Origin of the sequence: Bradyrhizobium macuxiense, from assembly GCF_001542415.1 — a bacterium.
Taxonomy (GTDB): domain Bacteria; phylum Pseudomonadota; class Alphaproteobacteria; order Rhizobiales; family Xanthobacteraceae; genus Bradyrhizobium; species Bradyrhizobium macuxiense.
Window position 1 is genome coordinate 151,030 of the sequence record NZ_LNCU01000034.1, and the last position, 45,246, is coordinate 196,275.

44 protein-coding genes and 3 pseudogenes are annotated in these 45,246 nt (G+C 64.2%); 16 read left to right on the forward strand and 31 right to left on the reverse strand.

Annotation, left to right across the window (positions count from 1 at the left end; all coding sequences use genetic code 11):
- Together AS156_RS42770 and AS156_RS08720 are read right to left on the reverse strand one after the other, a co-directional pair.
- Nucleotides 1-258 (reverse strand): annotated as a pseudogene (locus AS156_RS42770) (hypothetical protein); the annotation flags it as partial.
- A gap of 458 nt (nt 259-716) precedes the next feature.
- On the reverse strand, nt 717-1,628 hold the full coding sequence (locus tag AS156_RS08720; RefSeq protein WP_066502691.1) for a LysR family transcriptional regulator: 912 nt from the start codon (nt 1,626-1,628) through the stop codon (nt 717-719).
- Nucleotides 1,629-1,770: 142 nt separating this feature from the next.
- Between AS156_RS08720 and AS156_RS08725 the strand changes: the two genes are divergently transcribed.
- The 3 genes from AS156_RS08725 to AS156_RS08735 all read left to right on the forward strand — a co-directional run bounded on the left by AS156_RS08725 (nt 1,771) and on the right by AS156_RS08735 (nt 5,343).
- Nucleotides 1,771-2,928 (forward strand): HlyD family secretion protein, encoded by a 1,158-nt coding sequence (locus tag AS156_RS08725; RefSeq protein ID WP_066502693.1) that lies wholly within the window; start codon nt 1,771-1,773, stop codon nt 2,926-2,928.
- Nucleotides 2,929-3,231: 303 nt separating this feature from the next.
- Nucleotides 3,232-4,851, forward strand: a complete 1,620-nt coding sequence (locus AS156_RS08730) for an MDR family MFS transporter (protein ID WP_066502696.1) — start codon at nt 3,232-3,234, stop codon at nt 4,849-4,851.
- A 33-nt stretch (nt 4,852-4,884) separates the two neighbouring features.
- Nucleotides 4,885-5,343 carry a carboxymuconolactone decarboxylase family protein gene (locus tag AS156_RS08735; RefSeq protein ID WP_066502699.1) on the forward strand — a complete coding sequence of 153 codons (459 nt, stop codon included), beginning with the start codon at nt 4,885-4,887 and terminating at the stop codon, nt 5,341-5,343.
- A 217-nt stretch (nt 5,344-5,560) separates the two neighbouring features.
- Here the strand turns inward: AS156_RS08735 and AS156_RS08740 are convergent, their stop codons facing one another.
- The 7 genes from AS156_RS08740 to AS156_RS08770 form a co-directional block, all read right to left on the reverse strand.
- Nucleotides 5,561-6,421, reverse strand: coding sequence for a D-amino-acid transaminase (locus tag AS156_RS08740; protein WP_066502702.1), 861 nt, complete (start codon nt 6,419-6,421; stop codon nt 5,561-5,563).
- 256 nt (nt 6,422-6,677) lie between these two features.
- Nucleotides 6,678-7,409, reverse strand: a complete 732-nt coding sequence (locus AS156_RS08745; protein WP_066502704.1) for an amino acid ABC transporter ATP-binding protein — start codon at nt 7,407-7,409, stop codon at nt 6,678-6,680.
- 229 nt (nt 7,410-7,638) lie between these two features.
- A complete protein-coding gene (locus AS156_RS08750) occupies nt 7,639-8,331 on the reverse strand; it encodes an amino acid ABC transporter permease (protein ID WP_066502933.1) in 693 nt (230 codons plus the stop codon).
- 2 nt (nt 8,332-8,333) lie between these two features.
- On the reverse strand, nt 8,334-9,065 hold the full coding sequence (locus AS156_RS08755) for an amino acid ABC transporter permease (RefSeq protein ID WP_066502706.1): 732 nt from the start codon (nt 9,063-9,065) through the stop codon (nt 8,334-8,336).
- A 245-nt stretch (nt 9,066-9,310) separates the two neighbouring features.
- Nucleotides 9,311-10,222, reverse strand: a complete 912-nt coding sequence (locus tag AS156_RS08760) for an amino acid ABC transporter substrate-binding protein (protein ID WP_066502709.1) — start codon at nt 10,220-10,222, stop codon at nt 9,311-9,313.
- A gap of 30 nt (nt 10,223-10,252) precedes the next feature.
- Nucleotides 10,253-11,101: an alpha/beta fold hydrolase gene (locus AS156_RS08765; protein WP_066502711.1), complete on the reverse strand. Its 849-nt coding sequence runs from the start codon at nt 11,099-11,101 to the stop codon at nt 10,253-10,255.
- Nucleotides 11,098-11,514 carry a hypothetical protein gene (locus AS156_RS08770; RefSeq protein WP_066502713.1) on the reverse strand — a complete coding sequence of 139 codons (417 nt, stop codon included), beginning with the start codon at nt 11,512-11,514 and terminating at the stop codon, nt 11,098-11,100. Before AS156_RS08770 ends, AS156_RS08765 begins: the two co-directional genes overlap by 4 nt.
- Nucleotides 11,515-11,977: 463 nt before the next feature.
- Between AS156_RS08770 and petA the strand changes: the two genes are divergently transcribed.
- Nucleotides 11,978-12,631, forward strand: a complete 654-nt coding sequence (gene petA / locus AS156_RS08775; RefSeq protein WP_066502940.1) for a ubiquinol-cytochrome c reductase iron-sulfur subunit — start codon at nt 11,978-11,980, stop codon at nt 12,629-12,631.
- A gap of 105 nt (nt 12,632-12,736) precedes the next feature.
- Here petA and AS156_RS08780 read toward each other — a convergent pair whose 3' ends face one another.
- The 3 genes from AS156_RS08780 to AS156_RS08790 form a co-directional block, all read right to left on the reverse strand.
- A complete protein-coding gene (locus AS156_RS08780; RefSeq protein ID WP_160331068.1) occupies nt 12,737-13,582 on the reverse strand; it encodes an IclR family transcriptional regulator in 846 nt (281 codons plus the stop codon).
- A 329-nt stretch (nt 13,583-13,911) separates the two neighbouring features.
- On the reverse strand, nt 13,912-15,264 hold the full coding sequence (locus AS156_RS08785) for an MFS transporter (RefSeq protein ID WP_245312627.1): 1,353 nt from the start codon (nt 15,262-15,264) through the stop codon (nt 13,912-13,914).
- A gap of 70 nt (nt 15,265-15,334) precedes the next feature.
- Nucleotides 15,335-16,720: a M20 family metallopeptidase gene (locus tag AS156_RS08790; protein WP_066502720.1), complete on the reverse strand. Its 1,386-nt coding sequence runs from the start codon at nt 16,718-16,720 to the stop codon at nt 15,335-15,337.
- 223 nt (nt 16,721-16,943) lie between these two features.
- On the opposite strand from AS156_RS08790, the gene AS156_RS08795 reads away from it, so the two are divergent.
- Nucleotides 16,944-18,329 (forward strand): LLM class flavin-dependent oxidoreductase, encoded by a 1,386-nt coding sequence (locus tag AS156_RS08795; protein WP_066502723.1) that lies wholly within the window; start codon nt 16,944-16,946, stop codon nt 18,327-18,329.
- 156 nt (nt 18,330-18,485) lie between these two features.
- Here AS156_RS08795 and AS156_RS08800 read toward each other — a convergent pair whose 3' ends face one another.
- Nucleotides 18,486-20,150 carry a thiamine pyrophosphate-binding protein gene (locus AS156_RS08800; protein WP_066502727.1) on the reverse strand — a complete coding sequence of 555 codons (1,665 nt, stop codon included), beginning with the start codon at nt 20,148-20,150 and terminating at the stop codon, nt 18,486-18,488.
- 193 nt (nt 20,151-20,343) lie between these two features.
- On the opposite strand from AS156_RS08800, the gene AS156_RS08805 reads away from it, so the two are divergent.
- Nucleotides 20,344-21,855: an argininosuccinate lyase gene (locus AS156_RS08805; protein ID WP_245312628.1), complete on the forward strand. Its 1,512-nt coding sequence runs from the start codon at nt 20,344-20,346 to the stop codon at nt 21,853-21,855.
- A gap of 13 nt (nt 21,856-21,868) precedes the next feature.
- Here the strand turns inward: AS156_RS08805 and AS156_RS08810 are convergent, their stop codons facing one another.
- Together AS156_RS08810 and AS156_RS08815 are read right to left on the reverse strand one after the other, a co-directional pair.
- Complete coding sequence (locus AS156_RS08810; RefSeq protein WP_066502945.1) at nt 21,869-22,387, reverse strand: GFA family protein; 519 nt, start codon at nt 22,385-22,387, stop codon at nt 21,869-21,871.
- 152 nt (nt 22,388-22,539) lie between these two features.
- Nucleotides 22,540-23,664, reverse strand: coding sequence for an alkene reductase (locus AS156_RS08815; RefSeq protein ID WP_066502730.1), 1,125 nt, complete (start codon nt 23,662-23,664; stop codon nt 22,540-22,542).
- Nucleotides 23,665-23,765: 101 nt separating this feature from the next.
- Here AS156_RS08815 and AS156_RS08820 point away from each other — a divergent pair, with 101 nt between their 5' ends.
- Complete coding sequence (locus AS156_RS08820; RefSeq protein WP_066502732.1) at nt 23,766-24,149, forward strand: winged helix-turn-helix domain-containing protein; 384 nt, start codon at nt 23,766-23,768, stop codon at nt 24,147-24,149.
- A 476-nt stretch (nt 24,150-24,625) separates the two neighbouring features.
- On the opposite strand, the gene AS156_RS08825 is transcribed toward AS156_RS08820, so the two are convergent.
- A complete protein-coding gene (locus tag AS156_RS08825; RefSeq protein ID WP_066502736.1) occupies nt 24,626-26,122 on the reverse strand; it encodes an aldehyde dehydrogenase family protein in 1,497 nt (498 codons plus the stop codon).
- 319 nt (nt 26,123-26,441) lie between these two features.
- On the opposite strand from AS156_RS08825, the gene AS156_RS08830 reads away from it, so the two are divergent.
- Complete coding sequence (locus AS156_RS08830; RefSeq protein ID WP_066502740.1) at nt 26,442-27,293, forward strand: SDR family NAD(P)-dependent oxidoreductase; 852 nt, start codon at nt 26,442-26,444, stop codon at nt 27,291-27,293.
- Nucleotides 27,294-27,440: 147 nt separating this feature from the next.
- On the opposite strand, the gene AS156_RS08835 is transcribed toward AS156_RS08830, so the two are convergent.
- The gene (locus AS156_RS08835; RefSeq protein ID WP_066502743.1) at nt 27,441-27,821 is read right to left on the reverse strand and encodes a hypothetical protein; all 381 of its coding nucleotides are present in this window, start codon (nt 27,819-27,821) and stop codon (nt 27,441-27,443) included.
- A 177-nt stretch (nt 27,822-27,998) separates the two neighbouring features.
- Between AS156_RS08835 and AS156_RS08840 the strand changes: the two genes are divergently transcribed.
- Both AS156_RS08840 and AS156_RS08845 read left to right on the forward strand, forming a co-directional pair.
- The gene (locus AS156_RS08840; protein ID WP_066502744.1) at nt 27,999-29,408 is read left to right on the forward strand and encodes an aldehyde dehydrogenase family protein; all 1,410 of its coding nucleotides are present in this window, start codon (nt 27,999-28,001) and stop codon (nt 29,406-29,408) included.
- 69 nt (nt 29,409-29,477) lie between these two features.
- The gene (locus AS156_RS08845) at nt 29,478-30,053 is read left to right on the forward strand and encodes a DUF2478 domain-containing protein (RefSeq protein ID WP_066502746.1); all 576 of its coding nucleotides are present in this window, start codon (nt 29,478-29,480) and stop codon (nt 30,051-30,053) included.
- Between the two features lie 146 nt (nt 30,054-30,199).
- On the opposite strand, the gene AS156_RS08850 is transcribed toward AS156_RS08845, so the two are convergent.
- From AS156_RS08850 to AS156_RS08860, 4 genes and pseudogenes are all read right to left on the reverse strand, one after another.
- Nucleotides 30,200-30,406: a hypothetical protein gene (locus AS156_RS08850; RefSeq protein WP_066502748.1), complete on the reverse strand. Its 207-nt coding sequence runs from the start codon at nt 30,404-30,406 to the stop codon at nt 30,200-30,202.
- Nucleotides 30,407-30,593: 187 nt separating this feature from the next.
- A pseudogene (locus AS156_RS40445) lies at nt 30,594-30,776 on the reverse strand (hypothetical protein); the annotation flags it as partial.
- A gap of 326 nt (nt 30,777-31,102) precedes the next feature.
- Nucleotides 31,103-31,377, reverse strand: a pseudogene (locus tag AS156_RS08855) (YiaA/YiaB family inner membrane protein).
- Between the two features lie 48 nt (nt 31,378-31,425).
- Nucleotides 31,426-32,121 carry a PspA/IM30 family protein gene (locus AS156_RS08860; protein WP_066502751.1) on the reverse strand — a complete coding sequence of 232 codons (696 nt, stop codon included), beginning with the start codon at nt 32,119-32,121 and terminating at the stop codon, nt 31,426-31,428.
- Between the two features lie 112 nt (nt 32,122-32,233).
- Between AS156_RS08860 and AS156_RS08865 the strand changes: the two genes are divergently transcribed.
- The gene (locus tag AS156_RS08865; RefSeq protein ID WP_066502754.1) at nt 32,234-32,836 is read left to right on the forward strand and encodes a TetR/AcrR family transcriptional regulator; all 603 of its coding nucleotides are present in this window, start codon (nt 32,234-32,236) and stop codon (nt 32,834-32,836) included.
- 46 nt (nt 32,837-32,882) lie between these two features.
- Here AS156_RS08865 and AS156_RS08870 read toward each other — a convergent pair whose 3' ends face one another.
- The gene (locus AS156_RS08870) at nt 32,883-33,254 is read right to left on the reverse strand and encodes a cupin domain-containing protein (RefSeq protein WP_066502758.1); all 372 of its coding nucleotides are present in this window, start codon (nt 33,252-33,254) and stop codon (nt 32,883-32,885) included.
- Between the two features lie 273 nt (nt 33,255-33,527).
- Between AS156_RS08870 and AS156_RS08875 the strand changes: the two genes are divergently transcribed.
- Nucleotides 33,528-33,926 (forward strand): hypothetical protein, encoded by a 399-nt coding sequence (locus AS156_RS08875; protein WP_245312630.1) that lies wholly within the window; start codon nt 33,528-33,530, stop codon nt 33,924-33,926.
- A 61-nt stretch (nt 33,927-33,987) separates the two neighbouring features.
- Here AS156_RS08875 and AS156_RS08880 read toward each other — a convergent pair whose 3' ends face one another.
- The 4 genes from AS156_RS08880 to AS156_RS08895 form a co-directional block, all read right to left on the reverse strand.
- On the reverse strand, nt 33,988-34,818 hold the full coding sequence (locus AS156_RS08880) for an amino acid kinase family protein (protein WP_066502761.1): 831 nt from the start codon (nt 34,816-34,818) through the stop codon (nt 33,988-33,990).
- 13 nt (nt 34,819-34,831) lie between these two features.
- Nucleotides 34,832-35,644: an amino acid kinase family protein gene (locus AS156_RS08885; RefSeq protein ID WP_066502763.1), complete on the reverse strand. Its 813-nt coding sequence runs from the start codon at nt 35,642-35,644 to the stop codon at nt 34,832-34,834.
- Nucleotides 35,645-35,831: 187 nt separating this feature from the next.
- Entirely contained in the window at nt 35,832-37,136 is a 1,305-nt protein-coding gene (locus tag AS156_RS08890; RefSeq protein ID WP_160331069.1) for a sensor histidine kinase, read from the reverse strand.
- Nucleotides 37,130-37,795, reverse strand: coding sequence for a response regulator transcription factor (locus AS156_RS08895; RefSeq protein WP_066502770.1), 666 nt, complete (start codon nt 37,793-37,795; stop codon nt 37,130-37,132). The genes AS156_RS08890 and AS156_RS08895 overlap by 7 nt, the downstream gene beginning before the upstream one ends.
- Nucleotides 37,796-38,056: 261 nt before the next feature.
- Here AS156_RS08895 and AS156_RS08900 point away from each other — a divergent pair, with 261 nt between their 5' ends.
- From AS156_RS08900 to AS156_RS08910, 3 genes are all read left to right on the forward strand, one after another.
- On the forward strand, nt 38,057-38,812 hold the full coding sequence (locus tag AS156_RS08900) for a COG4705 family protein (protein ID WP_066502775.1): 756 nt from the start codon (nt 38,057-38,059) through the stop codon (nt 38,810-38,812).
- 57 nt (nt 38,813-38,869) lie between these two features.
- Complete coding sequence (locus AS156_RS08905; protein WP_201456013.1) at nt 38,870-39,262, forward strand: hypothetical protein; 393 nt, start codon at nt 38,870-38,872, stop codon at nt 39,260-39,262.
- 87 nt (nt 39,263-39,349) lie between these two features.
- Nucleotides 39,350-39,994 (forward strand): COG4705 family protein (locus AS156_RS08910; protein WP_245312648.1); only part of this gene is annotated, 645 nt, incomplete at its 3' end.
- Between the two features lie 252 nt (nt 39,995-40,246).
- On the opposite strand, the gene AS156_RS08915 is transcribed toward AS156_RS08910, so the two are convergent.
- From AS156_RS08915 to AS156_RS08930, 4 genes are all read right to left on the reverse strand, one after another.
- The gene (locus tag AS156_RS08915) at nt 40,247-40,672 is read right to left on the reverse strand and encodes a GFA family protein (RefSeq protein WP_066502779.1); all 426 of its coding nucleotides are present in this window, start codon (nt 40,670-40,672) and stop codon (nt 40,247-40,249) included.
- A gap of 174 nt (nt 40,673-40,846) precedes the next feature.
- Entirely contained in the window at nt 40,847-41,260 is a 414-nt protein-coding gene (locus tag AS156_RS08920; RefSeq protein ID WP_066502783.1) for a Rieske (2Fe-2S) protein, read from the reverse strand.
- Between the two features lie 262 nt (nt 41,261-41,522).
- Entirely contained in the window at nt 41,523-42,635 is a 1,113-nt protein-coding gene (locus AS156_RS08925) for an amidohydrolase family protein (protein ID WP_066502786.1), read from the reverse strand.
- 208 nt (nt 42,636-42,843) lie between these two features.
- Entirely contained in the window at nt 42,844-43,908 is a 1,065-nt protein-coding gene (locus tag AS156_RS08930; protein ID WP_066502790.1) for an amidohydrolase family protein, read from the reverse strand.
- A gap of 247 nt (nt 43,909-44,155) precedes the next feature.
- Here AS156_RS08930 and AS156_RS08935 point away from each other — a divergent pair, with 247 nt between their 5' ends.
- The gene (locus AS156_RS08935) at nt 44,156-44,638 is read left to right on the forward strand and encodes a hypothetical protein (RefSeq protein WP_066502950.1); all 483 of its coding nucleotides are present in this window, start codon (nt 44,156-44,158) and stop codon (nt 44,636-44,638) included.
- A gap of 193 nt (nt 44,639-44,831) precedes the next feature.
- Here the strand turns inward: AS156_RS08935 and AS156_RS44110 are convergent.
- Nucleotides 44,832-45,246: DJ-1/PfpI family protein (locus AS156_RS44110; protein WP_245312632.1), on the reverse strand; the 415-nt coding region annotated here is incomplete at its 5' end.

Sequence of the window (45,246 nt, forward strand, 5' to 3'; positions counted from 1 at the left end):
GCTTGCCTCGGCGCCCGCCTTGGTCGCCAGCGCGGTCTGCGTCTCGACATCGCGTCGCGACGCCGCGAGATCCTGTTCCAGCCGGCTCGCGCGGTCGCGTTCCTGCTGCAGCGATTTTCGCAGGTCCGCCGAGCCGGCGTCCGCGGTCATCTTCGGATGGCTTGCCTCGGCGCCGGTCTTGGTCGCCAGCGCGGTCTGCGTCTCGGCATCGCGCCGCGCCGCCACGAGATCCTTCTCCAGCCGGTCCAGCCGGCCCACGCGGTCGCGTTCCCGCTGCAGTAATTCTCGCAAACTCGCCAAGTCTGCGTCAACCGCTCGTTTTGAATAGCAGGCTTCGTCACTTGTCGTCGCGGCTTGCGTGCGCTGCGGATCACTCGCCGCCATCTGCGCGACAGGCTTTGATGTGTCGCTCCTCCGGCCGAGGTCGTTCGCCAGCGCGCCCGGCGCACACGCCGCCAGGAAGGCCGCAGCGAACCACAGCGGCCCTCTTCCGATCGCATCCACATTACTTCGCCGCCGCATGGCGATATGATCTGTCTTGAAAAGTCACGACACCCCGTCGACATGCGAAGCCTAGTCCTCGTGAAGAGGACCTCGGCTAACTCTTTGGGGTTAGCTGCAAGCAAAAAGGAGGGTGTCATTGAGCGATTAGGTGACCGCGGAGGCATCGCCGGGTAGCAGCGCGACGCTCACGCGGCCCCTGCCGCATATTCGCATCACGAATACGGATTGATCAGCTTCTGCTGCTCGGTGGCGTGGCGCGCCAGGAGGTCGATGAAGGTCCGCACCTTCGCCGACAAATGATGGCGATGCGGATAGACCGCGTTCATCGTGAGCTCGACCGGCCGGTATTCGGGGAGAAGACGGACAAGCTGCCCCGACTCGAGTTCATCGCGAACCAGGAAACCCGCCGCAAGGAACACGCCGACACCGGCAAGTGCCGCGAGCTTCAACGTTTCGCCGCTGTTGGAAGTGAGATTGCCTGACACCTTCACCGATGCCGGCGCGCCCTTGCGATCGACGAACTGCCATTCGAAACCGTAGGGGTAGTTGACGTGGCGGACGCAGTTGCGCGTCTCGAGATCGGCGAGCTGCTCCGGCTTGCCGTGCTGCTCGATATAGCCGTGCGAGCAGCACAGCACGTGCCGCCAGGTGGCGATGCTGCGCACGATCAGGCTTGAATCGCGCGGCGGAATGATCTGCACCGCGAGGTCGAAATTCTCGTCGAGCAAGTCGGCATGGCGCTCGCCGATCGCGAGGTCGACCTTGACCTCGGGATAGGTCGCCAGGAACTCGGCGACCGCGGGCGCGAGGAACTGGACGATGTGGGTGTTGGTGAAGATGCGCAGCGTGCCGCGCGGCACCGACTGCAGCGCCCCCGCAATGTCGTCGGCCTGTTCGATGTCGGCGAGGATCTGGACGCAGCGGTCGTAATAGGTCTGGCCGATCTCGGTCAGGCCGACCTTGCGCGTGGTGCGGTTGAGCAGGCGCACGCCGAGCCGATCCTCCAGCGACTGGACGTGATTGCTCACCATGGTCGTGGACATGTTGAGCTTGCGGCCGGCTGCGGAAAAGCCGCCGGCATCCACAACCCGGACGAAGGCGGTCAGACTGGTCAGGCGATCCATTTGGCAAGGTCCGGATTATCCGCGCTGGCTTGATAATGCTTCCAGTTTTATCGGGATTATCACAGAGGGGAGAACATTGCATCTAAAGCGCGGAAGCCGGCGCCCTCCGTCTGAGGACGCGTGCATCGATCCGGAGGATGCCATGTCGACCGCCACTTATGTGACTGAAGAAACTACAAAAATTGGCCTGCGCCCATCGCGGAAGGCGATCAAGCGGGCGGCGCTTGCGCTGGCGGCGGCGCTCGGCATCGCCGTCGCCGGCGATTTCGGCTACGACTACGTCACCACCGGCCGCTACCTCGAGTCCACCGATGACGCATATGTGAAGGCGGACTCCACGATCATTGCACCGAAAGTATCGGGCTACATCGCGCAGGTCCTGGTCCGCGACAACCAGCCGGTGAAGGCGGGGCAGTTGTTGGCCCGGATCGACGACCGCGACTACCGCGCCGCGCTCAACCAGGCCAAGGCCGACGTTGCCGCCGCCGAAGCGTCTGTGCGCAACCTCGACGCGCAACTTTCTCTGCAGCAGCCGGTCATCGAGCAGGGCAAGGCCGACGTCACCGCCGCCGAGGCCAATCTGAAATTCGCGCAGGAAGAGCGGGCCCGTTATGACGATTTGATGAAGACGGGCTCCGGCACCGTGCAGCGCGCGCAGCAGACCGACGCGGCGCTGCGCTCCAGCACCGCGCAACTGCAGGGCTCGAAGTCCGGCCTGTCGGCCGCCGAGCGCAAGGTCGACGTGCTCTCGACGCAGCGCGCGCAGGCCGTGGCGCAGGTCGACCGGGCGCGCGCGGTCGAGCAGCAGGCGGAGCTGAACCTGTCCTATGCGCAGATCACCGCGCCGGTCGACGGCACGGTCGGCGCCCGCACGCTCCGCGTCGGCCAGTATGTGCAGGCCGGCACGCAGCTCATGGCCGTTGTGCCGCTCGATGCAGTCTACGTGGTCGCCAATTTCAAGGAAACCCAGCTCACCAATGTGCGCAACGGCCAGCCGGTCGAGCTCACCGTCGACAGCTTCCGCAACACGACGCTGAAGGGCCATGTCGACAGCCTGTCGCCGGCGAGCGGCCTCGAGTTCGCGCTGCTGCCGCCCGACAACGCCACCGGCAACTTCACCAAGATCGTGCAGCGCGTGCCGGTGAAGATCGTGCTCGACGACCACAAGCTCGCCGGCCTGCTGCGCCCGGGCATGTCCGCGATCCCGACCGTCAACACCAAGGCGACGGTGCTGGCGGAGCGTGGGGCCGGCAAGCATGTTGCTGCGGACGCGACAACAGCACGTGGGAACGGCAGCTAAGAGTCGTCGACGAACAGAAGCGCAATCGACGTTACAAAACGCGATCGATCGCCGGAGCAGCTCTTCTTCGTGCCGCGATCACGGACGGCAGGGCTCCCTCCCTCCTTGTGGCCCGCAAGGGGGAGGGAGCCTGGCCAGCGTGCACACCTTACGAACTGAACGCTCGTAAACGATGTGCCGACGCCACGCGTCATAGCTGCTCGGCTCATTATCAATCGCAGGCGGACAATCCTTCCGGTTTTTCAGCGATTATCGAAAGCAGCTTCGTAATGCATGTTCATTGCAAGCAACTCGGAGACCCCAATGACCGCGCTCCAGCCCACATTCAACGCAGCCAACGCTGCCGATCTCAAAACCCCGCAGGCCACGCCGACCGCGCCCGCGACTTCGACGAAGACGTGGATCGCGGTGATCGGGGCCAACCTCGGCGCGTTCATGGCGGTGCTCAACATCCAAATAGTCAACGCCTCGCTCGCCGACGTGCAAGGCGCGATCGGCGCCGGCATCGATGACGGCGGCTGGATCTCGACCTCCTATCTGATCGCCGAGATCATCGTGATCCCGCTGAGCGGCTGGCTCGCGCAGGTGTTCTCTGTGCGCAAATATCTCCTCGTCAATGCGTTCCTGTTCCTGGTGTTCTCGGCGGCGTGCGCGCTGGCGCAGGACCTGCCGCAGATGATCGTGCTCCGCGCCGTGCAGGGCTTTTCCGGCGGCGTGCTGATCCCGATGGCGTTCACGCTGATCATCACGCTGCTGCCGAAGGCGAAGCAGCCGATCGGGCTCGCGCTGTTCGCGCTGTCGGCGACGTTTGCGCCCGCGATCGGCCCGACCATCGGCGGCTACCTGACCGAGAACTGGGGCTGGCAGTACATCTTTTATGTCAACCTGGTGCCCGGCGCGATCATGATCGGCATGCTGTACGGTTCGCTCGACTCAAGCCCGATGAAGTTGTCGCTGCTCGCGAAGGGCGACTGGCCCGGCATCATCACCATGGCCATCGGCCTCGCCGCATTGCAGACGGTGCTCGAGGAAGGCAACAAGGACGACTGGTTCGGCTCGCCCTTCATCGTCCGCCTGTCGGTGATCGCAGCCGTCGCGCTGACCGCGTTCCTGGTGATCGAACTCACCGTCGAAAAGCCGCTGCTCAATCTGCGCCTGCTCGTGCGTCGCAATTTCGGCTTCGGCATGCTCGCGAACTTCCTGCTCGGCATCGCACTGTACGGCTCGGTGTTCATCCTGCCGCAGTATCTGTCGCGCATCCAGGGCTACAACGCCGAGCAGATCGGCATGGTGCTGGCCTGGACCGGGCTGCCGCAGCTCGTGCTGATCCCGCTGGTGCCGCAGCTGATGCAGCGCTTCGACTCGCGCATCCTGATCACCGTCGGCTTCGCGTTGTTCGCAGGCTCCAACTTCATGAACATCTACATGACCAACGACTACGCCACCGACCAGCTGTTCTGGCCCAACATCGTCCGCGCGGTCGGCCAGGCGCTGGTGATGGCTCCGCTGTCCGCGGTTGCGACCGCGGGCATCGAGCTGGAGAACGCCGGCTCCGCCTCCGCCCTGTTCAACATGATGCGCAACCTCGGCGGCGCCGTCGGCATCGCCGTGCTGCAGACGCTCTTGACCAAGCGCGAGCAGTTTCACTCCAACGTGCTGAGTCAATCGGTCTCGCTGTTCGAGGAAGCGACCCGCGCGCGGATCGCGCAGCTGACCCAGTACTTCATGAGCCATGGCGTCGCCAACCAGGCGGATGCCACCAGCCGCGCGTTCGTCGCGATCGGCAAGATCGTGCAGAAGCAGTCCTTCATCCTCGCCTTCAGCGACACCTTCTACCTGCTCGGCGCTGCGCTGATCGCGGCGCTGATCGCGGGCCTGTTCCTGAAGAAGCCGGGCCATCTTGCCGACGGCGGCGCGCACTGAACATCGATACTCAACCGAAGACGGAGAACGACCATGAAGCCCCGCATGAACTTCTACCAGGCCGCACCCGAGACCATGAAAGCGCTGGTCGCGGTGGAAAGCCAGATCAGCGCAAGCGGTCTCGAACAATCGCTGATCGAACTGGTCAAGACCCGCGCCTCGCAGATCAACGGCTGCGCTTACTGCATCAACATGCATACCGAGGACGCCCGCAAGCACGGCGAGACCGAGCAGCGGCTCTATTTGCTGAATGCCTGGCGCGAGTCACCCCTCTACAGCGAGCGCGAGCGCGCGGCACTGACCTGGACCGAGGCGCTGACCTTGGTCTCGGAAACGCACGCACCCGACGCCGACTACGAGGCCGTACGCGCCGAGTTCACGGACAGCGAACTCATGAACCTGACCACGCTGATCGGCACGATCAACGCCTGGAACCGGATCGCCATCGGCTTCCGCGCGGTGCATCCTGTCAAGGCGAAGACGGCGGCGTGAGCCTCATCCTGTCCGCCCTATATTCCGCTGTCATGCCCCGCTTCATGCGGGGCATCCAGTACGCCGCGGCCTCTCGGCTCACGCACCGACGTCTCTGGAATACTGGGTCGCCCGGTCCCCGTCTACGCCAAGACTTCGACGAGGCCATCAATCCTTGGCGCGCCGAAGCTTAAGCGAAGGCGGCGAGCCGGGCGATGACACCACGAATGTGGAAAGATCACACCGCCGTCGCCTGGGCGAAGTCGACATAGATCTCGCGCAGGCGGGCGGTCATCGGACCGACCTTGCCGTCGCCGACCTTCCTGCCGTCGATCGCGACCACGCCCTGCACGAACACCGATGCGCTGGTGATAAAGGCTTCCTTGGCGGCGAGCGCTTCCTCGACCGTGAAGGCGCGCTCCTCGATGCGGAGCTGACGCTCCTCGGCGAGCTTGACCACGGCCTTGCGGGTGCAGCCGGGCAGGATCTCGTTGCCGTTCTGCCGGGTCACGATGACGTCGTCCTTGGTGACGATGAAGGCCGACGACGAGCCGCCTTCGGTGACCTTGCCCTCCTCGATCATCCAGGCTTCGCCGGCGCCGGCTTCGGCCGCGGCCTGCTTGGCCAGCACCTGCGCCAGCAGCGCCACGCTCTTGATGTCGCGCCGGGTCCAGCGGATGTCGGGCACGGTGATGACGTTGATGCCGGTCTTGGCCGAAGCCGCGTTGATGATGTCCTTTTCCGAGGTGAACATGATCAGCGTCGGCTTGACGTCCGCCTTCGGGAAGGCGAAATCGCGTCCCTTGTCGGCGCCGCGGGTCACCTCGAGATAGACCATGCCGTTGACGAGGTCGTTGCGCTTGACGAGCTCCTTCTGGAGCTCCTCGATCCGCCCCAGGGTCTCCGGCAGCGCCAGCTTGATCTCGCCGACCGAACGCTCCAGCCGCGCCAGATGCGAGGCGTTGTCGATCAGCTTGCCGTCGAGCACCGCGGCCACCTCGTAAATGCCGTCGGCAAACAGGAATCCGCGGTCGAAGACCGAGACCTTGGCCTCCGAGTGCGGCACGAACGAGCCGTTGACGTAAGCGATCTTTTCCAAGCGAGTTCTCCTGCGGACGGAAGGGCGGTTTCAGGCCTTCGTATACGCAAATTGTTAACGCGGATAAACCCTGCAGCCCGTCATTCCGGGGCGCCTCGAAGAGGCCAACCCGGCCCAGCCCGTCATTGCGAGGAGCTCGCGACAAAATTGCGAAGCAATTTTGCGCTGAAGCGACGAAGCAATCCATCCCTCCGCGCCCGTGGACCGATTGCTTCGCTACGCTCGCAATGACGACGGATGGGCCGCCGCTTCAGAGCTAATGCTGCAGGATCTTCGACAAGAACTTCTGCGCCCGGTCGCTGCGCGGCTTGCCGAAGAAATCGGTCTTCTTGGCGTCCTCGACGATCTCCCCGCGGTCCATGAAGATGACCCGGTCGGCGACCTTGTTGGCGAAGCCCATTTCGTGGGTGACGACCATCATGGTCATGCCGTCGCGGGCGAGGTCGACCATCACGTCGAGCACCTCGCTGATCATTTCGGGATCGAGCGCCGAGGTCGGCTCGTCGAACAGCATCGCGATCGGATCCATCGCGAGTGCACGCGCGATCGCGACGCGCTGCTGCTGGCCGCCCGACAACTGGGCGGGAAACTTGGTCGCATGCTCCGTCAGCCCGACGCGGTCGAGCAGCTTCTTGCCCTTGGCGAGGGCCTCCTCATGCTTGCGGCCGAGCACCTTCTCCTGCGCGAGGCAGAGATTGTCGATGATCCGCAAATGCGGGAACAGCTCGAAATGCTGAAACACCATGCCGACGCGCGAGCGCAGCTTGGGCAGGTCGGTCTTGGGGTCGTTGACCTTGATGCCGTCGAGGATGATCTCGCCGCCCTGGATCGGCTCCAGCGCATTGACGCATTTGATCAGGGTCGACTTGCCCGAGCCGGACGGGCCGCAAACCACGACCACCTCGCCCTTGGTGACGCTGGTGGTACAGTCCTTCAGCGCCTGGAAGCTCGGCCCGTACCATTTATCGACGTGATTGATTTCGATCATGCCTGACTCAAGGTTGCAACGAATACAGCTCTGACACCTCTCCCATGGGGAGAGGTCGGATCGCGCGAGCGATCCGGGTGAGGGGTTTAGCTCGATCGATAAGCCGAATCCCCTCACCCGGCGCGTAGCCTGTGCTCGGACGGCGCGAAGCGCCGATCCGAGTGCGCCGACCTCTCCCTATGGGAGAGGTGAAGGTATCCGTGCCTCGAGCTGAAGGTCGCATGGCAAGCTACCGCACGATTGAAATACGCGCCTGCAGGCGGCGGACGCCGATGGATGCGATACTGGAAATGACGAAGTAAACCAGCGCCGCGAACAGGTACATCTCGACCAGGCGGCCGTCGCGCTGCGCGACCTTGCTGGCGGCGCCGAGGAAATCCGTGATCGACAGCACGTAGACCAGCGAGGTGTCCTGGAACAGGACGATGGTTTGCGTCAGCAGCACCGGCAGCATGTTGCGGAACGCCTGCGGCAGCACGACGTAGCGCATGGTCTGGCCGTAGGTCAAGCCGAGCGCGTTGGCCGCGGCCGGCTGCCCCCTCGAGATCGACTGGATGCCGGCGCGCATGATCTCGGAGAAATAGGCTGACTCGAATGCGATAAAGGTGATCAGCGAGGACGCGAACGCGCCGACCGAGATCGGCCGCGACGCGCCTGTCAGCCACTGCCCGATATAGGGCACCAGGAAGTAGAACCAGAAGATCACCAGCACCAGCGGCAGCGAGCGTATGAAGTCGACATAGAGACCGGCGACGCGCGCGAGCAGCCGGTAGCCGGACAGCCGCATCATGGCGATCAGCGTGCCAAACACGAGGCCGCCGAACGCGGACAGTGCGGTGAGCGTCAGCGTGAAGCGCATGCCCTCGAAAAACAGATAGGGCAGCGCGCGGCGGATGACGTCGAAATCGAAATTGCCGATCATCGTCATTTCCCCGAAATATAGCCAGGGATCGCCACGCGGCGCTCGAGGAAGCGCATCGCGGTCACCACGACGAAGTTGAGCAGGAGGTAGAGCACGGTCGCCGCCGTGAACGCCTCGAACACCTGGAAGGAGAACTCCTGCATCGAGCGCGCCTCGCCGGTCAGCTCCAGGAGCCCGATGGTGATGGCCACCGCGCTGTTCTTGATGGTGTTGAGGAACTCGGAGGTCAGCGGCGGCAGGATGATCCGGAACGCCATCGGCAACAGTACGTAGCGATAGGTTTGCACCGTGGTCAATCCGAGCGCCGTCGCAGCCAGCTTCTGCCCGCGCGGCAGCGAGCCGATGCCCGCCTGCAACTGCACGGCGACGCGGGCCGACATGAACAGGCCGATGCCGATCGCAGCCGTCCAGAACGGCGCGTTGGGCATTTGCTTGAGCCACAGCCCGGCCGACTTCGGCAGCAGCTCCGGCAGCACGAAGAACCACAGGAAGAGCTGCACGAGCAGCGGCATGTTGCGGAAGAATTCGACGTAGGCGAAGCCGATCGCCGACGCCGTCCGCGACGGCAGCGTGCGCATCACGCCGACCACGGAGCCGGTGACGAGCGCGATGATCCAGGCGAGCAGCGACACCTCGACGGTGACCACCAATCCCGCCAGCAACAGGTCGAGATAGGTGCCGGTCCCCATCGGGTTCGGCTCAAGGAAAATATGCCAGTTCCAGTTATAGTTCACGGGTCCCCCGCGGTGCCGCGACGATCATGCACGACGTCAAATCCGAACGCGACGTCTATGCAAATGTCCGGCCATTCTCCTCCAAAAATGGCCGGACACGCTTACTTTCAAAAACCCTGCCCCGAAAGAGGCAGGGATCTATCCGCGTCATTGCGAGCGGAGCGAAGCAATCCATGCTTCCTTACGCTCGGTGACAATGGATTGCTTCGCTCCGCTCGCAATGACGCGGAGGAAGTCGAGCTCCCTTACTTGTAAGAGGCCGGATCCGGCGAGTCGGACGGCTTGGCGAACTCATGCGCGAGTTCCGGCCCCATCGGAACGTTGAGGTTCAGGCCCTTCGGCGGAATCTTCTGGGTGAACCACTTGTCGTAGATCTTCTTGCCTTCGCCGCTGGTGTAGAGCGCGGCGGTCGCGGCGTCGACGACCTTCTTGAACGGCTTGTCGTCCTTGCGCAGCATGATGCCGTAGGGCTCGGGCGTCGAGAACGCATCCTTGGAGATGACGTAGTCATCAGGCGACTTCGAGCCGGCCACGAGGCTCGCCAGCAGGATGTCGTCCATCACGAAGGCCACCGCGCGGTCAGTCTCGACCATCAGGAAGGCTTCAGCGTGATCCTTGGCCGGGATGATGTTGGCGCCGAGCTTGCGCTCGACATTGGCCTCGGTGAGCTGCTTGATGTTGGTAGTGCCGGCGGTCGAGACCACCGTCTTGCCCTTCAGATCGTCGATCGACTTGAGCCCGCTCGACTTCTTGAAGACGTAGCGGCTCGCGGTCAGAAAGTGGGTGTTGGTGAACCAGACCTGCTTCTCGCGCTCGGCATTGTTGGTGGTCGAGCCGCATTCGAGATCGACGGTGCCGTTGGCCATCAGCGGAATGCGCGTGGCCGAGGTGACCGGGGTGAGCTTGACCTCAAGCTTGTCGAGCTTCAGCTCCTTCTTCACGGCATCGACGATCTTGTAGCAGATGTCCATGGCGTAGCCGATAGGCTTCTGGTTGTCGTCGAGATACGAGAACGGAATCGAGGAATCGCGGTAGCCGAGCGTGATGGCGCCGGTGTCCTTGATGTTCTTCAGCGTACCGGTCAGCTCGTCGGCCTGCGCCTGGCCCGCGCCGAGCGCGGCGGCGAGCGCGAAGCCGATCAGATAATTGCGTGTCATACCTCTACTCCTTGAATGGAAACGATCGATCTATTGCGCGAGGATCTCGGCGAGGACGGGTGCGATATAGCGGCGAAACTGTTCGGGATTCTCGCTCATCGGAAAATGACCGAGCTTCTCCATGATCGTGACGCTGGCGCCCCCTATTGCCGCTGCCGTCCGCCTCGTGTCCTCAGGCGTGCAAGAGAAATCATACTCGCCCGTGAGCAGATAGAGCCTGCATACTTTAGTATCGATTGACCCGACCCGGCCGCGTAGGTCGCCGTCCACCCGATAGAAGTAGAGGTCGCCCTTGAACACGCCGGGGCCACCCTGCTTGTAGGCCCACAACGTTTCCATCCGCGCCTCCGGCGGACTCTGCGGGGCGACAAGGCCCGACACCAGCGCTGCGCAGACCTCGCCGCCGTGAACGTCGGGACGGTTCAGCCAGTTGGTGTCGTACCACGGCGCCTGGAAGTCGGCGGCCTCGAGCCCGATCAGCGCCCGGAACTCGGCCGCATGTTCGATCGCGAGGTTGAGCACGATGCGGCCGCCGATCGAGCAGCCCATCACCACCGGCTTCTCCAGCTTGAGCGCGCGGCAGAACGCACGGATGGTCTCGGTATAGCGCGCGGTGGTGAGTTGGTATTCATCGCCGATCCCGCTTGTCGGCGGATTCGACTTGCCATGCCAGGGCATATCGAAGGCAATGATGCGGAAATTTTCGGCAAACTCGGCGTCAGTGAGCAGATGCCGCCACTGCCGCGCGTCGGACCCCGCGGTGTGCAGGCAGACCAGCGGAATGCCTGCCCCGTTTTCCTCGAAATAGATGCGGTGCAGTTCGCCGCCGATCTCGACGTGAACGTAGCGGCCGACCATCGGTTCGATGTGGCCGTTCATGATGCGGCCGCCTGCGCTTGTGCCCGCGGCAGCGCCAGCAGGTCCTTGAAGTACTGCAGATGTGTCATGAAGGGATGCAGGTCGCCTTCCAAGACGGCCTCACCGCGCTTGGTCAGCGCCAGCAGATCATGCCAGCCGGGCTTCGGCTCGGCCTGCCAATAGGCCGTCCAGGCCTGCGCCGTCGCGCGATAGGAGAAACGCCAGGAGCGCATCAGGACCGGCGCCGGTGTGAGCTCGACGATGCGGCCACCGCGGATCGCGGCGTAAAACGGATGATCCATCGGGCCGAGGCGGCAGTCGCAATCGAGCAACCGGCCGCGCACGACCAGCGCCGGCGCGCGGTCCAGCAACGCGGGAAGGCCGGCAAACGCACGGATCACGGCGTCGTCGGTGGCGTCAGGCGATGGTGTCATCTGTCGAGCAGGGTTCCGGCGGCAGGCGTGCACATGATGACCGGAAGCGCCTGATGCCGCAAGGCGGCGCGATATCACGGTTCCCCAGATTATACACTTGACCAAATGCCACGCGCGATCAACGGCAGGCGCCCCTTCTCGGCACGTTGCCAGGTGCCGCCAATCTTACAAAGCCGACTGCTAGGCTGCTGCTTCCTTGAAGATGAAGCCGAATTAACGAAATACGGCTAGCCGTCGCGGTAAGCGATGCCACATATCCCGTTGCATGCGGTGAAAATCATCGCAGCGAGATGCAGCACCTCCGATCCTGATCACGGACGCCATCAAACCAAATCGCTCGTGGCAGGGTCGGACGGTATGTGTCGATTCTGAACAATCACCAGCAGATCCGGCGGGTTCGCCGAGCTTGATCGCGCGCAACGGTTCCGTCATCTGCACTCCCTTCGATAAGGAGGCATTCGCGATGGCTGACTCCGCTTCTTCTGCAATTTCATCGACATCGGACAAGGCCTCGCGCCGCGACTTTCTCTACATCGCGACCGCCGCGTTCGGCACGGTCGGCGCCGTAGTGTCCATCATCCCCATGATCACCCAGATGAATCCCGATGCCTCAACACTGGCGGCAGGCGGGCCGGTCGAGCTCGATCTCTCGAAGGTCGCGCCGGGACAGCAGGTGGTGCTGCGCTGGCGCACCAGGCCTGTGTTCGTGACCCACCGCACGCCTGAAGCCGTGCAGAAGCTCAAGGACCCGGCGCTGCTCTCGCTGTTGGCCGATCCGCAATCGTCGGAATTGCAGCAGCCGACCTACGTGCAGAACTGGCATCGCTCCATCAAGCCGGAATTCGGCGTCGTGATCGGCATCTGCACCCATCTCGGCTGCATTCCGCTGTACGAGCCGGACCCGAACGCAACGTCACCGGCCGCAAACTGGCCGGGCGGCTATTTCTGCCCGTGCCACGGTTCCAAATACGATCTCGCCGGACGCGTGTATCACGGCGTGCCGGCGCCCTATAATCTGCCGGTTCCGCCGCATCACTTCCCGAGCGACACCATGCTCCGGGTCGGCGAAAACCCGCAGAGCTCCGATTTCGACTTCGCCTCGATCAGACAGATCTAGCGGTGACTGTTTCACCTCTCCCCGACGGGGAGAGTATTTCGAACCCGTGGCCGTAGTTCAGAATCATAACGTCTTGAGCGAGACATCTTGCCGTCAGGCCTGGCCTCAGCTCACCCTGGCGGGGCGGCTGGGTTTCGGCGCCTGCGCGATTGCGCGCGCCAGCACCTGGGCTTCCTTCTTCAGCATCTCGGCAAGCTCGCTTTCGCGGCGGCGGATGCGATCGGATGCGGCACCGATCGAGAGCGCCGCGACCACCTCGCCGGCATCATCGCGGACGGGAACGCCGACGCCGCCCATGCCGGGAAACGCGGCGTCGAGCAACACGGTATGGCCTGCCTTGCGCGCCAAGGCCACGCGCTCGCGCAGGAATTTTGGCGTGATGCGCGGCGATTTCGCCAGCCGCGGCATGATCACCTCGATAACAGCCTCGATCTCCGCATCCGGCAGCCACACCAGCAGCGCGAGCGCGCCGGCGCCGACGCCGAGCGGACGGCGGCTGCCGATCTGCAGATAGTTCGGCTGCAACGGATGGCTGCCGACCGAGCGCGCCAGATAGAGCGCCTCGACGCCGGAGCGCACCGAGAGCAGCGCCGTATCGGCGGAGCGCTCGGACAGCCGCAACAGGCTCGGCTGCGCCAGCTCGGCGATGTCGACCGAGCGCCGCGCGCCGACCGCCATCACCCGCGCCTCCTGGCCGAGCTCGTAGGTCTTGGCGCCGGCGACGCGGGCAACAAAGCCCTCCTCGATCAGCGAGTTGAGTATCCGCAACGCGGTGGCCTTGTTCAGCGAGGTGGCATCGGCGATGTCGGTCAGGCGCAGCGGCGAACGCTGCGCGAGCACGCGCAGGATCGCGCAGACCTTCTGGATCGCGTTGAACTTGTCGGGCTGGCCCGGCTCCGGCAACGCCCTCTTTCGGCCGGCCCGTGCGGTCGCAGTCGTGGAGGCGTTCATGCCATACCCTCGGTTACAAATCCTGATCCGGACACAACGTCCGTCATGGACATGGCTCCGCGTGGCCATCATCCTAGAGCGGATAACGGCCGCGGCACATCGTATACTTTCGTCAGATGAAACTTTGATTTCGACTATTTGCGTTGCTTTGCAGCAACCTAACAAATGTGAATTTCGTAGCACGAAATCAGGCCCGGATGCAGCTAGAGCATGATCCGGAAAAGTGTGAAGCGGTTTTCCCTCGCGACAAACTCGAAGCGTTTGCGCGGAGATCATGCTCAAACAAAAAGCTAAAGCGCGATGACGATTCAGCCTGATCTCATCGCGCTTTAGGCCAGCCGCATCCGGCGAATCGTGAACAGCGCGCAGAGGCTGAGGATGCACACGGCGGTGAGATAGTAGCCCGGCGCCAGCTCGCCGATCGGCGCGAAGCCGCCCATCCAGGTCATGATCGCAGGTCCCATGCCGCCGAACAATGTGACGCCGATATTGTAGCTGAGACCGAGCCCGGTCGCGCGCGTCGCCGGGGGAAACAGTTCCGACATCAGCGCCGCCAGCGGCCCGTAATAGAGCGACTTGAGGACGCCGAGCCAGAGCACGCCGAGCAGAATGATCGTCGGTGTCGGCTTGCCGGTGAGCAGCAGGAAAGCCGGAAAGATCGACACCAGCAGCAGCAATGCGAACAGGATCATGTGCGTGGTCCGCCCGATCCTGTCCGAGACCATGCCGGCAATCGGCGCGAGCAGCGCGACCGCCGTCTGCGCGGCAAACGAGGCCATGAAGCCGACCGATGGCGGCAGGCTCAGCGTCTTCACCACATAGGTCGGCATGTAGACGATGAGGTAGTTGACCGCGGTCGACACCGCGAGCGCGCCGATCGCGAGGATCGTGGCAAGCTTCTGCCGCGCGAACACCTCCCTGACCGGCGACTCCTGCTTGCCTGCCGGCGGCGGGGTCGCATCGTCGACATGGTTGCGGATGTAGATGCCGACCGGGCCGATCAGCACGCCGAACAGGAACGGCAGCCGCCAGCCCCAGGATTGCAGGTCCTCCGGGCTCATAAGCGAGGTCAGCAGCGCACCGAAGCCCGCGCCCAACAAGCCGCTGACGCCCTGGCTCGCGAACTGCCAGCTCGCGACAAAACCGCGCCGCTCCGGCATGTGCTCGACCAGGAACGCGGTCGAGGAGCCGAACTCGCCGCCGGCGGAAAATCCCTGCACCAGGCGCGCCAGGATGATCGCGATCGGCGCCACGATGCCAATGCTCGCATAGGTCGGCATCAGCGCGAGCGCGAGCGTGCCCAGTGTCATCAGCACGATCGACAGCATCAGCGAGGCCTTGCGGCCGTGACGGTCGGCATAGGCGCCGAGCATGATGCCGCCGATCGGGCGGACCAGGAACGACAAGCCGAACGAGCCGAAGGTCAGCAGCAGCGAGGTGGTCGGATCATTCGCCGGAAAGAACGCCTTCGAGAGGTACACCGCGAAATAGGCGTAGATCGAGATGTCGTACCATTCGAGCGCATTGCCGACCGAGGTCGCGACGATCAGCTTGGTGATGTTCTTCTTCGTGGCGACATCGGCTTGAGTATTGAGGGGCGTTGTCAGGTTCATCTCGCTCTTAGCTGATGTTAGGCGCTGCTTTTTCAACTCGTCGTGCCCCGCCTTGGGCCGGGCATCCACGTCTTTGTCTCCGAGCGACATTCAAGTCGTGGATGGCCGGGTCAAGCCCGGCCATGACGAAGAATGCGTCTTACGCCTTACGCGGCGTCTCACCGAGATCCCAGAACAGCCCGGCCATGATGGCGAGCGCCTCTTCGGTCACCGGCAGCAGGATGTGCTCGTCGGGGGCGTGCTGCGAGCAGCCCGGATAGGAATGCGGCACCCAGATCGTCGGCAGGCCGAGGCCTTCGGAGAACACGTCGTTCGGCAGCGAGCCGCCGAAATTCGGCAGCACCGCGGGCGCCTTGCCGGTGGTCTTGCGGATCGAATCCGCCGCCCAGTCGATCCACGGGCTGTCCATGTTGGTACGCGAGGCGCCGAAGCGCTGCGTGCCCGACACCTCGACCATCGGAAATCCGTTCTTGTGCAGATAATCCCGCACCGCGTCGATCACTTCGAGATGCCTTGTGCCGACGACGAAGCGAAGCTGCAGCACCGCACTTGCCTTGCCCGGAATTGCGTTGGCGGGTTTTTCGATGTTGCCCGACGACATCGCCAGCACTTCGAGCGTGTTCCAGGCATAGAGCCGCTCGGCCGGCGTCAATCCCTCCTCGCCCCAATCTTCCGCGAGCGCAGGCTCGTCCGCCGTCGGCTCGACCTTGACGTCGGCGAGCGCGGCGCGGACGCGGTTGGAGATCGGCGGGGGTTTCAGGATCTCGAGCTTCATGCGGCCCTTGCCGTCGACCAGGCTCGCGATCGCGTTCGCCAGGATCGTGGCGGGGTTCGCGAGCACGCCGCCCCAATTGCCGGAATGGTTGCCGCCCTCGCGCAGGTTGACGTCGAGATGGATGCGGTTGCCGCCGCGGCAGCCGAGGAAGACGGTCGGACGTTCCGCCGACAGTCGCGGGCCGTCGGACGCGATGAACAGATCGGCCTTCAGCTCCTCGCGATGCGCCTCGCAGACCTCGCGCAGATCGGGCGAGCCGATCTCCTCGCCGGTCTCGATGATGAATTTTGCGTTAAAGCCGAGCGTGCCGCCGCGCGCCTGCTTCACCGCCCGAAGTGCGGCCATGTTGATCGAGTGCTGGCCTTTGTTGTCGGCAGTGCCGCGGCCATAAGCGCGTTCGCCTTTCACGGTGATCTGCCAGGGATTGAGCCCGTCGCGCCATTCGCCGACCATGCCGTCGACGACGTCGCCATGGCCGTAGGTCAGGACGGTCGGCCGCGACGCGTCTTCGCGGTAATCGGCGATCAGGTAGGGCCCACGACCGGTCGGAGACTCGATCAGCCGGGTCTTGAAGTCGAGCTCGGCGAAAGCCGGCTGCAGGTTCTCGACCAGATAGGCGCGCAGCGCATCGGTCTTGTCGGCATTCAGGCTCTCGGTCTGGTAGCCGACCCTGCGGTCGAGTTCCTTCAAGAACTGTCCCGATTGAAAATGCTCTCGCACAGCAGCGATTGCGTCGGCCCGTGTTGCCATGATTGTCCCTTCGCGCGATCAAGTCTCAACATGATCTCGCCGAAAAACGTCTGCGCAACGCCGGATCATGCTCTGGAGGCGGCCAACTTATCGGGATCGGATGGCGGGAGGAAGGGGCGCGAACGCGAATGGGCCTTGCCAAAAGGTGGCAAGTCGCAACAAGTTGATCCGCGAAAAGCGCGGCCCCGGCCGGGCCTCAACGACGTGCGTCCAGGTTTCAACAATGACAAAACAAATCCGGCTCAACGCCTTTGCCATGAATTGCGTGGCGCATCAGTCGCCCGGGCTCTGGACCCATCCGCGCGATCGCACCAAGGACTACAACAGGCTGTCCTATTGGACCGATCTTGCGAAGACGCTGGAACGCGGCCGCTTCGACGGGCTGTTCCTCGCCGACGTGCTCGGCGTCTACGATGTCTATGCAGGCAGTCCGGATGCGGCGCTGCGCAACGCGGCGCAGACCCCGGCCAACGAGCCGTTGATGCTGATCCCGGCGATGGCCGCCGTGACCGAGAATCTCGGCTTCGGCGTCACCAGCAATCTTTCGTTCGAGCCGCCCTACCCGTTCGCAAGACGGATGTCGACGCTCGATCATCTGACGGGCGGCCGCGTCGGCTGGAACGTGGTGACCGGCTATCTCGACAGTGCGGCGCGCGGCGCGGGCAAGGACAAGCAGACCGCGCATGACGACCGCTATGAGCTCGCCGACGAATATATGGAGCTGGTCTACAAGCTCTGGGAAGGCAGCTGGGAGGATGACGCCGCAATCCGCGACGTCGCCCGCGGCATCTTCACCGATCCTGCGAAGGTGCATCCCGTGCATCATGAAGGGAACAACTACCGGCTCAACGCGATCCATCTCTCGGAGCCGTCGCCGCAGCGTACGCCCGTGCTCTATCAGGCCGGTACCTCGCCGCGCGGCCGGCAATTCGCGGCCGAGCATGCCGAATGCGTGTTCATGTCGGGCCCGTCATCGAAAGTGATCGGCCCGCGGGTGTCGGCGATCCGCGAGCTTGCCGCGGCGAAGGGCCGCAACCCGGCCGAGATCCTGATGTTCTCGATGATGTGCATCGTGGTCGCGCCGACCGAGGCGGAGGCCAAGGCGAAATACGCGGAGTATCGCAGCCACATCAGCCACGAGGGCGCGCTGGCGCTGATGTCGGGCTGGACCGGTGTCGACTTCTCGACCTATTCGCTCGACCAAGAAGTGCGCCACGTGCAGAACGACGCCGGTCGCTCCGCGATGGACAACGTCACCCGCGCCGATCCCGACAGGGTTTGGACCGTGCGCGAGGTTGCCGAGCATGTCGGCATCGGCGGCGCCGGTCCCGTTGTGGTCGGCTCCCCCGAGCAGGTCGCCGACAAGATCGAGCAATGGTTCGAGGAGACCGGTGTCGACGGCCTCAACGTCGCGTTTGCGATCTCACCCGGCGATTTCGAGGATATCGCCGACGTGCTGGTGCCGGAGCTGACCAGGCGCGGCCGCTATAAGCGGGACTACGCCAAGGGCACGCTGCGCGAGAAGCTGTTCGGTGCGGGCCGTGCGAGGCTCGATGGCACGCATCCGGCGAGCAGGTACAGGGTGAAGCCGCGTGGGGCGGCGGAGTAATCTTCACCGTCATTGCGAGCGAAGCGAAGCAATCCATAGCTCCACACGTGCGGAACAATGGATTGCTTCGTCGCGGAGCTTGTCATCGGGCGCGCGTTCGCGCGACCCGTTGGCTCCTCGCAATGACAATGATGGATTTGGCGCTTTGTAAGCCGCTCAATTCACCGAATTGCTCACCACGACCTCGATCAGCTTCGCACCCGGCCGGCTGAATGCGGACTTCATCGCGCCCTTCAGCTCCTGCGGGTCCGTGATCCTGATCGCCTCGAGACCGAGCGAACGCGCGACGCCGGTGAAATCGACCGGCGGATCGATGAAATCCATGCCGACGTAATGATCATCGCCATGGAAGGCGAGCAGGCGCTGCTTGATGATGCGGTAGCCGCCATTGTTGACGATGACGAAGGTCAGAGGAAGCTTGTGATTGGCCGCGGTCCACAGCGACTGGATCGAATACATCGAGGAGCCGTCGCCGGAATAGCAGACCACCGGCCGCTGCGGATTGGCGAGGCTGACGCCGACCGCAGCCGGCAGGCCCCAGCCGATGCCGCCGGAGGCGAGCGCGTGATAGCCGTAGCGATCGCGGTGTGCGCGCAACGCGAGGATCTGTCGCGACGAGGTTAGGCCCTCGTCGACCAGGATGGCGTTGTCGGGCATCGCCTCCACGACCTGCAGCGCCAGCCAGTCCGGATCGATCGGCGCGGTGTGGCTCGCCTTCGAGATCTGCTCGACCAGTGCCTTGCGCTTCGCTGTCCAGTTCTTGCCCGCAAGTGCGGCCAGTCCCTGCTTGGCGCGGGCCTGTAGCGCGCCGCCGCCGATTTCCTTGAGCGCCGGCACCAGCGCGCGCAGCGTTTCCTTGACGTCGGCCTTCACCGCGATCTCGGCGCCATAGTTCTTGGCGAGATCGTTGTCGACCAGACCGACCTGCACGATGGACAGGCCATCCGGCAACGGATCTACCTCGCTGTAGACGGACATACGCAGCGGATCGCCGCCGAGCGCGATCAGGAGATCGTGCGGCGCCAGCACGTCGCGGGCAACCTTCTGCAGGCGCGCGATCGCACCCATGAAGCACGGGCTCTCGGAAAGGAAATGCGAACCGTAAGGCGTTGGCGATTGCCAGGCCGGGCAGCCCAGCGCCTCCGCGAGATCCGCGGCCTCACGCAGCGCGTCGCTCTTGACGATTTCGTCGCCGACGACGATCACCGGGCGCTCCGCCCTCAGGATGCGCGCGGCGAGCGCCTTCAGCGAGTCCTCCGACGGCCTGACCCGCGTATCGACGCGAGTGGAGCGGCCGAGCTCGATGCCGGCCTCGGAATTGAGGATGTCGCCGGGCAGCGAAATGAACACGGGCCCGGTCGGCGGCGTGGTCGCGATCTTGGCCGCGCGGCGGACGATCCGCGGCAGGTCTTCGAGACGCGTCACCTCGACCGCCCATTTGACCAGCGGCGTCGCCATCTGCACCAGCGGACCATAGAGCACCGGCTCGGTCAGCCCGTGGCCCTGCTCCTGCTGGCCGGCGGTGAGGATCAAGGGCGTGCCGGTGAAGCTCGCGTTGTAGAGCGAACCCATCGCGTTGCCGAGTCCCGGCGCGACATGGACGTTGCAGGCGACGAGCTTGCCCGAAGCACGGCTGAATCCGTCGGCCATCGCGACGACCAGGCTCTCCTGCATCGCCATCACGTAGGTGAGATCGGGATGGTCCTTCAGCGCATGCATGATCGGCAATTCGGTGGTGCCGGGATTGCCGAACAGATGCGTGACGCCCTCGTCCTTCAACAGCGCCAGGAATGCCGAGCGGCCAGTAATGCGGTTCTTCATGTCTCCTCCGGGCCCGCGGCAGCGTTGACCGACGGGACGACGGAGATGACCAAACTTGCGCGGCGGGAGCAATCGAGCACGCGATCATGGCTGCATTCCGCAGGCGCGCGCCTCATCCGCGTTCCCGTTTCCATCGCCATGATAGGATCGCGAAAATCCCGCGCTGCGGGTATAGATCAGTGGGGAGGAGTCATTGCCGCATGCACGCGTATTCACCATCATCGTCGGCGCCGCTCTCGTGATCGGCCAGGCCGCCCCCTCCCTCGCCGCCCCGCGCGACCGCTTCTACTGGATGTCGCAGATCAACCGCGCCTCCGCGGTCATGATCGCCGAGCGCGGGATTGTTCCCAAGCCGCTGGCGGCGAAGATCCATGACGCTATCGTCACCGTCGATGCCGCCGGCGATCAACCGGGAGCGCCGCGATCGGGCGACTATCTGAAGGTGGAGCAGGACCTGATGGCGGCGGGCGGCCCCGATATCAGCCGCCTGCACTCCGGGCGCAGCCGCCAGGACATCGGATCGACCACCCAGCGGCTCATCACGCGCGACGATTTCCTGACCGCCTTCGAGAAGCTGAACGGCTTGCGCGATGCGCTGCTCTCGCTCGCCGCACAAAATCCGAATGCGATCATCCCGGCCTATACCTGGGGCGTGCAGGCGCAGCCGATCACCTTCGGCCACTACCTCTCGGCCTATGCCGCCGCGCTCGAGCGCGAGGCGACGCGGATGCGCGAGGCCTATGTGCGCCTCAACCAGTCGCCGCTGGGCGCCGCGGCACTCGGCACGTCGAGCTTCCCGGTCGACCGGCCGCGGCTCGCAGAGCTGCTCGGCTTCGGTGCGGTGGCGGAGAATTCGCTCGACGCCAACCAGATCTCGCCGATCGACGGCGGCGCAGAGCTCGCCGGCCTAGCGACATCGGGTTCGCTGACGCTCGGCGCACTGATCGCCGACGTCACCACGCAATATGCGCAAAGCGAGCCATGGATCCTGCTCGCCGAGGGTGCCGAGACCGGCATCAGCAGCATCATGCCACAGAAGCGCAATCCGGCCGGGCTGGTGCGGCTCCGCGCCGAGGCCAGCAATTTGATCGGCGAGGCCACAACATTCACGTTCATCGCGCACAATGTCGAGGCCGGCATGAGCGACTACAAGGATTTCGGCAACCCGAAGGAATATCCGAACGCGCTATTGCGCGACATGGCCGGGCTGTTCGCCCACGGCGAGGCCGTGATCCGCTCGATGCGCTTCCGTCCCGAGCGTGCGCTCGACGAAGTCAACGGCGATTATTCGACCACGACCGAGCTTGCGGACGTCTTGCAGCGTGAGGCCGACGTGCCGTTCCGGATCGGCCATCACTTCGCGTCCGATCTCGTCAACTACGGCCGCGGTCATCACCTGCGCGCCAGCCAGATTCCGTTCGCCGAGGCGCAGCGCATCTATGCCGAGGTCGCCACGACCGCGAAGGTCGATACGAAGCTGCCGCTCTCCGAACAGCAATTCCGCCGCGCGCTGACGCCGGAGAACATGGTGAGTTCGAGCAAGGGCCTCGGTGGCCCACAAGCCAGTGAGGTTGCGCGCATGCTCGCCACGGCGAGCGACCATCTTGCCGCCGACAGAGCGTGGCTCGATGCGACGCGCGCGAAGCTGACGGCAGCGTCGCAAAAGCTCGATCAGGCTTTCGCGGCGCTCAAGGATGCGAAGTGAGGGGCGAGATGCGTCAGAACATCCCCTCGCGCTCGCTGCGCTTCTTCTTTTTCGAGCGCTGCCAGACCACGCCGGGATAGCCTTTCAGCGGCACCAGCGGCTCGCCGATATAAGCCCATTCCTGCAGCTCCTCGATCGCGATGTGATAGAGCGGCTGGCGGCCGGTGCGCCCCGAAAACAGTGCGCGCGGAATGTTGACCATGTGCGGAGCGCGCGCCCGCTCGTAGATGATCGGCGTGCCGCAATTGGCGCAGAAGCTGCGCGCCGTCTTGGTCGCAGCATCCTCGTAGCGCGAGAGTTCGTCCGCGCCTTGCGTGATGCGGAAGCGCTTTTTCCAGCTGCCGACATAGGTCGCGTACGCCGCACCATGCGCGCGGCGGCTCGCCTGCGTGTGGTCGTGCCATGCCCAGCGCGCCGGCACGTCGATCTCGAAGCGCACCTTGCCGCACAGGCACTGCCCCGCCGCGGGCTTGGCGAGCGCCACGGGCTTGGGCTTCTTGGTCGGCTCGAAGCCGTCGTCTTCCGGAAACATGAAGGTCTCCCGGTTGGCTCGCAGCACCGTCATTGCGAGCAAAGCGAAGCAATCCATCCGCGCCGAGGAGCGATGCGTCGTTTCGCTCCTCGCAATGACGAGGATGGAGCTATGTAGCCTGGACGCAGCGGAGCGAAATCCGGGTTACAAGATCACGCCTGCGCCATTTCGTCGTGCACGGGATAATCCGTGTAGCCCTTCTCCTCGCCGCTATAGAACGTCGCGCGATTGTACGGCGTCAGGGGGTAGCCGCGTTCGAGGCGGCGCGGCAGGTCCGGGTTGGAAATGAAGTAGCGGCCGAAAGCGATCGCATCGGCATGGCCTTCGGCGATCGCGCTCTGCGCGCTTCCGCCGACAAAGTTACCGGCCGTCATCAGCACGCCGCTCCACATCGGGCGATACAGCACCATCGCGGACGGCACGTTCTGCCAGTCGACCTCTGCTCGCCCGGTGCCGGAAGCACGCGGCTCGATGAAATGCAGATAGGCGAGGCCGAGCTTGTCCAGCGCCTTGATGGCGTGGCTGTAGAGCGGCATCGGGTCGGCCTCGCCGCTGCCGTTGGCGATACCGTAGGGCGAGAGCCGCACGCCGACGCGTTCGGCGCCCCAGACGTCGATCGCGGCCTGCGTCACCTCCATCAGGAAGCGGACGCGGTTCTCGATTGACCCGCCATATTGATCGGTGCGCAAGTTGCTGCGCGACTGCAGGAACTGCTCGATCAGATAGCCGTTGGCGCCGTGGATCTCGACGCCGTCGAAGCCGGCGGCCAGCGCATTCTTCGCGGCCTGACGATAGGCCTCGACCATCAGCGGGATCTCGCTGGTCTCGAGCGCGCGCGGCGTCTCGTACTCGACCACCTTGCCATCGGCCGTCATCGTCTTGAGCTCTGGAATCGCCACCGCCGACGGCGCAACCGGCAGAACGCCACCCGGCTGGTAGGACGAGTGCGAGACGCGGCCAACGTGCCAGAGCTGCAGGAAGATGAAGCCGCCCTTGGCGTGCACGGCGTCCACGACTTCGCGCCAGCCCGCGATCTGGGCCTCGGTGTAGATGCCGGGGACGCCGGGATTGCCGAAGCCGGTCGCGACCACGGGCGAGGCCTCGGCGATGAGCAAGCCGCCCGGCGTAGCGCGCTGCGCGTAATATTTCGCATTCAGCGGCCGTGGCGCGAGGCTCGGCTTCGCCGCCCGCATCCGCGTCAGCGGGGCCATCACGATGCGATGCTTGAGCTGGTAGGGCCCGATCTTGAGAGGAGAGAACAGCGACGGAGGATTCATGCCTGCCCCGATTATACCTGATGATGGCCCGTTATCTCACGGGTTCACCTTGTTCGCAAAAGCGGGTAGTGGCAATCTACCCACGAGATAGCAGGCCTTCCATGTCGAAACCGGGCGCCACATCGCTCCCCTCCCTCAGTGTCCGCATCGACCTCGATGCCGAGGACCGGATCGGGCCGGGCAAGATCCAGCTGCTGGAAAACATCCGCGAATGCGGCTCGATCTCGGCTGCCGGCCGCGCCATGGACATGAGCTACAAGCGCGCCTGGGACCTCGTCGACGAGATCAACCGCATCTGCCGGCAGGCCGCGGTGGAACGGCAGACCGGCGGCAAGAACGGCGGCGGCGCGATGCTGACGCCGTTCGGCCTGTCGCTGGTGGCACGCTACCGGAAGATCGAGCGCGACGCAGCGAGCGCCGTCCGCAAGGATCTCGAAGCCCTGCGCAGCGATATCGGCAAGCCGAAGAAGGCTGTGGGACGCTAGCCGCGAGACGGCGGCTGTCGCACAAGGGACGCGTTGCGAAAATATCGAAAACAACCCCATGCAAAGTAGTCGGCAACGGCCGGCTCTCGACAGAGCAGCTTGACGCGTCAGGCAAATCAAGGATATATTTCTAATATTCCGAAGTCATGCAGGCGTTGGAGCAAGGGACTTCTCTCCGCGAGCGCGTTTCACCTCTCCCCGACGGGGAGAGGTTGATTTGCGCAGCAAATCGGGTGAGGGGCCGCGGCGCTCACGAGAGATCGTAACCCCTCACCCGGCGCTGCGCGCCGACCTCTCCCAAGGGAGAGGTGAAACACCGCCGCTGCCAGCTCAACCTAACTCGTCATGTGCTAAAGCGCGATGAGATCGCATTGAATCGTCATCGCGCTTTAGCTCTTTGTTTGAGCATGATCTCCGCGCAAACGCTTCGCGTTTGTCGCGAGGGAAAACCGCCTCACACTTTTCCGGATCATGCTCTAACCCGTCTTGATCCAGACCGCCTTGACGTTGAGATACTCCTCGACGTGCTGCTTGCCGGACTCGCGACCATAGCCGCTCATCTTGTAGCCGCCGAACGGCACTGCGGGGTCCATCGCCTGGTAGCAATTGACCCAGACCGAGCCGGCGCGCAGCGCCTTCGCGACCTGATGCGCCTTGCTGACATTGGTGGTCCAGACGCCCGAGCCGAGGCCGAAGGTCGTGGCGTTGGCGCGCTTGATCAGCTCCTCGGGGTCCTTGAACGAGATCGCCGAGATCACCGGGCCGAAGATCTCCTCCTGCGCGATGCGCATGTTGTCCTGCACATTGGCAAACACCGTCGGCTGCACGAAATAGCCCTTCGACAGCGCCCCCTCGGTGAGGCGGCCGCCGCCGGCAAGCGCCTTCGCGCCTTCCTTCTGGCCGATGTCGAGATAGCCGGACACGCGCTCCATCTGCTGCTGCGATACCAGCGGGCCGATCTGCGTGTTGGGATCGAGGCCGTTGCCGACCTGAAGCTTCTTGCCGAACTCGGCGACGCGGCCGACGAATTCGTCATAGACCTTCTGCTCGACGAACAGCCGCGTGCCGGCACTGCAGATCTGGCCGGAATTGGCGAACACCGCCATCGCGGCACCCGGCACCGCCGCGTCGAGATCGGCATCGGCGAACACGATGTCCGGCGACTTGCCGCCGAGCTCGAGCGACACGCGCTTCAGGTTGCCGGCCGAGGCGCGGATGATCGACTGGCCCGTGAGGTGCGAGCCGGTGAAGGCGACCTTGTCGACATCGGGATGCGAGGCAAGCGCGGCGCCCGCAGTCTCACCATAGCCCGGCACGACGTTGACGACGCCGGGCGGAATGCCGGCCTCCATGCAGAGCTCGCCGATGCGCAGCGAGGTCAGCGGCGATTCCTCGGCCGGCTTCAGCACCACGGCGCAGCCGGTCGCGATCGCCGGCCCGATCTTCCAGATCGACGCGGTCAGCGGCCCGTTCCACGGGATGATGGCGCCGACCACGCCGATCGGCTCCTTCAGCGTGTAGGAGAAGATCTCGCCGGGCAACGAGTTCTCGATGGTCTCGCCATGGATCGCGGTGGCCTGGCCTGCGTAATAGCGCAGCATGCCGAGCGCACGCAGCCTGTTGCCGCGGGTGCGGCTGATCGGCGCGCCCATGTCGAGCGTGTCGAGCTGGGACAGTTCCTCGAAATTCGCCTCGACGAGTTCGGCGAGCTTCAGCAGCATGTTCTGCCGCTCGAACGGCTTGACCTTGCTCCACGGTCCCTCGAAGGCGCGGCGCGCCGCCGCAACCGCGCGGTTGATGTCCTCGGCGTCGCCCTCGGCGACGGTCGCGAGCAATTCGCCGGTGGCGGGATTGTGCGTCTCGAATGTCTTGCCGGAGGCGGCGTCGACCCATTTGCCGTCGATCAGCATCTTTTTGTAGGAGCCATCGGCATATGGATGGCGCGTGATCGGAATAGCCTGCGAAACAGCCATGTTTGCACTCCCTAAATGTCGGCTGAGGTCTTCTGGAAGCGTTATATCCAAGATTCTACAGCGCAGACGCGAAACCGTAAAGCCGAGCATGCGTTGTCGAGGGTGGCGCGCACGAAGAGTTCCCATGCGCCTGCGTGCATGGTGCTGATCGCTGCGGCACGTTCCATGGCTTCATGGTTCGAGACGCGCGGCATTGCCGCGCTCCTCACCATGAGGTCTGCTATAAGACCTCATCCTGAGGAGCCGCGGAGCGGCGTCTCGAAGGATGCAGCCGCCAATCTGAAAATGTCCTTGCGACATACGTATCCGGAGACCGACGATGTCCCACCCCGTGATATCAGCCAATCATGTTGCCGTGATCACCGGAGGCGCATCCGGTATCGGGCTTGCCGCGGCGCTGCGCTTCGCGAAGGCCAGCATGAAGGTCTGTATTGCCGATCTCGGCGATGACCGGCTGAAGAACGCTGCGACAAAGCTGTCATCTGCGGCGCCGGGCGGCGCATCGGACATCATGACCGCGGCCATCGATGTCAGCCGCGCCGACGAGGTCGCGAACCTTGAGGCCGCGGTCGCGAAGCGGTTCGGCGGCACCGACATCCTGATGAACAATGCCGGCATCCAGCCCGGCAGCACGATGTTCGGGCCATCAGACAACTGGCAGCGCATTCTCGCGGTCAACCTGTGGGGCGTGATCAACGGCACGCAGGCTTTCGTACCCAACATGATCAAGCGCGGGCGGCCGGGGCTGGTCATCAACACCGGTTCCAAGCAGGGCATCACCACGCCGCCGGGCGATCCCGCCTACAACGTCTCCAAGGCCGGCGTGAAGGCCTTCACCGAGGCGCTGCAGCACGAGCTGCGCAACACCGACGGCTGCAAGCTCACAGCGCATCTGCTGATCCCCGGCTTCGTCTTCACCGGGCTGACCGCGCGCGGCCGTACCGAGAAGCCGGCCGGCGCCTGGACAGCCGAACAGACCGTCGACTTCATGATCGAACGGCTCGACGCCGGCGATTTCTACATCCTCTGTCCCGACAACGACGTGCCGCGCGCGCTCGACGAACGCCGCATCCTGTGGGCCGCCGGCGACATCGTCGAGAACCGACCGCCCCTGTCGCGATGGCATAAGGATTATGGCGACGCGTTCGCGGCGTTCGTGAAGGGGAAGTAGTTCCGTCATTGCGAGGAGCGAAGCGACGAAGCAATCCATAGCACCGCTTGCGCGGATAGATGGATTGCTTCGCGGAGCCTGTCATCGGGCGGCGCTTTGCGCCGACCCGTTGGCTCGCAATGACGCGGAGAGGCTATTGTGCGTGGCTCAATTCGCCCGCACGCGCGCCGGCGTCGCGGGCTGTGCCACCAGCGCCTCGCCGAGCTGGCTCTGCTGGGCGCGCGGGATCGAGAAGCAGACGCTGAAGCCGTCCGACGTCTTGAGCGTCATCATGCCCTGGCTCGGATCGGTCGATTGCTCGATCAGCCAGGAATCCAGCGGATAGGCGTAGCGCAAGGTCTGGTCGCCGAAGCGCGCCTGCAGTGCCTTGCTGATCAGCCCGGGCAGCGTCATGACCAGCGCGCCGACCTGGTTGATCGACAGCCGGATCGTCGCGGGCTCACCCTTGCCGTCGACGAACCCCAGCGAAATGGCGCAGCCATCGGACGCGACTTCGCAGGTCGTGAGCTCCAGGGTTTCGATCTGCATACCGGCACTCCGGATCATTTCTTCGTTATATCCTTTAGACTATATCGCTATGGCCACCGCCGTCCAGCCGTTATTCCGGGTCCCGGATTGGCCGTGGCGGGTTTGCCGCATGCGTGATATATGATCGGATATAGCGAGGTCCGCGAAGGGCCCGTTGACCCAGGGAGAGTGAAGCCAATGAGTGATTACAGTCTTCTCATCGACGGCAAGATGGTACCCGGCGACAAGACCATGCCGGTGCTCAATCCGGCGACCGAAGAGGTGCTGGCGCAGTGTCCGCGCGCCTCCAAGGAACAGCTCGACAAGGCCGTCGCCGCGGCGAAGGCCGCCTACCCCGCTTGGGCCGCGACGTCGATGGAGGAGCGCCGCAAGCTCATCATCAAGATGGCTGAGGTGATCGAGGCCAACACGAACGAGCTCGCCCACATCCTGACCAGCGAGCAGGGCAAGCCGCTGGCCGATGCCACCGGCGAGGTGATGGGCATGGCCGGCTTCTTCCGCTATCTCGGCTCGCTGGATCTGCCGATGCGCGTGATCGAGAACTCCGGCGATCGCAAGGTCGAAGCATATCGCCGCCCGCTCGGCGTGGTCGGCGCCATCATTCCCTGGAACTATCCGCTGCTGATCCTCGCATTCAAGCTGCCGTCCGCGCTGCTCGCCGGCAACACGCTGGTGGTGAAGCCCGCCCCGACCACGCCGCTGGCCTCGCTGCGCTTCGCCGAGCTCGTCAAGGACATCCTGCCGAAGGGCGTGCTGAACTTCATTGCCGACGCCAACGATCTCGGCGATCACATGACCAGGCACCCGGACATCCGCAAGATCTCCTTCACCGGCTCGTCGGCGACCGGCCAGAAGGTGATGGCGAGCGCGTCGCAGACGTTGAAGCGGATCACGCTGGAGCTCGGCGGCAACGACGCCGGCATCGTGCTCGACGACGTCGATCCGAAGAAGGTCGCGCCCGGCATCTTCGAAGGCGCGTTCCAGAACTCCGGCCAGGTCTGCCTCGCCATCAAGCGGCTCTATGTGCACGAGTCCGTCTATGACGAGATCTGCAACGAGTTGGTCGCGATCGCCAAGAACACGGTGGTCGATGACGGCTCCAAGCAGGGAACGAAACTCGGGCCGCTGCAGAACAAGATGCAGTACGAGAAGGTGAAGGCGTTCCTCGACGACGCCCGCAAGAACGGCAACGTGATTGCCGGCGGCGCGGCGATGGACCGTCCCGGCTACTTCATCCAGCCGACCATCGTGCGCGACATCAAGGAAGGCTCCAAGCTGGTCGACGAGGAGCAGTTCGGTCCCGTGCTGCCGGTGATCAAATATTCCGACAAGGATGACGTGATCCGCCGTGCCAACGCGACCACCTACGGCCTCGGCGCATCGGTCTGGTCGTCAGACATCAACCGCGCGCACGATATCGCGACCCGGATCGAGGCCGGCACGGTGTGGATCAACAAGCACCTCGACATGGCGCCGAATATTCCGTTCGGCGGCGCCAAGCAGTCGGGCATCGGCACCGAATTCGCCGAGGAAGGCCTCGCCGAATTCACCCAGCTGCAGATCATCAACGGCCCGCCGGCCGCCTGATCCCGCTATCGGCGATCGCGGCGCCGGCGCGCCGCGGTCGCTTCCCCTGTCCAACAACAGAAGCGCACCATGTTCGACGCCCAATGCGACCTCGCCGCCGTGGTCTACGACGACCACGATGACCCCGACGCGGTGCTGCGCGACTTCGCCGACGGGCTCAACACGCGCGGGTTCCGCGCCGTCGGCATGGTGCAGACGGGCCAATGCGCCGATTCCAGCCTTTCCGCCGTACTGGTCCATAACGGCGAAACGCTGCTGCTGGCCCTGCCCGCAAGCCCAAATCCCACAAGCCTTGGCGCCACCAGCTGCAAGCTTGATTTGGCGCGGCTGCAGGACGCAGGCACCCGCGTCGCCAGTGCGCTGGAAGCGGGCGCCGACATCCTGATCGTCAATCGCTTCGGCAAGCGCGAGCGCGACGGCAAGGGCCTCGGCTATCTGATCGAGCGCGCGCTCGCTTCAGACATTCCGGTGATCATTGCAGTATCGCGCCAAAGCTTCGCTGACTGGATCAAGTTCGCCGGCGGCATGAGCGTGAAACTCGCCTGCGAGCCCCAGGCATTGGACGCCTGGTGGCGCAGCGTCTCGCTGCGGAACGCGGCCCGGACTGCACCGGCTCACACCACGGTCTGCGAGACGCTCAAGTAGGTGGCCAGACCTCGCCATTGCTGTGCATGTTCACTGCGAGCGAAGCAATCCATCCCTCTCCGCACGCGGGAAAATGGATTGCTTCGTCGCTTCAGCGCAAAATTGCAACTTTGTCGCGAGCTCCTCGCAATGACGATGAAAACGGCTCAGAGCGTTTCCTGCTTGTGGTCGCACTGCTTGCAGACGAATTTGACGCGGGACTGGCCCTTTTCCGCCTGTACGCGGTTCGGCGCGCCGCATTTGCCGCAGATCGCCTCGATCCGGGTCGTGCCCTGCTTGATGACGAGGTTCCGCTTTTCCATTGTCTCGCGGATCAGGCGTTCAGCCTCCTCGCGCATCGACTGCTTCGACATAGATCCACACCGGTCGTTGGTTTTTCGGGCGGGGTCATAGCACGACCGGATGAAGCTTTGACAGTGGAGATATCACCCAGCACGCGTGAAGTGGCTCACACAATCAACCGGTCGACCGGCAGCTCGAAATGCTCGGGTTTTAGCCATTGTATCGGGCAGTCCTGCAGTATCTATCGGATCTCAAGCTTCATGTCGCCTCCGGGGTCAGCACCAGCAGCCGCCGCACCAGCGCCAACGCGGTCTTGGTCACCGGATCGGCCGCAGTCACCGGCACCGCCAGCACGATCAGGTCGAGCGGATCATGGGCGAGTACGATGACATGGGTGGCGTTGTTGGCCGTCATCAGCGAGGCCATGCGCTCGACCGCGGGAGGAGCGATGAGCGCAACCTGGCGCCGATTGCCGCAGGGTAAACGAGCCCTTCAGGAAACCAAACAAGTCGCCCGTAAGGGATAGCAATCACCCGTCATTGCGAGCCAACGGGTCGCGCGAACGCGCGCCCGATGACAAGCTCCGCGAAGCAATCCACCTTTCCGCATGCGCGGCGCGATGGATTGCTTCGTCGCTTCAGCGCAAAATTTGCAATTTTGTCGCGAGCTCCTCGCAATGACGCGAAGGGACCGGCTCCTTTGACGACGAAAACGGCAAGTGGAAAGCCCCCCGCCGCTTCGTCTCGGCTCCGGCTCACGCCGCGTTCTCAGGCCGCCTTGGAAACTTCCATCAGCAGGCGCTCGGCCTTGGCATCCTCGATGCGATTCACGAGCCTGCCGCTTTCGTGGTTGTCGCGCACCGTCTTGGTCAGCGCGACGCAGGTCTGCACCAGCATCACGATGCCCATCGTGAGATAGCCCTTCATCCAGATATCGACCGGCAGGAAGAACACGCCGACGGCGACGAGGAAGGCGGAAGCGACAAACGACGCGTAGGTGAAGGAGACCAGGCACCGCTGTGGGGTTGGACATTCTGATTCATGATACGCTCCTACGAGGTTTGAAGATGGTTCGGCTTCGGACTTGAGATTCAGGCTGCGGTCGGGCGCTTGGCTTTCAGCCGCGCCAGCACGTCGCCGGCGATCGATTTCATTCGCGGGCCGAAGCCCTGCTCGGCGAGTTTCTCGGCGGTGGCGAGCGGGCCGGAGACCGCGTCGATCTCGATCAAGGCCTCGTCGACGGCCTGGGCCTCCATCTGCCGCTCGCGCAGTCGCCGCAACGTGGCCTCGGCTTCCGGCAGCGTGGACTCGTAGGGCCGCGCCGCTTCGATGCCGCTCCGCCGCAGCGAGCGCACCGCCTCGGAGGCACGCGCCAGCCGGCGTCCGCGATCGAGCTCGGCGATGCGCGCCTCGGCATTGGCGACATGTCGCTTCAGCCGGGCGATCTCCGAGGCGAACAGCGCGCGTGCGGTCGTCGCGGCGTCGCGCTCGGCCTCGAGGTTGGCGATCGCCTGCGCCGCCTCGCGGGCGAGATCTTCCCGACCGCCCTCGAGCGCCGCGGTCGCGCGCACCTCCAGATCGGCGATGCGGGCGCAGGTGGTCTCGAGCCGCCGCCCCTCCTGCTGGTCGCCGGCGATCGCGAGCGCCAGGGATCGCTTCGAACGCTCCACGGCGGCGGCCGCATCGCGCATCTGCTGATCGAGAATGACGACGGCCGTCCGGTCCTCCAGTTCCTCCCCCGCTACAGCGATGCTGCCGCGGAAAAGCGTCAAAACAGTTTTGAACATTTGGTCACTCCCTGTTATGAGCATCGCTCAGGACACTCTTTTACCACACATTGAGCACCGCTCAACAATTATTTGAGCGCCGCTCACGATTCCGGTTAACGACGAGAGAATCATGTCCAAGGCAATGGAAAGACGAGCCAAACTGCGCGAGGCCCTGATCGAGGCAGCGGAACGGGCGATCGCGGCAAAGGGTATTGGCGGCCTGAAAACACGCGAACTGGCGCAGGAAATCGGCGTCGCCAATGGCGGCGTCTACAATCTGGTCGAGGATGTCGACGAGCTGATTCTGCGGGTCGGCTCGCGCACGCTGGCGCGGCTCGATGCCTCACTGTCGCTCGCCGAGATCAGCGGATCTGTCGCGCCGCGCGAGATGCTGGTGCGGATCGCGGTCGCCTATTGCGACTTCGCCGCTGAGAATCTCGAGTTGTGGCGCGCACTGTTCGAGCATCGCATGCAGCCCGGCAAGCCGGTGCCGGAATGGGCTGTCGCCGAGCAGATGGATTTGTTCCGACACATCTACAAGCCGCTTGCCGCGCTCTTCCCGCAACGCTCGTCTACGCAGGTCGGCGTCACCGCGCGCAGCCTGTTCTCCGCCATGCACGGCATGGTCGCGCTCGGACTCGAGCAGAAGCTGATCGCCGTGCCGATCGATGCACTACGCAGCGAGATCGCGACACTGACACGCGCGATGATCGACGGGCTGACGGCGAAGTAGGACTAGGCGCGGCGGAGATTGGCTCTTGAGACGCCAGGCCTCGTCCTCACGGCTCCATAGTGTAGGAGCGCCCGGGCTCGAGCGCATAGATGGTCAGAAAGCGCAGCGGGCGGTCCGGGTCGCAGTTGCGAAAATGCGTGTGCGGAAGATCGGCGCGATCCTGCAAGGTCTCGCCGGCCCGGTACTGTCGCGGGGCATCGCTGCCGTAAGCGGACTCGGCAACACCTTCGACGATGAAGATCACGCCGCCAACGGGATGCCGGTGCAGCGGAGCGACGCCGCCGGGCGGATAGGTCACCTCGGCCACCACTAGTTCCCGATGATCGCCGGGCAACGCAAGGCGTTCGAGGATCTTGCGCGTGACACCCGCAAAGGCGGCCTGTTGGGCGCTTGCCTGACCGTCGCTGTTTTCACCCATTGGACATTCCTCCCGTCAAGCATCGATCTGACGTCATTCGACTGGAATCGCGCTGCTGACTATGGGGATGCCTCGCCGAGGCAACAAGATGTCGTCTCCACCAACTCGCATCAAATGTGAGACGTCTTCGGTGTTGTCACAGTTGAGGATCGGCGCGATGGTCGAAGCCCTTGCCTGCAATGCATCCGCGTTGCAAGATTTCGCGCGGAGCGACTGCTGAACGACCTGGCTCCAATGCCGCCGTTCGGGGAAATCTTGGTCAGTGAGTCCTGCATGACAATTTGGATCTTTACGACGCGGTTGCTGAAGGTTGCTGCCGTCGCGCTTGTTGCCGAAGCAGCAAGCTTCATGCCGGCGTCTGCGGCGCCCGCCCCTTCCGAATGCTCAATGTCGGTCACATTGGCGAACTGGGGCGAAAATTCGAACGGCGACATTGATGTCACATCAGGCGAAAGCTGCCTGTTTCCGATCCAGATACGCGGCACGGTGACCGAGTCGGCGATTTCGCAAAAGCCCGCGCACGGCAAGTTGAAAAAGCTCGACGCCTCGACGTTTCAATACACGCCGAAGGGCAAGTACAAGGGAAGCGATACGTTTGCCGTCAAGGCAACGGGCCAGGGGCCGACGGCGTCAGGCACATCGGTCATCACGGTACGCGCGACGATCAAGTAGCTGATTCGCTTCGACGCGCGCCGAACGATGCCGGCGCGCGACTATTCCCTGACAAGCGCGCTCAGGCCGGGCGTGCGCCGGTGTGAATGATCGATCCGACATGCTGGCCGCGCAGCGCCGCGGTGAGCCGACCCGGAACGAGGCCGTTCACCACCTGCACCCGCGCGATGTGGCGCGCGTTCGCCATCACCTCGAGCAGTGCGGGATCGAACGGCAGCGTACCCTTCAGCTTGGCAAGCTCGGCAACGTTGGTCTCGCGGAGCAGCTGCGCCTGCTTGCCCTCGGCGCCGTTCGGATCGGCGGTGTACACGCCATCGACGTCTTCCACGATCGTGAGGCCGGCCGCACCCAGCGCGTCCGCAAGCAGGAACGCACCTGTGTCGGCGCGGTGCAGCGGAATGCGCGAGTTCGGAAACTCGTGATGATGGTAGGGCGGAAACGCGCTGCCGACGACCGCACGCGCCGCGGAGAGGTGAATGGCGAGCTGACTCGCGATGGTCGGGTGCTCGATATAGGAGACGCCCTCCGGCGCGAGCAGACAGGCAAGGATGTGACCGTTCTGGCCGGCCTCGCTGGCCGCGAGCGGAGCAAGGGAGCCTACCGGCAGGCCGAGATCGAGGCCGACGCTGTAGAGGTGGCGAGCGCGGATGCCGGCGCCGGTCAGGATCAGCAGGCGATGCTCAGGCAGCAGCGCGCGCAGCTCGGCCACGATCGGCAGGATCGCCTCATGGCCGCGATCCATGATGGAGCGGCCGCCGATCTTCACGACCTGCACCCAGGGGAGAAGCTCGATCGGACGGCTGCCCGCGACGGGGCGGGTGAGATTGCCATCGAGCAGCGTCTGGCGCGCGAGCGGCGAGGCGACGTGCTTGATCTGGTTGGTGTCAGTCATGGCGTCGTTCCCTCTAGCTCGCGGTGATGATGGTGCCGACATGCTCACCCGCGAGCGCGCGGGTGAGGTTGCCGGGAACGAGACCATTCACGACCTGCACCTCGCGCACGTAGCGTGCCGAGGCGAGCAGATCGAGCACCGGAAATTCGAGGATCGAATCCTGCAGCCCCTTCGCCTTCATCTCGGCGACCGAGATCTTCGGGATGAAGGTCGCGCCCTTCGAGGTCTTCGGGTTCGACGTATAGAGGCCGTTCTCGTCCTTCACATAGATCATCGCCTTGCAGCCGAACTGCTCGGCAACGAGGAAGCACCCGGCGTCGGTACGGTACGGCGGGATCACGCCTTCGCTCGCAGGACGCATCCAGAGACCGTAGGGCGGCATGCCGCTGAAGATGACCGCGTTCACTTCGGCGAGATAGAGCGGCACGGCCGAGAGCCCGGCGCCGCTGACGGCGGAGATGCCATGCTTGGCAAGCAGCTGCCCCAGCATCGCCGCATTCTGATCGGCGACCGAGGCACCGAGTTGCGACAGCACGCCGGCCGGCAGACGAAGCCCGGCCGCGATCGAATAGAGATGCCGGGCCCGCGTGCCGGCGCCGGTCCCGATCAGAATCCTGTGAGCCTTGCGGGCCGCGACGATCTCGTCGACCAGCGGATAGACCGCCGCGCGGCCGCGGTCGATGACGCTCTGCCCGCCGATCTTGATCACGGTCGCATCCGGCAGGATCCGAAAGTCCGAAGCGGCATCTGCCGCGGCCAGAAGCTGTGGATCGGTGAGCGACCGCTGCATCAGCAGCGCCTCGAGCTCCGTCGTCGTGTTCGTCATGAGAAACGTCCTTTCTCCAGCGCGTTGAACCATCGCCCGGTGGACCGGCGAGCCCAAGCTGGTCTCGACGGGCGATCTCTCGAGGCCCCGCGTCTGAAGTTTCAGTCGTAGCGATAAGTTGGGCAGGTCTCAAGACATAGCGGCATGATACCCCGCGTTCATATCGGGCGCCTGCGACCGGCGCGATCTATCGATCGGCCGCCGGTAGCTTGACCGTCACGCGCAGCCCTGAGCGTCCTGTCCCCGCGATATTCTCGAACAGGATCGAACCGCCACACTGGTCGACGATCCGTTTCACGATCGAAAGCCCGAGCCCGGAGCCTTCGCCGCTCGGCTGGCAACCGCGGAAGAATGGTTCGCCGATCCGCCCCAGGTCCTGCGGCGGAACGCCGGGCCCGCTGTCTTCGATCTGGATGACGGCCTTTCCGTCTTCCCCGTAGACGCCGAGATCGACGTTGCCGCCATCAGGCGTGAACTTGACCGCATTCTCGACCAGATTGCGGACCGCCGAGACAATCGCGAACGGGTCACCATCCACCGTGACCGGTTCGATCATCGTGAAGCCGAGATCGATGCTCCGTGCCGAGGCTTCCGGCAGCAGATCGGCCACGACACCCTTCGCGATCATGTCCAGTTGCACGGCCTCGCTGGCGGCTGCCGGCGCGGCATCCTGGCGGGCGAGTGCCAGCAATTGCTCGAGCAGGTGCTTGGTCCGCCGCATGCCGCTCTTCAGCGCATCGAGCCGATTGCGCATCGGCGGCGCGACCTCGAGCGGATCGAGATTCTCCGCCTGCAGGCTGAGCGCAGTGATCGGCGTGCGAAGCTCGTGGGCTGCGTCCGCGATGAAGCGCCGCTGCTGTTCCAGCATGGCGCGCATCCGTTCCAGCAATCCATTGATCGAACCGAGAAACGGCTGGAGCTCGCTTGGCGCGCCGGCCGCCGTCAATTCGCCGATGTCGTCGGCCTGCCGCGCATCGAGATTGCCGGCCAGGCGCAGCATCGGCCGAAACGATCGCGCGATCACCAACCCAGTGACAAGCAACAGGCACGGCACCAGCGCAGCGATCGGCAGCAATGTCCGGATTGCCATATCGGCCGCAATCTCGGTGCGGATTTCAGTGCGTTGCGTCACCGCAAAACGGCTGCCGTCGGGCCGCGTGCGAAGCAGGACCCGCACCGGCTGCCCCTGCCGCACATCATTGTGCAGCCCATCCTTCAATCCCCATAACCGCCGATCATCGGCAGACCCGCGCGGCGCATCGCCAAGCTCGACGACCGCAACCTCGGAGTCCGCATCGACACCGTTCACAAGGCCGCTCTGCCTGATCGACGCATTCAGCGCGAAGCTGCCGATCTGGATCAGGACGGAATCCTGCATCTCGATCGCTTCGCTGTAGGCCCAGAAATAGGTGAACGTACCGCCCACGGCGCCCATGAGCACGATGATCGCAGTCAGCCCGATGAACAGGCGTCCGCGCAGCGAGGTCAACATGTCGAGCGATCCACCATCCATCCAACGCCGCGAACGTTGCGGATTACGGTCGCGCCGAGCTTCTTGCGTACGGCGTGAATCAGGAATTCGACCGCGTTGCTTTCGACCTCTTCGCTCCAGCCGTAGAGATGACGTTCGAGTTCGGCCCGGGACAGGATCGTCCCGGGCCGCGTCAGCAACGCCTGAAGCAGGGCGAACTCGCGCGCGCTGAGCACAACCTTCTCACCGCGGAAAGTGGCCTCGCGCGTCGCCGGATCGAGGTGAAGCGCGCCATTGGTCAGAACGGGCGGCGCCCCGCTACCCTCGCGACGCAGCACCGCGCGCATGCGCGCCAGCAATTCCCCGATCTCGAACGGCTTGACCAGGTAATCGTCGGCGCCGAGATCGAGCCCGCGAATGCGATCGTTCAGCGCATCGCGCGCCGTGAGGATGATCACCGGAAGGCGCCTGCTGTCCGAGCGAACCGTCTTCAGCACGTCGAGACCGTCAGTGATCGGCAGGCCGAGATCGAGCAGCGCAATGTCATAGGTCTCGCTGCTCACAGCCTCGATGGCGAGATCGCCATTGCGCACCCAGTCGACGGCGTAGGCAGCATCCTTCAGCGCCTCGACGACGGCGGCGCCGATCATCCTGTCGTCCTCCACCAAGAGCACACGCATCGCTCGGCAACCCATCATCATCAGCCAGGAGGCATCCGGGCGAGGCCATACCTCGCCGGATCAACCACCGGCAACGCCTCGGGATCTACCCGCTCAAACTTAGGCGGAACTTAGGGCTTCTGGCGCGCGGCGCTCGGCCAAATCCACCTAAGCCGGAGCTAAGTCTCGCTGTGCACACTCCCTCCGAGTTCGGCGGAACCGCCGGACATGTTCAGAGCGGAGCCTCCCACAGTGCAAGACGTGAAACCCATCGGCCGCCGCATGCTGAACAAGGTCCCCGAGGTCACGCTGGTCTTCTGGGCGATCAAGATCATGTCGACCACCGTCGGCGAGACCGGCGCCGATTATCTCGCGGTTCACGTCGGCCTCGGGACGACCGTGACCGGCTTGCTGATGGCAGGCCTTCTCGCGGCAGCACTGGTCGTCCAACTGTCGATGGACCGCTACGTGCCATGGATCTACTGGCTGACGGTCGTGCTGGTCAGCATCGTCGGGACGCAGATCACCGATGCACTGACCGACAAGCTCGAGATCAGCCTGTACGTCAGCACGGCCGCCTTTGCGATCGCACTCACCGACGTCTTCGCGATCTGGTTCACGATCGAGCGGACGCTGTCGATCCATACGATCGTGACAGTCAGACGCGAACTGTTCTACTGGGCCGCGATCCTCTTCACATTCGCGCTCGGCACCGCCGCGGGCGATCTCGCGACCGAAGCGCTGGGTCTCGGCTTCAACGTCGGGGTCGTCGTTTTCACGGTCCTGATCGCAGCCGTTGCGGCGGCTTACGCCCTCGGCGCCAACGCAGTCCTGACCTTCTGGCTCGCCTACATCCTGACGCGGCCGCTCGGGGCATCGTTCGGCGACTTGCTGTCGCAGTCCCGCGACTATGGCGGTCTCGGCTTCGGCACGATCTCCACCAGCCTCGCCTTTCTGACGGTGATCGTCGCGCTGGTGATCTGGCTGTCCCTCGCAGGCGATACCGGCCGGCGGCCCACCACCTCCCTCAGCGATTGAATTCTGCGCGCGTCCGAACGGACGACGACCAAAGCAATCCAACAAAGGAGAACCATGATGAACAGGACGATCCTCAGCGTCGCGACAATCCTCGCCCTCGCCGTCACCCAACCGCTGCCACATGCCAATGGAGGCCCCAGCCTGCTGCCGCGCGCGCAAGCTGCCACATCGAAGCTCGGCGACCTCTCGTCGTTCCGCGGCATCGTCGTCGACGTCGCCGCGCTGGTCGAGAAAGGCGATCTTCCCGGTGCCAAGACACGGATCAAGGATCTCGAAACCAAATGGGATGACGCCGAGGCCGGGCTGAAGCCGCGCGCGGCAGCCGACTGGCACACGGTCGACAAGGCGATCGACCGCGCGCTCGCGGCGGTCCGCGAAACCAATCCCGATGCCGCCAAGTGCAAACAGGCGCTCGCCGACCTGCTGTCGATCATGGATTCGAAGGCCTGAGGCCTCCGACCATCATTTCGACCATCAGCCGGAGCAAACTCGGCCGGTGGTCGCCATCACTTCGGAGTGAAGACCCTCATGCAACTGATGAATGTTACAATCACGGCCGAGCGCGCCGGCAAGGTTCCGGCGGTGACGCTGGGCTTCTGGGTCATCAAGATTCTTGCCACGACGCTTGGCGAAACCGGCGGCGACGCCGTCACCATGTCGATGGACCTCGGCTATCTCGTGGGCACCGCTATCTTCGCGGTCATCTTCGCCATCGCCGTCGCCGCCCAGATGGCGGCGAAGCGTTTCCATCCGTTTCTGTACTGGACGGTGATCGTCGCAACGACAACGGTGGGCACGACATTCGCCGACTTCGTCGACCGCTCGCTCGGGATCGGATATCTCGGCGGTTCGTCGCTACTCGTGGCATTGCTGGTTGTGTCACTTGCCACCTGGTATCGCACCATGGGCACGGTCTCGATCGCCTCGATCGACAATAAGACGGCAGAGACCTTCTATTGGATCACGATCCTGTTCTCGCAGACGCTGGGAACGGCGCTCGGCGACTGGATGGCCGATTCCACCGGGCTCGGCTATGGCGGCGGCGCCCTCGTCTTCGCCGCCGGTATCGCCATCGTCGCCGCGGCCTATCTCTGGACCAAGGTCTCGCGCACGGTGCTGTTCTGGATCGCGTTCGTCCTCACCCGACCGCTCGGCGCCACTGTCGGCGATTTCCTGGACAAGNGCCGATCGACCATGGCGGGCTAGCGCTCAGCCGCTACACGGCATCGATCGTCCTCGCCGTAGCGATCGCAGCGCTGGTGTTCATCCTGCCGCAGCGCGCGGGAAAGCACGCCTGAGCATCCCACCGGCGGATTAGAGCAAGATGAGTTTGGATCGAATCGGTTCGACGATGCGCCTCCTTCACCTCTCCCCGTCGGGGAGAGGTGAACCTCCGCTGTCGATCCAGTTCAACCTAGTCTCATCACGCTCTAGTTAGTCAGCCGGGATGAAGCGGAGTGTGCCCGCGCGACGCGTTGGCCTGCCGGTGTCGTTCGTGTGATTGACGCCGTCCATGACAGGCACCTCAGCGAAATCGAACGGACTCATGCCGTCGAGGCAAGCCACGTTGACGGCATATAGATTCTGGTCGGATCGTCGTTGATGATGTGTGTAAATTCCGCAGCGAGAGCAGAAGAAGTGCTGTGCTGATCCGGTGTGGAAACGGTAGCTCGTTAACGCATCCTCGCCCTGCAGGAGCTTGATCCCGCCCATTTCCGCCATGACGACGACGGCGCCGCGCATTCGGCAGTAAGAGCAAGTGCAGCGGCGGATCGAATTGAAGCCGTCGCTGAGTGTCGCCTCGAAACGCACCGCGCCGCAATGGCACTGGCCGGCCCGAACGTTCGTGTCGCTCACCATGTTGCCTTTGTCTCCCGTTCAGATCGCATCTCTGCCCGTTCCGGGTGACGTATCCCTAAAATTTGAACGCGACAATCCGTCAAGAACTCGCGCATAGTGCGAGAAAAACTCTCACAGAGGCTCCTCTGGATCGGAAGCGGAGCCCCGTCCTTTTGAGCTCGTTGAGTCCAGACCCTAAACCTCGACGATGACGTAATTGTCCTCGACATGCACCGGGAAGGTCTCGGCCACATAGGGCCCCTTCTGCAACTCCCCGCCGCTCTCGACCGCGACCGGATAGGAGCGGATCCTGAAGCGATTGGGGTCGAACCAGGACTGGCCGTTGCGCATGTCAAATTCCCAGCCATGCCAGGGACAGCGTAGCATCTCGCCGACGCGGTCGCGCTGGTAGATGCCGGGCTCGGGCGAGGTCAGGCGTGCCACGCACGCCGCCTTCTCCAGCGGCGCGCCCTCATGCGGGCAGCGATTGAGCAGCGCGAAGAACTCGCCATTGACGTGGAACACGACGATGTCGCGCCCCTCGAGGCCGAACACCTTGTTGCCGCCTGCCGGGATATCGCTGGTGCGCGCGACGATGTGACGGGTCATCTGATCACCCAGAACGTGATGAGGTTAGGTTGACCGCGTTGACGCCGCGCTCCCTCTCCCCGTTCTTACGGGGTCGAGACAAGCGAAGCTTGCTCTTAGAGGGTTGGGGTGAGGGGCCGTCTCCGCGTATACGGCGATAGCTGCATTTGCGGAGACTCCCCCTCACCCGGAACGCATCTAACGATGCGTTCCGACCTCTCCCCGCACGCGGGGCGAGGTAGAGCGGAACCCGCTGCTTGACTCGAAGTAAAGGCATCTTGTTCTAGAACTTGTATACCGCGCGGGCGTTGCTGTTGAAGATCTTGCGTCGCTCGGCCTCGGTCAGCGGCGTCTTGAAGGCGTAGCGCGCGTCGTCATAGTCCCAGTGCGGATAGTCCGACGAGAACAGCAGGCGATCGATGCCGACCCATTCGATCAGCTGACGCAGATGTTTCGCCTCATCCGGCTCGTCGATCGGCTGGGTCGTGAACCAGAAGTGATCCTTCACATACTCGCTTGGCCTGCGCTTGAGATGCGGCACCTCGCTGCGGAAGCGCTCGAAATGCTGATCCATCCGCCACATCGCCGACGGGATCCAGCCGAAGCCACCCTCGATGAACACGATCTTCAGCTTCGGGAAGCGTTCGGGAATGCCCTCGAGCACGAGGCTGGTGAGCTGCGAGGCCACCGTGTGCGCGTTCGACTGATGCTCCTCGCAATAATAGGACGGCCAGCCGCCGCCGGTCGGCGCATGTCCGCCATAGCCGCCGACATGGATGCCGAGCGGCAGATCGAGCTCTTGCGCGCGCGCGTAGATCGGCCAGTAGGCGCGGCGTCCGAGTGGCTCATTGGCACGCGGCGAGACGTTGATCTGGATGTATTCACCGGTCTTGGCGCAACGATCGATCTCGGCGAGACCGAGGTCAGAGCCATCCTGTCCGACCAGGATCGAGGCCTTCAGGCGCGGATCGCGATGCGACCAGAACGCAAGCTGCCAGTCGTTGATGGCGCGCTGGATCGCGGCACCGAATTCCAGGTTCTGCTGCGAGAAGATAAAGAGGTCGAGCACCTGCAAAATTCCGAACTCGACGTCGGACGGATCGAGATGCTGCTTGCGCATGAAATCCAGATCGGAGCCCGGCACCCCGCCGGTCGGCGGCCACGCATCGCGCCGCGCGATCAAGGGCGAGGAGCGCGGATAGGGCGTGGTGCCGATATAGGGCGTGCGCAGATGGCTGCCGTATTCTTTCAGATGCTGCTGCCAGCGCTTCGGCAGGAATTCGTTGAGGTCGCTGTGCGAATGGATGCTGGGGTGGATGTCGCAATCGATGATCCTCAGCCGCGTTGCGGCAGTCTTCTCTTGATCGAGCATCGGGCGGTCGATGACGTCACTCATGCGATCCTCCTCTGTTTTTGAGATAGTGTGGCGATCTGCTCACCTCTCCCCACCGGGGAGAGGTCGGATTGCATCGCCAGATGCAATCCGGGTGAGGGCCTTGCGGTCCCTCGCAAGATCCGAGCCCCCTCACCCGGCGCTGCGCGCCGACCTCTCCCCGCTGGGGAGAGGTGTGGCACCGCCGGTGTCGCGCTATGTCTCAGCATGCTCACGAATCCAGCTTCAGGCGCGGGAAGGTTTCGAGCGGATTGTCTTCGCACATCCGCGCGACGATATTTTTCGGCAGATGCGGCGGGATCGGGTCGTCGCCGTCGAACTGCCAGTGCGGATAGTCTGACGCGAACAGGAACATCTTGTCGGAGCCGATCTGGTCGATGACGTCGGCGACACCAGTCGCATCCGGCGGGCCGTCGAACGGCTGCATGGTGACCCGGAAATGATCGCGGATGATCGAGGCCGGCTCGCGCTCGACCCAGGGTACCTCGACGCGCACGCCGCGCCAGGTCTTGTTGGCGCGCCACATGAACGCGGGCAACCAGCTCACGCCTGATTCCATCAGCACGACCTTCAGGCCCGGGAATTTGCCGAACACGCCCTCATAGATCAGGCTCAGCGCCTGCGCCTGGAACGCCTGAGCTTCCGCCAGATAATATTCGTAGCGATAGGACGGCCAACCGATCGAGCTCGGCGCGGTCCGATAGGCGCTGCCGGCGTGGATCGCGATCGGCAGCTTGTGCTTCTCGGCCACCTGATAGATCGGCCAGTGGTGCCGCCGCCCGAGCAGCATCTCGCCCTGCGACAGCACCAACACCGACACGAAGCGATTGTCGCCGGCCCTGCGCTCGATCTCCTCGACCGCGAGGTCCGGCGCCTGCATCGGCACCACGATCGAGGCGCGCAGCCGCTTGTCCTTGTCGAGCCATTCGGCGGCAATCCAGTCGTTGATCGCCTTGCAGAAGCCGGCCGCCATATAGGGATCGAACACCGCCTGCGCGCCATAGACGACGTTGCAGATCGCGTGACTGGCGCCGAGCTGGTCGAACGCGCCGCGCTGCACCATGGCGAGATCGCTGCCGGGCTTCTTGCCGTCCGCCGGCCGCCAGTCGGCGCGGCCCGACAGCGGCATCGACGGCGGATTGGAGTTGAGGTCGAGCCCGTCGATGGCGCGGCTGACCACCTGTTCCTTCCAGTGATCATCCAGATAGGGCAGCAGCGTGGTGCGCGTTCCTCCCACCGCGGGATGGATGTCGCAGTCGATGCGCGTAGCTGCCATGGCGTTCCTCGAATCCTTGGCTCTTATTGTTCGTCTTGATTCTTGGCGGCGCTGCCGCAGGACTGACTGTGACCCCGATGGACTGATCCTGCAAGCCGGTCAACGCGGGGCCGGTCTGTGATATCCGCGCACCGGCCCGCTCACGCCAGGTTTTGGGATTGCGTGTGAATGGCGTCACGATGTCGGATCGTGAACCATGGTAGCGGATTCCGCGACGCGGAAAGCGCGGCAACTGCAGGAGACCAGGATGAGATTTGCCGGATTGACGACCCTCGCGGGCGCATTGGCGCTGGCCGCCGTCTCCGCCGCATCGGCAGCGCCCGCGACGGCTTCGGGTTCGGTGGCGTTGGCGCTCGCCGGCGTGGTCGCACCCTATTCGCCGCTGCCGGCCGCGGAGAAGGCGGCGGTCGCGGCGTTCTTCAACGGCGACAGCCATGTCGCCTATGCGAAGAAGATCATCGTGACCGCGGACAAGATCGTCTGCCGCGCCAGCAATGTCGACATCACCTCGCGCTCCTGCCAACTGACCTTCGGCAGCCACACCCGCACCGTGAAGGGCCGCCAAGCCAACGAGATATTCGCGACCGAGGCACTCGCCGGCGTGCCCTCCGACGGCGCAGCCGGCACGATCTTCGAAAGCCTGACCAAGCTGTCCTGTACGCTTGATCCCAAGATGATCAAGGAAAACGGCGGCGGAGGTGCCGACTGCACGTTGGAGCCGGGGAACTGAGAGCCTGTGAATCTATTCACCCCGTCATTGCGAGGAGCTCTGCGACAAAATTGCAAAGCAATTTTGCGCTGAAGCGACGAAGCAATCCATGCTTCCACGCATGCTGCACGATGGATTGCTTCGCTTCGCTCGCAATGACGAGGGATAGACCGTCACCCTGAGGTGCACTCCACGACGCAACTACTGTGCTCGGCTAGGCCGGGACAACCACGCCCAGCCTCGCAGCCATGCGGCGTGCCGTTTCCTCCCGCTGCGCCGTCATCGCGCGCACCGCGTGCCGGGCCTGCTGCAGGATTGCGGGTGGTGCGCTCTCCGGCGTGCCGCTGTTGAACGGCGGCTCCGGCGCATACGCCATGTAGAGCTGGATCGCCCGCGCCGCGTCGTCGCCGCGCAGCTCGGCCGCAAGTCGCAACGCGCCGTCGATGCCCGCGGTGACGCCTGCGGCAAAGACGTAGCTGCCGTCGACCACGACGCGCTCATTGACGGCAGTAGCCCCGAAGAACGGCAGCAGATGAAACGACGCCCAATGCGTCGTCGCCCTGCGTCCCTGCAACAGGCCCGCCGCGCCGCACAGCAGGGCACCCGTGCACACCGAGAAGATACGGCAT

Bases quoted from the DNA above. Each gene is read 5' to 3' on its own strand.
- AS156_RS08825 (WP_066502736.1), bottom strand. From the start codon at position 26,122: ATGGCTGTTTCGCAGGCTATTCCGATCACGCGCCATCCATATGCCGAT.
- AS156_RS08915 (WP_066502779.1), bottom strand. From the start codon at position 40,672: ATGGTGAGCGACACGAACGTTCGGGCCGGCCAGTGCCATTGCGGCGCG.
- AS156_RS08935 (WP_066502950.1), top strand. From the start codon at position 44,156: ATGAGATTTGCCGGATTGACGACCCTCGCGGGCGCATTGGCGCTGGCC.
- AS156_RS08925 (WP_066502786.1), bottom strand. From the start codon at position 42,635: ATGAGTGACGTCATCGACCGCCCGATGCTCGATCAAGAGAAGACTGCC.
- AS156_RS08880 (WP_066502761.1), bottom strand. From the start codon at position 34,818: ATGACTGACACCAACCAGATCAAGCACGTCGCCTCGCCGCTCGCGCGC.
- AS156_RS08905 (WP_201456013.1), top strand. From the start codon at position 38,870: ATGAACAGGACGATCCTCAGCGTCGCGACAATCCTCGCCCTCGCCGTC.
- AS156_RS08730 (WP_066502696.1), top strand. From the start codon at position 3,232: ATGACCGCGCTCCAGCCCACATTCAACGCAGCCAACGCTGCCGATCTC.
- AS156_RS08830 (WP_066502740.1), top strand. From the start codon at position 26,442: ATGTCCCACCCCGTGATATCAGCCAATCATGTTGCCGTGATCACCGGA.
- petA (WP_066502940.1), top strand. From the start codon at position 11,978: ATGGCTGACTCCGCTTCTTCTGCAATTTCATCGACATCGGACAAGGCC.
- AS156_RS08890 (WP_160331069.1), bottom strand. From the start codon at position 37,136: ATGTTGACCTCGCTGCGCGGACGCCTGTTCATCGGGCTGACTGCGATC.
- AS156_RS08885 (WP_066502763.1), bottom strand. From the start codon at position 35,644: ATGACGAACACGACGACGGAGCTCGAGGCGCTGCTGATGCAGCGGTCG.
- AS156_RS08840 (WP_066502744.1), top strand. From the start codon at position 27,999: ATGAGTGATTACAGTCTTCTCATCGACGGCAAGATGGTACCCGGCGAC.
- AS156_RS08875 (WP_245312630.1), top strand. From the start codon at position 33,528: ATGACAATTTGGATCTTTACGACGCGGTTGCTGAAGGTTGCTGCCGTC.
- AS156_RS08760 (WP_066502709.1), bottom strand. From the start codon at position 10,222: ATGACACGCAATTATCTGATCGGCTTCGCGCTCGCCGCCGCGCTCGGC.
- AS156_RS08930 (WP_066502790.1), bottom strand. From the start codon at position 43,908: ATGGCAGCTACGCGCATCGACTGCGACATCCATCCCGCGGTGGGAGGA.
- AS156_RS08850 (WP_066502748.1), bottom strand. From the start codon at position 30,406: ATGTCGAAGCAGTCGATGCGCGAGGAGGCTGAACGCCTGATCCGCGAG.
- AS156_RS08735 (WP_066502699.1), top strand. From the start codon at position 4,885: ATGAAGCCCCGCATGAACTTCTACCAGGCCGCACCCGAGACCATGAAA.
- AS156_RS08895 (WP_066502770.1), bottom strand. From the start codon at position 37,795: ATGCGTGTGCTCTTGGTGGAGGACGACAGGATGATCGGCGCCGCCGTC.
- AS156_RS08765 (WP_066502711.1), bottom strand. From the start codon at position 11,101: ATGAACGGCCACATCGAACCGATGGTCGGCCGCTACGTTCACGTCGAG.
- AS156_RS08835 (WP_066502743.1), bottom strand. From the start codon at position 27,821: ATGCAGATCGAAACCCTGGAGCTCACGACCTGCGAAGTCGCGTCCGAT.
- AS156_RS08800 (WP_066502727.1), bottom strand. From the start codon at position 20,150: ATGAAGAACCGCATTACTGGCCGCTCGGCATTCCTGGCGCTGTTGAAG.
- AS156_RS08720 (WP_066502691.1), bottom strand. From the start codon at position 1,628: ATGGATCGCCTGACCAGTCTGACCGCCTTCGTCCGGGTTGTGGATGCC.
- AS156_RS08780 (WP_160331068.1), bottom strand. From the start codon at position 13,582: ATGAACGCCTCCACGACTGCGACCGCACGGGCCGGCCGAAAGAGGGCG.
- AS156_RS08770 (WP_066502713.1), bottom strand. From the start codon at position 11,514: ATGACACCATCGCCTGACGCCACCGACGACGCCGTGATCCGTGCGTTT.
- AS156_RS08920 (WP_066502783.1), bottom strand. From the start codon at position 41,260: ATGACCCGTCACATCGTCGCGCGCACCAGCGATATCCCGGCAGGCGGC.
- AS156_RS08820 (WP_066502732.1), top strand. From the start codon at position 23,766: ATGTCGAAACCGGGCGCCACATCGCTCCCCTCCCTCAGTGTCCGCATC.
- AS156_RS08860 (WP_066502751.1), bottom strand. From the start codon at position 32,121: ATGTTCAAAACTGTTTTGACGCTTTTCCGCGGCAGCATCGCTGTAGCG.
- AS156_RS08865 (WP_066502754.1), top strand. From the start codon at position 32,234: ATGTCCAAGGCAATGGAAAGACGAGCCAAACTGCGCGAGGCCCTGATC.
- AS156_RS08815 (WP_066502730.1), bottom strand. From the start codon at position 23,664: ATGAATCCTCCGTCGCTGTTCTCTCCTCTCAAGATCGGGCCCTACCAG.
- AS156_RS08900 (WP_066502775.1), top strand. From the start codon at position 38,057: ATGCTGAACAAGGTCCCCGAGGTCACGCTGGTCTTCTGGGCGATCAAG.
- AS156_RS08750 (WP_066502933.1), bottom strand. From the start codon at position 8,331: ATGATCGGCAATTTCGATTTCGACGTCATCCGCCGCGCGCTGCCCTAT.
- AS156_RS08790 (WP_066502720.1), bottom strand. From the start codon at position 16,720: ATGGCAACACGGGCCGACGCAATCGCTGCTGTGCGAGAGCATTTTCAA.
- AS156_RS08845 (WP_066502746.1), top strand. From the start codon at position 29,478: ATGTTCGACGCCCAATGCGACCTCGCCGCCGTGGTCTACGACGACCAC.
- AS156_RS08870 (WP_066502758.1), bottom strand. From the start codon at position 33,254: ATGGGTGAAAACAGCGACGGTCAGGCAAGCGCCCAACAGGCCGCCTTT.
- AS156_RS08795 (WP_066502723.1), top strand. From the start codon at position 16,944: ATGACAAAACAAATCCGGCTCAACGCCTTTGCCATGAATTGCGTGGCG.
- AS156_RS08810 (WP_066502945.1), bottom strand. From the start codon at position 22,387: ATGTTTCCGGAAGACGACGGCTTCGAGCCGACCAAGAAGCCCAAGCCC.
- AS156_RS08745 (WP_066502704.1), bottom strand. From the start codon at position 7,409: ATGATCGAAATCAATCACGTCGATAAATGGTACGGGCCGAGCTTCCAG.
- AS156_RS08725 (WP_066502693.1), top strand. From the start codon at position 1,771: ATGTCGACCGCCACTTATGTGACTGAAGAAACTACAAAAATTGGCCTG.